The organism is Spirochaetota bacterium, assembly GCA_017999915.1.
GTDB lineage: Bacteria > Spirochaetota > UBA4802 > UBA4802 > UBA5550 > RBG-16-49-21.
This window is the reverse complement of the sequence record JAGNKX010000009.1, coordinates 1-57,671: the sequence shown is the minus strand read 5'-3', so window position 1 is coordinate 57,671 and position 57,671 is coordinate 1. Positions and strand designations below refer to the sequence as shown.

Here is a 57,671-nt window from a genome sequence, read left to right as displayed (position 1 = left end):
GCGTAACCGATCCTTGAGACCCTGGAGGACTGAAATGAAACATGTACGGCTGTATGATGTGCGGGGTATTTATGCCGTGATTGCCGCTCTGCTGATCGGATTATTCGCGCCCATCCCTGTATACGCTCTGCACCCTCTTATAACCGATGACGCGGTCATGCAGGGCAAAGGCGTGTTCGAGCTTGAGCTCAACTACCAGTTCAGCCATGACCGGTACTCTGAAATAGCGCGGGAACCGAAGGAGGTGACCGAGAGCGGGCTTGAAGGGCAGTCCGTCTTCGGCAAGCGCCATGTGCGGGAGAATGTTCACCAGGCCGGGGTCGGCCTGGCCTACGGCGTCATAGACGCCGTCGATATCGCTTTCGCCGTCCCTTTTCAGAGCGTGTATTACCGGAACCGGCATTTTTACTATACCGGCCCCCTCCAGGGCCTGTACATGAAGCAAACCGAAATGGAAAACGGCCTCGGAGACATCAGCGCCGAAGTGAAATGGAAGATATTCGAGTACAAGGCCCTGAGCCTTGCGTTAAAGCCGGGGATCATCATTCCCACGGGGAATTGTTCCAAGGGTCTGGGCGCGGGAAAGTTCGGCGCCTATGGCTATTTCATCACGACCCTCGATCTCAAGATGGTCCTGCTGCACCTCAATATCGGCTATATCAGGAACCAGAACCGCATTAATGAGCGCGAGGATATCTGGCACGCGTCACTTGCCGGTGAGTTCTGGGTCGTTAAAGACCGCTTTCGCCTTGTGGCGAACATCGGCCTTGACCGAAACAAGGACAAGAGATCAAGGATCCATGACGCCTATCTCCTGGGAGGAGGGATACTCACCGTATCCGACAGCTGCGATCTCGACCTCGGCTTCAAGTATTCAATCCAGTCGAAGCAATGGGAGTCGCCCGGACCCGATTATTCGATACTGGCAGGCGCCACCATATGGTTCGGCTATGTGCCTAAAAGCGGCGCCGAGGTCAATGTGAAAGAAGGAGAGAAATAATCATGCACATACCCGACGGATATTTAAGCCCCCAGACCTATGTGCCGCTCTACGCGGTGTTCGCGGGATTCCTGGCGGCCGCGTTGCGAAAAGTGCGGCAGACACTTTCGGCTAAGAACATCCCCTACCTGGGCATGGCTTCGGCTTTTTCCTTTCTCATCATGATGTTCAACGTCCCGATCCCCGGCGGCACCACGGGCCATGCCGTGGGGGCCTCCATCGTGGCCCTGGTGCTGGGGCCATGGACGGCCGTGGTGGCCGTTTCGGTGGCCCTCATCATCCAGGCCTTTCTCTTCGGCGACGGCGGCATCACCGCCATAGGCGCCAACTGCTTCAACATGGCGGTGGTGATGCCCTTCGTCTCGATCCTCGTGTTCAAGCTTGTCCGCTGGAAGGCGGCCGGCGGATGGAGGGTCTACCTTGCCGCGTTCCTTTCCGGCTATATCGGCATTTTCGCGGCGGCCCTGGTCACGGCGGTGGAATTCGGCATCCAGCCCCTCATCGCGTCGGCGGACGGAAAGCCGCTCTACGCGCCCTACGGGCTGGAGATAGCGCTGCCGGCCATGGCCATCGAGCACCTGGTCCTCTTCGGCATCATAGAGGGGGTGGTGACCCTCCTCGTGCTCATCTACTTCATTAAAAACGACCGCGACAGCGTCTATGCCCTCGGGGAGGTGAAGTGATGAGCCCCTTCCAGAGAAAACTCCTGGCCATACTTATCGTCATGGCCGTCATCTCTCCCATCGGCGTGTATCTTCCGGCGCGGTTCAACGCCGGGGACGCCTGGGGCGAGTGGTCGACTGAAACCATCGAGAAAATGATCGGCTTCGTGCCGGTGAAACTGAAAGAGACCGCGGACCTGTGGAAAGCCCCGATACCGGATTACAACCTGGGGGATGAAAAATCCGGTTTCGCGATTCAGGCCCTATCCTATGTTCTGTCCGGTGTTTTTGGCATTCTCCTCTGTGTCCTGGTGCTGTTCGGCATCTCGAAATTGCTCGTAAAAAAGTAAGGTACCGGTGTGATAACCCATTGACCTTCCTTGATAAAACGATACGATCTATCGCGGCCATCATCAAATCGAGCTACGTGTACTGGGAGATGGCGGAGAAGGACGGCCTGTTCCAGAAACTTGATCCCCGCCTTAAGGTCATATTCATGTTATACTTTATAGTTATCGTCAGCCTTCTCCGAAGCCTGTATGCGGAGCTGGCCATATCGGCCTTTGTCTTCATGCTGATAGCCCTTTCCCGGCTGAATATATTCTACATGTATAAACGGATCATCGGTTTCGCATTTTTCTTCGGCTTTCTCATCGCCCTGCCGTCGGCCTTCAACGTGATCACCCGCGGCGAGATCATTCTGCCGGTGGCGGCGCTGCCGCGCTCCTATCAATTCTGGATATACTCGATTCCGAAAGAGATCGGCGTCACCGGGGAGGGCGCCTTCGGCGTGGCCATGCTGACCCTGCGGGTGGCCAATTCCATAGGCATCTCCCTCCTGGTCATCCATACCACGCCCTTTTTCGAGATCATCAGGGCCCTGAAGGTCTTCCGCGTGCCCGACACTTTTCTCATGATCATCATCCTTACATATAAATACATTTTCATTTTCTCGAAAACGGTCGAGGATATGTACCTTGCCATGAAGAGCCGCCTGGTCGGCGTCGCTGACAGCGCGGCGGTCAGGGATCTCATAGCGGGACGCATCTTTTTTCTTTTCAAGAGATCGCAGCTGCGCTATGAGGAGACGTACCGGGCCATGGTGAGCCGCGGGTTCGCCGGGGATATCGAGCTTTACAGCTTCAGGTCTTTCACCGCGCGGGACGCGGCCGCCGGCGTTCTACTGGCGGCGGCAGGGGCAGTTATATTGGTGATAGGGATAATATGATTAACCGTGATACCCTCACCCGCGCTCTGCGCACCCTCTCCCATGAAGCGTGGAAAAAAGGAGAGGGTTTCCGCGTTAAGGGTCTTTATCAAGGCTCCCCTTCTCCTTTCTTCAGTTCTTAATGGGAGAAGGGGGAGGGGGATGAGGGCATATACTGGATCAGGAAATAACAACACCATGAAAATAATTGAACTCGAACACGTCTCCTACAGCTTCTACGACGTCGTGCCGGCCCTCTGCGACGTGAGCCTATCCATCGAGGAGGGCGCCATGGTCGCGGTCATTGGCGCCAACGGCAGCGGCAAGTCGACCCTGCTCCAGGTCATGGACGGCCTCATCCATCCGAAGGAGGGCGTTGTGCGTTTCCGCGGTGAGGAGGTCACGGAGAAGAGGCTCCGGAACCGGGAATACCAGCGTTTTTTCCGGGAGCGGGTGGGGATGGTGTTCCAGAATTCGGACGTGCAGCTCTTCTGCCCCACGGTCTTCGATGAGCTGGTGTTTGGGCCCCAGCAGCTGGGTCTCCCGAAAAACGAGGCCCTCCGGAGGGCCTCGGAAACGATGGAAATGCTCAATATCGAATACCTGAAGGACAGGCCCACCCACATGCTTTCCGGCGGCGAGAAGAAGCGGGTGGCCATAGGCTCGTCCCTGACCATGAACCCCGAGGTGCTTCTCCTGGATGAGCCGGCCAGCGGCCTGGATCCGAAGACGGAGTCATTTCTCACGGACCTGATCATATCCCTGTCGGAATCGGGGAAGACGATAGTTATCGCCACCCATGACCTCGAGCTGGTGGACCATCTCCAGCCGAAGGTTGCGGTCATCAGCGAGGAGCACCGCGTCGAGAGGATCGGCACCGTGGACCAGATCCTGAAAGACCAGGACCTTCTGGTAAAGGTCAACCTGGTCCACGAGCACCGGCACCGCCACGGCGCGAAGGTGCACTCGCACCTCCATTCCCATTATTTCTTCCATGACCATAAGAAAACCCACACCCATGACGGGCATACCCACAGCCATGATGGACAGGATCACGGTCATAAACATGAAAAGCCTCATCGCCATGATAAGGGAGGCAAGCGTTAGAATGCATGTCCCTGCATAAGATTCCCCCGCCGACCGCCGGCTTCGTTTTCCAATTGTAAAAATACTGTCAGAAAACCTCGAAACCATTTTTCAATGCGCATTTTCCAATCAAATTATTTTTGACTTGAGAAAAAAGCCGGGATGGTGTAATGGTTTACGCAGGGTGTAGTTTGTTGTTTCGCAAATCGGGGGTGCCTATGTATTCAAAGAACAGCCATGAGCTGTGCGATTTTGTTTTGCCAAGATATCATGTGGCGACACAATCATATATCCATTCAAGAAGCGCCTGGGTAATAGAAATTGACGTGCCCGCCTTGAATTTCACCAAGAGACAGTGCGAAAAGATAATTGAAAAGTTCAGGGATATCGCCGGGCGCGGCGGCGTGGTGAGCGTCCGCAGGCCCTGCGATTATATCAGGGGAACAATGCTGCCCTGGGCCGTTGACAGGATGGACGGGAAGGGCGTCCTCTATAACGACTCCTTGTTCGAATAATTTCCCGCGACTTTTTTCTTGACAGGCGGCGCACCCGGCTGTGTAATTCCTTCACTTCTGCAGCTTGATCTCGTTGACATGATTTCATTCTCCCGGTGCGGGAGCCATGCCCTTCGGCCGCGATCCGACCGAAGCATCCGTGCCGCCAAGGGGCGTGTCGCGGGAACAGGCGGTAATGCGGCGTAAATCCGGGGGAGTGTGACCATGGGCAGGCTATTCACTATACTTGTTGCGGCCGCCGTCATGACGTGCTGCGGCTGCTCGGGCTGTCACTGGCCGAAAGGCAACAGGGGGAACAGGAACCTGCTGTTTTCAGCGTTATTGCGCAATGCCCCGCTGGCCAATTCCTGCAGGGCTAATTTTCCCGGGGCCATCACCGCCTGCGGCGCCGCGACTTATTACGTGGATTTCGACGGCGGCAATGACGCCAATGACGGCAGGACCGCGACAACGCCGTGGAAGCATTGCCCCGGAGACGATAACGCTACCGGGATCCCGGCGACAACCACCCTCCAGCCGGGGAACATGGTCGTCTTCAGGGGCGGGGTCCGGTACCGGGGAAGCATCACCCTCCAGAGCGGCGGCGCCGCCGATAATCCCATCGTGTTCAAGGGCGACTGCGCCGGGTTCGGCAGCGGCCAGGCGGTCCTTGACGGATCGGAGCAGCTCACGGGATGGACCGCGTGCAGTAACGCCTCCGACTGCGGCGGCAATCCGAACTGGGGCGCAATCTATCACACGACGATTCCTGCCCAATACGGCGTAACCCCCTTTACCGCAAACCTCCATGAGAACGGCGATTTCCTCTGGGTGGCCCAGGAGCCGGACCAGCCCGATCCCTATTTCTGGGACGAGGTTGATAACTTTTACGTATTGCCGGTCGGTGCCATGGCCACGACGTCCCTGGTTGATACGGCCAACTTGAACCAGGCCGACTCGAGCTACTGGAACAACTCCTCCGTGGCCCTCTGGATCAATCCGAACATCGTGGTGGTGAGGGATATCCTGACCTATGATCCGGCGGCGCACCGGATCACCTTCGCAAGCGTGGGCGGGGGAGGCGTATACACGGACCGGGAGACCGGCTACGCCATATTCAATTCGATCCACGCCCTGGACGAGGCCGGGGAATATTACATTCATCCCGTCGCCAACGGGGACGGCAGCCATACGGTATACCTATGGCCGAATAACGCGGCAAATCTAGGCACGGGCATATCCGTTTCGGCGCGCTCCTTCGGCATCGACCTGGCCGGCGTGAGCAACGTCGTCATTGAAGGATTCACCGTGCAGAAATTCAGCGGCAACGGCCTCACAGACGGGGTCGGCATCGGCACCGTAAGCCTGGCCTACAGGGACCGGAGCAACATCACCATCCGCAACAACACCATACGGCACAATCGCAAGGGAACCGATTCGGGGTACGGCGGGATCTACCTGGGCAACTGCACTGAGTGCCTGGTTGAGAACAATACGGTCGTGGAAAACGTGAGGCACTCCGGGATATTCCTGGGCGGCGGGAGCTGCTCAGTCGTGCGCGGCAATACCGTAACGCGGGCGGGGTCCACCAGCATCAGGTTCTACGGCGTGACGTGTTCGCAGATCGTGGGCAACACGGTCAATGAAAGCAACGGGAGCCATGCCAACGGCATCACCCTGTACCTGTCCTGCAACACGATCCTGGTGGCGCGGAACCGGGTGCTGGACTCCAACAGCCCCATCACTTTCCAGGACAGCGGGAACCTTTTCTTCGTGCGCAATCTCATAGACGCGGCGGACCGCGGCAGCAACGTCAACGAATGGCCCCCCGCCCACACCGACGGGTCCTTCGGGACCATATCGTTCCTGAACAACACCCTGGTGCGCAACAACCGGAACGCCTCGCTTAACATAGGGACTTACGGAGCCAGTCCCTATGTATCGGTCAATAACATAATCGACGGCGGCGGAAGCGCCGGCGAGGTCCGTCGCGACTACAATATCTACACCGGGCTCTCCTGGAGCCAGGCCCCCTCCTACGGCTGGTCCCTGGGGGCCCATGAGTCGGTGGTCACCGATATGGGATCCCTCTTCATCGATCCCGGTAACGGCGATTTTCACCTGGCTGCGGGAAGCCCGGCGGTCAACGCCGGCACGGATATCACCGGGCTGCTTCCCATGATCAGCTTTCCATTCTTCAATTTCTGGATCGATATCGAAGGGAATCCCGTGGCGCCGGGGAGCGCAGATATCGGAGCCTGCGAGAGGCAGTGAGGAAATACGCGCGGCCCCTATCCTGTGTACTCACGGCGCAGCTGTCGTGGCGCTGACCGTGGTCGAAAAATCCGACATCCCGTCGTTATTGACGGCCGCAACGCGGTAGTAGTAGGTTGTGCCCGGGGACAATCCGGTGTCAGAGTAAGAAACGGCGTTAGCGCCGGTGATGGTTATGGTTGTGAAGGTCGAGCCGTCCGGGGAGCGCATGATCCTGTAACCGATCTCCTGTCGGGTGAGGTCCATCCAGGTGAGGCCTATGGCCGTCGTTGACTGCGCCGCGGCCCGCAGGTTTCCCGGCGCGCTCAGGTTACCGTTGGCCTGCGTCATCGGCTCGGCCACGGCCGCTCCCCTGTTGTCGGTCTGGCCGGTGTCATTCAGATTGTTATCCTGCCACAGGGCCCAGCCGGGGCCGTGCTCGACATAGGCCAGCCATCCTGAATAGGGGTCGAAGCGATTGTTAACCGCCCAGAGGTGCTTCCCGTAAGCGCCGTTGTCCCTCTCCACGGCCAGGTTATATCCGTAACCGGCCAGGAGGTTTCCCTCTATGTAAATATTGTCTATGAAACAGTTGCTCCATGTGGCCTGCAGAAAGACCGGACCCGTGGCCATGAGTGAAACGGGATTGGTAAGGATATAGTTGTTCCTGATAAGGGCCAGTGACCCGGTATAGTCCCTTATGGTGAAGCCGTCCTGATGGGACTGGCCGCTCCCCAGGAACCATTCCCCCTGCACCAGGTCATGGATAAAAGTGCCTTCCATCGTGACCGGCTCCTTCCCGTAGAAGGCTACGCCGCTGGCCAGGCCGGTGATGTTGCACAGAAGAACCTGGACGTTGGCGCAGCTGACGGCGATGCTGCCGCAGGCCGGATTGGTGCCGTCCCCGTTAAGGGGAATGGCGCTGCCATCGATATCACAGTTCCGTATGATGTTCTGCGCCGCGCCTGCGCCGCGGAGGAGGGGCATGCCCCTGCCGATCGACAGGGGGTGGAAGTAACAGCGCTCAAAGGTGATACCGCCGGCGGAAATGTCGATACCGCCCATTTCAATGCGCTGTCCGGTCATGATCGTGCCGGCCGGAACGTACCACGTGCCGTATTGGACCTGGTCAGCCGGTGGATTGTAGAGATCCAGGGAATTTCTGTCGGCAATTCCCGCGCCAGCAAGACCGGTGTTGGTCCCGTTGAGCTGCCATCCTTTCAGGGAGGTCGCCGGTGGAGGCAGCGCCGGCGGCTTTGACGGCTCTCCTGTAACCGCTGTATCGAGTATCAATGATATCATTATGTTGGAGCGCTTTTCATGGGCCTTCTTGTCGACGCAGGAAATCGTCCCGGTCAGCAATACCAAGCATGAAACGAAGACTGATATTATTTTTATATAAAGGCCTTTTGTCGCCGCCGGTGCCGGTTCGATCATCATCAAAGACTCCTCCGCGCATCACGTTTCATATTCTTCAATCCAACCGGAGCAGCATAGATTTGAGATATTCCGTCTCGGGGCAGAAGAGGCTCACGGGGTGGTCGCAGGGATGGCCGTGCTTCCCGATGATCGACGCCTTCCGGCCGGCGTCCGCGAAGGCCTCGAAGACCACCATCTGGAAGAGGTTCATATCGATAAAGCGCGAGCAGGAGCAGGTGAGGATCGTCGCGCCCGGCGGGCACCGCAGGGCCAGCTGCAGGTGAAGGTCCTTGTACCCGCGGCAGGCCCTGTCCACCGAACCCCGGTTCTTCGCAAGGGCCGGCGGATCAAGGATGATGAGGTCCGCGTCGGGCCGTACGTCCCGGAGGTACTGGAAAATATCGGCTTTGATGAATTCGGCCGGGACCCCGGCGCGGTTCTGCTCCATGTTCTTCCGTGCCAGGTCCAGCGCCTCCGCCGAGGAGTCCACGGAAGTGACCGATGCCGCGCCCCCCAGGGCCGCGGCCACGCTGAAGCCGCCGGTGTAGCTGAAGAGGTTCAGGACCTTCCTGCCCCGGGCCAGGGTCCGCGCCAGGGAGCGGTTGTCCCGCTGGTCCAGGAAGAACCCGGTCTTCTGCCCGGCCCTCACGTCGACCAGGAGGGACATGTTGTTTTCCTTGATTAAAAGTTCTTCCGGGGTTTCGCCGTAAAGCTGCCCCGACGACGGCCCGAGGCCTTCGAGGCCGCGTCCCTCGTGGTCGCTCCTCTCGTAGATGCTCGCGGGCTTAATCTCTTCCAGGATGATTTTTGCGATTGTGTCCTTCAGCCTGTCCATGCCCAGGGTGAGGCACTGGAGCACCAGGTGGCCGCCGTAGGAATCGACGATCAGGCCCGGAAGGAAGTCACCCTCGGAGAAGATGAGGCGGCACGAGTCGGTGTCATGGAGGAGGGGGTTGCCGGCGCGCCTTGCCACGGCTGCCCGCACCAGCTCAAACAGATAGTTATCGGTGAATTCCTCCTCCCCGAAGGAGAGCATCCTCACCGCTATCTGGGTCCTGCCGTTATAGTAGCCGCACCCGAGGCGAGTTCCGTCGGCTTTGCGCACCGATACGATCTCGCCGTCTTCGATAGCGGGATCCTTTTTCCCGATGGCGCCGGAAAAAACCCAGGGATGCCTTCTGAGAAGGGCCTTTTCCTTGTGCTCCTTGAGCCGTATCGTTTTCATGTCCCAATCTGCCGTGCCGGGTGAAGTAATAGTTTTTTATGTGGTATATGGTCAGGGTATGATGTCAATTCAATTATGGTGAATGCTCTGGCTTTATGGACCCTCACCCCCAAATCCCCTCTCCCATTAAGAATTGAAAAAAGGAGAGGGCGCGCCGGAGGCGAGGTGAGGGTATGATTACAGACAGGGCGCGGCCAGGACATTAATTCCGCTAAAAGATATCACATTTTATTCCGATCTTTTTAATTGATCGGTCGCGAAATTATTATATCTTAATTATAGGGACCCGGTTGGATTTGCTATGAATGAAGCCCATTATGAAACATTCGTCCATGACCACCAGGATGAGATCGTGGCCAAGATCAAGGAGCTCGACAATTTTCAGGATGCCGATATCGCCATTCTGAAGGGGCAGATATTGAACGGCCTCAATATCCGCAAGCACATGCCCGTCGTGCCCTTTGAGGAGATCAAGCAGCTCATGGTGGGATATTTTGCCATCAAGTTCATCGAGGATGAGCTGGGCTTCGAATTTTAACCGGCGCCGTTAACGCCTTTTCTGGACAGAATTAATAATTTGCATTAAAAAATAAAAAAGGATATCCGCTGGACGTTTTAGAAGTTACGCGTTTCTCATACTGATCGGACGGTTTTAAGTATATAATTTCTTGACGTAGAGTTTGGCTCTCATACTATTAGTACCATGAAATTCCTGTTTCTCACTGCCCTGTTCATAGCAATCCAGACGTCAGTATTCATACATCTCTATTGCCTGTTCAACTACATCTCATCCAAGCAGATGGTCTACTTCAGGTACTTCATGATCACCGCTGTTACCAACATGCTTCTGAGCATTGCCATGGCGGCCATTGTCATGCTGGACCCGAAAATACTGAAAGGCGTCAAGCTCGACATCATCTACATCCTCGAGGCGGGACTGATATTCATCTACATGATGAGCATCAAGGTGCGCATTATCGTGACAATCGTCAAGCGCGTCCGCGACCCGAAGAACTATCACTTTTCGCATTTCGGCAAAAAGATCTACAATACCAGCGTCGTTAACTTCCGCGAAGTGGCTATCTTTTTTATCACCTTCCCCTTTACCCTCATAGCGGGCGCGTATTTCGTGGTGAGAGTCATGAGAATGTAGCGCCTGTGGCGGGCGCCTCAGAGGACGATCCGCTCCGACCGCACCGGAACCTTGAAAAAAATCGTACCCAGCCCGTCGAAGAGCTCCGCGGGGTCCGTGGTGTAGAACCGCACCGATCCGCCGCGGGAGCAGCGGCTGTCCATGTCCGGGTGGCGCTTCAGGTAGTCGATGAGGCTGTCGGCCACGATCTGGTCCTGGGCAATGACCGTAACGCCGGGCGGCGTGAATTTTCCGATGACATCCGAGAGGAGCGGGTAGTGGGTGCACCCCAGGATGATGGTGTCGATGGCGGGATCCGCCTCCAGGAGGCGGTCCATGTTTTTCCGCACGAAGTATTCGGCGCCCGGCCCTGAAAGCTCGTTGTTTTCCACCAGCGGGACCCAGAGGGGGCACGCCTCCTGGGTCACGGTGACATCGGGGAAGAATTTCGCGATCTCCAGCAGGTACGACCCTGAGCTGACTGTGCCCATGGTGCCGAGGATGCCCACATGCCTTGTTCTTGTCATGGACCCGACTATTTCCGCCGTGGGACGGATGACGCCCAGGACGCGGCGGTCCCGGTCGATGACCGGGAGGTCCTTCTGCTGGATCGTGCGGAGGGCCCGGGCCGATGCGGTATTGCACGCGATAATGACCAGGGGGCACCCCATCCGGAAGAGCTTCTTCACCGCCTCAAGGGTGTAGGTGTACACGGTCTCGTAGGAGCGCGAGCCGTAGGGATTGCGGGCGTTGTCCCCCAGGTACACGAAGTCGTGCTCCGGGAGCTTCCGGACGAACTCCTTCAGGATCGTCAGGCCGCCGTATCCCGAGTCGAACACGCCGATGGGATGGTCCGCTTCTTTCTTCATTAAAATGAGGTAAAACAGCATACCGCTGCTGCTGTCAAGCACTAATGGTCCCGACAGGCTCGGGTAAAAATTCGCCGGCATCTCCTCCGGCGGCAGGAAAAATATTGACATATGCGTCGAGGGCCTTTTGATTGTTACAATTTGAAAATCTTTATATTTGAGGATTGGCCCGTGAACCGTTTCCCGGTCATTGTCATGGCGATTTTTATGGTGCTTCCCGGCTCCGGTTGTTCCGACGCCCGGGAGGTCAGCATCTCCTTCACCGGCGATATCATCATGCATATCCCGGTCAAATCGTCGGCCCAGGCGCGCAACAAAACCGATGGCGCCGGGAAGAAGTCGATCAACAACAACGGCTATGATTTTCTCTACGAAAGGATACGGCCGGTCCTGAAACAGTCGGATATCGTGGTGGGCAACATGGAATTTCCCGTGTCGCCGCCGTTCCAGAGCAAGCCGCGCTATTTCAACTGCCCCCCGGAAGGAATAGCCGCGATGCAGTGGGCCGGTTTCAACCTGGTGACCATCGGCAACAATCATCTCCTGGACCAGGGCAATGACGGCGTGGTGAATACGATGCGCTACCTGGACCGGTACAGGATGGATTATATCGGCGTCGGCGAAAACGAGGCAAGGGCCCGCGCCGGCGTCGTGAAGACCGTCCATGGGATGCGGGTCGGGTTCCTGGGATACGCCGGGTACCTGAATTTCCCCAGGCCGCGGAACGCGAAGGGCTTTTACCTGAACTGGCTCTATGACGATGACAAGGTCAAGAAGGACATCGAAGAGATGCGGAGGAAATGCGACTACCTGGTCATGGTGGCCCATACCGGCATCGAGTATAATACGGTGCCGCGATCGAGCGACGTCGAGCTGTTCAAAAAATATATCGACGCCGGGGTGGACCTTGTGGTGGCCCATCATCCCCATCTCCTGCAGCCGTTGGAAAAGGTCATGGCCTCCGACGGAAGGGACTGCTACGTGTTCTACAGCCTGGGGAATTTCGTCTCGAACCAGAGCACCAAGGCCGAGGCCTTTTTCGAGGGCGCGCCGATCACCACGCGCGATTCCGTGATCGTGCGCTGCGTCCTGAAAAGCGGCGGTAAGCGGCCCGCGGCAAGGTTTGAGCTTGTGCCGGTGTACACGATCAATATTATCGAGGCCGGCACCGGGCTTCGGGCCATACAAACCGTCTCGATAGACCGGGAAATCGGCGAGCTAAAAAAGCGCCGCGCAACCGCCGACGCGAAAGAAAAGGTTGACATAGAGAGGCAATTACAGAATCTGTACCAGAAATTCAAGGCAATCAGGATTGCCCTTTTCCGGGGCAAGAACATCAAAGAAGCGACAATTTCTACTACCAGTGGTGGCTATGAGTGATAAGCTAAAACTTTCCAAGCGCTCGATCAAAGGGTTTGATATTATCGATGTCAGCGGCGATATCTCCCCAGAGGCGTCGAAGGATATCGTAAAATTCGTAAAAAAGGCCGTGTCCGGCAAGGACAGGGATTTGTATTTTAACCTCGATGGCGTCAAGCACATGAACAGCTCGGCGCTGTCCGTCATCGTTCAGATGGTGCGGGACCTGGCGTCGAAAAAGGTTACCTGCTATTTCATGAACGTGAACGAGAAGATCATGACCCTCGTGAAGGTTGCGGGTCTCCATAACTTCTTCAAGTTCCTGATTGACGAGGCGGCCCTCCTCGACAAGATCGAGAAAATGGACAAGGAAGCGAACGCGTAGGAAGGCTTAGCCGGCTCCTCAGAGCAGCCTGGCGCAGAGCTCCCGCGTCATGGCGGCGCCGGCCGAATCTCCGGCGACGGGCGGCTCGGTGCCGGTCATGGCACAGTAGGGCAGGATCTCGCGGAGCGCCCGCTCCGGGAGGCGTCCATCCATGAGGCTTCGTGTCTCGCCGGCGAGATCATCGATCACGCCGCGCAGGGTTTCCTCCGTGAAGCCGAGCTCCCCCTTTTCGTTGTACAGCTTCATCTCCCTGTAGAGCACCACCGGCGTTCCCCCGTACGAGGCAAAGACCTGCATCCCGTTGCCGGGCCCGTCCGATTCCATGACCTCTATGATGGCGATCCTGTCAGCGCCAAGACCGAGGCGCTCGGCGATCATTCCCTTTTCGAGCTCGGCCAGGCCGGTATCAAGGCGGGAGATGAATATCTTCGCCCCGCTTATAGACGGACCGGCTGTTCCGGAGAACATCATGGCGCCCGGGACCTTTTCCCGGGGATAGAGCCTCGATTCCATGGAGCCGCCGCCGGAGCCGTGGAACCCGAAGCGGCGCAGGGTAAGGCTCCCGTACAGGCCCGCCTGCTCAAGGGCGCCCAGGAGCGTTTCCTTGACGAAGGCCGTGGGACAGGAGAAGGGGGAGTGGGTGACGCCGCCCAGCTCCAGGATGGAGCGGAAATCGCCATGGAACAGGGCGGGCATCATGAAGAGGAGCAGCTCCACGGCGGAGGACAGCCGGTCCGATTCGAACCGGAACCTCCCCGGCCCCAGGGGGCGCGGCTTAAAGAATATCGAATCGGCATCGACGGCGATTTTGCCGGCCCCGGATTCAGCGGTTATCCGGACAATATCCTCGAAGATGGGGCGAAAATCCCGGTTTTTTTCCAGGAAGGCCGCCCCGCCTCCGATAGTTATCGGTGCCTGCTTTAACAGCGCCAGCGCCAGGGCCTGGCGGATGATGATCCAGTCAGGGCCGGGAAAATCAATATCGATTGTTGCCATTTCCTCTGAAAACCTCCCCTCAAGGATCGGCCCGGCTGATAAAAAAGCCAGCTTTTTTTGTATTCGCGGACAATCCCCGGCAGAGTAATCAGGAAAATGCTGAAACATGTTGACAACGGGCCCCTCCGGTGGTAAGAGTAATGTTGCCAGGAAATAGGGGGCAGAAAACGTCAGGACCTTATCGTATGGCCTGTATACATAAAAAGCAACGTTCTGCAATGGGGAAACTGGTGACACATGATCAAGAACACACAGCGTTATACCGCCGTTTCTACTATAATATACTCCATTGCCTGTGGATCGCTGCCGCCCTGTCGTCTCTGGCCCTGCCTATCTGCGGATGCTCACAGAGGGCTCCCCATCAGCCTGTTGCCGTCAAAGGCATTATGGACCTTTCCGCGTGGGATTTATCCTCCCGGGGCACTATCGATCTTGACGGGGAGTGGGAATTCCACTGGAACCGCCTTTTCACGCCTGATGATTTCAGGCTGCAGCCGCGGCCGGGTCCCGTTGAATATATGTCCATGCCGCGGTATTGGAACGGTCAGACCATTGCGGGGCAAAAGCTTCCCGGCCATGGCTTCGCCACCCTGAAGCTCACGGTGAGGCTGGGAGGCCGCAAAAACATAGTGGCTCTCTATGTGCCGCAATTATTTACGGCTTATCGTCTCTGGTGCAACGGCAGGCTCCTCACGTCCAATGGAAAAACCGGGACCGACAGGGCCCATTCGGTGCCGCAGTTCCTTCCCCGCATGATCATTTTTGTCGCTGACAGTGACACCCTTGAGCTGGTGCTCCAGATCTCGAATTTCCATCATCCCAATGGCGGCATGTGGACGTCGATCCGGCTGGGTAACGATACGCGGCTCGTCAGCGAGCGGCGTCATGTCGCCGGGTTCAATTCTTTCCTCCTCGGCGGCCTCCTGCTGATGGCGCTCTATCATATCGGCATTTTCCTGTTCAGGAGACAGGACCGCGCTTCGCTCTTTTTCGGGATCCTCTGCCTGGTCATGGCGGTGCGCGTTCCCTTCGAGGGTGATCGCTTGATAATAACCAATCTTTCCTGGCTGAGCTGGGAAATAAGCCAGAAGATTACGTATCTCACGTTTTTAAGCTCCGCATTCATCACCAACCTGTATCTATACTATCTCTTCCCTGATATTTATTCCCGCAAACTGGTGCGGATCTCCACCGTTATAGGCGTGGTATTCTGCCTTTCAGTCCTGGTGCTGACGACGCAGTACTATTATTATACGCGGTACCCCAATTACGCGAACATGCTCTTCTGGATGCTCTACGATATGTATGTGATCGTTCGGGCCGTCATGATGAAGAAGGAAGGAGCGGTGTACCTGGTCGGCGGTCTGCTGATACTGCTGCCCCTGGTCTGGATCGATATACTCTATTACGACAGGGTGATCGATTTCGGCAATGTCAGCATCTTCGGCGTTTTCGTTTTTACCATGTCCCAGGCGCTGCTTCTCTCCGAGAGGTCTTCAAAGGCCTATTCGAGGATCGAGATGCTTTCTTCGGAAAAAGCGCATCTCTTCGCGAGCTCCATCGATATCATTTCGTCGATCCTGCTGGCAAGCTCCACCAGGCTCTATGAATTCACCCAGAACGTCACGCGGATCGCCGTCATGGTGGCGCGCGCCGCCGGGATTTCCGCCGACGGCGTGGAGGAGATACGGATCGCTTCCCTGCTCCACGATATCGGGATGGTGGGTGACCCGGAGGAAATCGCCGGCAAGCCGTACCGGATTTCGGACACGGAGAGGCTCGTCGTGGAGAATCATCCGCGGAAGAGCATCGAGATCATCGCGCACCTGAAGGAGCTGTCCGGGGTCAGGATGATAATCGCCCAGCACCATGAGCGGTATGACGGGAGCGGGTACCCGTCCCGGCTCCGGGGAACCCAGATAACCGCCGGGGCCAGGATCATCGGCCTTGTGGACGATTTTGTTTCCATGCTCGGCAGGCGCGAGTTCCAGACCGAGGATAAGAAGGAAAGGATTACAGCAGAGCTTGCCCGGCAGAAGGGGGCGCTCTATGACCCCGAACTCGTCGACGTGTTGATCCGGCTCATCGAGAGGGAGAACCTCGTATACATCATTAACGAAAATGATATCCGCTACACCAGGAATGGTGATGTCGCCGAGTGGATTTTCCCCAGCAATGTCAACTTCGAGATCTCCGTCGTCGAGAAGATCATGGCGGTGATGAAGCAGAGTGCCGATGTTGACGACGAGACATCGTATCTCATTGAATTCGGACTGGGGGAAGTCATCAGGAACGCCGTCATCCACGGCAACAAGTACGACGAGTCGAAACAGGTCACCGTGAGGTTTTCGGTCAGGGAGCGCGACGGCGGGAGGGCGCTCGAATTCAGGGTCGCCGACCAGGGGGGCGGCATGGATTACACGCGCTACCATCATTTCAAGATCAGCAGGGTCAAGCTGTACGAGATCGTGCGGGAGATGAAGCAGCGCATTTCATCCCTGGAGAGCGCCCCGTGCAGGGATGCCTTCAATGATACGCACAAAAAACTGCAGGATTTTCTGCTGGACTATTACATCAACTACAACCAGTACCGCCACATCGATTCCCCGGAGAAGACGGGCGGCATAGGGCTCATCCACGTGATGCAGACTTTCGACAATGTTGATTTCCGCCAGATCGTGGAGAATAACACCCTCCGCGGCATGGAGGTTGTCCTGGAAAAATTCATCGATTGACGGCGGCCCGTCACGGAATCAATGGACCGTCCCGATCCTCTCCGCGCGCATCTCGCAGCTCTGCGGGTCGATGGACATCCACCGGAACACGATCTTGCCGATAATATTCTCCGACGGCACGAATCCCCACACCCTGCTGTCGGAGCTGTTGTCCCTGTTGTCGCCCATGGCGAAATAGCTGTTGGCCGGGACCGTTTTCTCCTTCATGTCGTCGAGGAACGTGGAATGACTGGAATGCTGCACCCGGTACGACAACGAGCCGAGGCGCTCTTCATAGGTTATGATATCCCCTGATTTCCCCACGAGCCGCAGGTCCAGGGCTTTTCCGTTCAGTATTATTCTTTTATCCCGCACCGCGATCCTGTCACCGGGGACCGCGATGACCCGCTTGGTGTAGCGCACCGATTCGTCTCCCGGATACCTGAAGGCGATGATGTCGCCCCGCGCCGGCTGGCGGAAATGTACGATGTCCGTTTTCGTGAAGGGGATCTTCAGGCTGTAGGCGAGCTTGTTGGAATAGAATTTGTCCCCTTCCAGGATGGTCGGGTTCATGGAGCCGGTCGGCACCGAGTAGTTGCCGAAGACCGATGCCCTGAGAAGAACGAGAAGAAGAATGAACATGAAATTATTGATGAAGGCCCTGCCGGTGATTTTACTGAACAGCGTTTTTAACATGGGGATTCTCCTGGCGCGATGATCAATACAGATATGTGAACGATATGCGGGAAAATGTTACAAAGGCCGGATTAGAAGAATGATGAAAATAGCAGATTGGTTTATAAGGTTTTTTAATCCGAAACCCGTTTCCTTTATTGATAATCAAATTAATAGTGATTATATATAGGAAAATGAACAAAGGATATGCTGCGTATGATTTCAATTATATCAAACAGGATGGTAATTATGAAAAAATATCTTCCCGCAGATTGAATATTTCTTCCACAACATCCAGTTTTACCAATACAATGCCTTTATTGTCAGCTTTTCTTCCGACTAAAAGAACATCTCCTTTTTTGATGCCAAGATCTTCTCTTAACTCTATGGGAATTGCAATTTGGCCTCGTTCGCTTACTTTCACAGTTCCATAGAGTCTTTTTGCATTATCTTTTTTTGATTTCATAAGAAAAAAATAAATATATTTGATTATTTGTCAATAAATTAAATATTCTAATGTATCATGAAAATAAGAAAAGTAAGAAAAATAAGATTAATAATTTGACAAATTTTATATGATCTGCTTTTTTAAAGAAAATTAATATATGGAGGAGATGGTATGAGATTTATTTTTTTAATTGTGGGAATATGGAATACAATTGGTGCATTGAATTTCATTGTATTCCCAAAATTTATGGCGAGTCAATATGGATATCAGATGGGCAATATGTGGGAAAGCGCATTCATTGGCGGTATTGCGATAGTATTTGCGTTGATATATTTTTCATTCTTCAAGAAGGAACCGCCCAAGGACATGCTTTATCTGGTATACTTGTTTGCTTTTGGTAAATTCTGGGTTTTTATAAGCAATGTTTATTGCGTAATATATTACAAGATGCCCGTTTCTTTTGCCATTGTTCTTGGCGGAGGTGATTTGATAATGGGCATGCTCTTTGTGATCTATATAATAATGGCAAAAAAGAAATACGCATAGATATGAAATTATCTGTCATTCTTCATCAATCTTGAAGATCAGCCTTGAAAGCGTCTGAATTATTCTAAGAATTTACCAATACAGGCCTTTCATATCATGAAGGGCCTGCTGCGTAAACATGAAGGTGTTCTGTAGAATAGAAAGACCAGAATATGAATGAAGTAAGAATCTGCGAAAAAATTACGGAGAAAGTATTTATGCACTGCACATTGTTCAATTATTCTGAAGAAACTGAAACGTTTGTCGGTTATAATTTTGACTGGTTTGGGAAAAATGGAAAAATATGGTTCATGCCTTCCGAAAAAGACAGGTATGGTTATTGTTTAACAACCAGATTCGGCAGGTCATTCCCCTATGATGGTATGAATCAATGGGGGCTCTATATAGGACAAACCGCGGTTCCTGTTATAAAAAATAAACGTAAGGGTTTGAAAAAATGGTGTATCAGCACTTCTATTATCAACAGAATTTTAGGGAATTGCAGAAATGTGGATGAGGCGTGCGCGTTTCTTCGATCATATAATATTATTTTCGGAACATTTTTTGGCCTCGTCATGTTTCATTTCATGGCGGCAGATGCATCAGGCGAATCGGTAATTGTGGAATATATAGGAAATGAAATGAGGCAATTAAAAAAAAATGAGACATATCAAGTGATGACTAATTTTTACATCTCCGACCGGGATATTCAATGGCCCGATCCTGTCCAGGGGTGCGGCGGGTATGATAGATATGAAATAGTGGAGGATGATTTGAAAGGCAGGAAGACGGTAGGTGTGGATGACGTTTATTCAATACTGAAGAGAGTGCGCCTTGATGATTGGATGTATGATGGACATGTCTATAATACCTTGTTTTCGAATGTGTATAAACTAAAGACCAAAGAAATATTGCTGGCCTATGATAAAAACTATGAGAGAATTTTTTCATTCCGATTAGATGAAGAATTAAAAAAAGGTAGTCATTTCTATAAAATACAGGATTTAGAACCGAAAGGGATGAGTTAAGTCGAATAATTATTATAGGCCACTTGCCAGATTTCGCACAGTCCTTATTGTTGTTTACTCCGGATTATCAAGAAAAGAATTAACTTTATTTTCCCGCGCCCCCTGATAGGGGCGGGGGTAACTCGATTCGGATTGGGTTCAGGTCTATAATCTGTTTGACAAATTAAAATTTCATGGCTGATGATGATGGTTCAGGCGCATAATCCCATCCACCCGGAGGCGGCCATGAAAAAGCTTCGAAAAACCCACATAACGATCATACTTGCCGTTGCCGCGGTACTGGTCCTGACCGCTGTCATGGTGTATGCCCGGGCCGGCGGCGCCGGGGACTTTGACACCGGTGGTGGCGGCGGCGACGACGGTATCGGGTTCCTCATCCAGATCGTTCTCTGGATCATAATGGAGCTTCCCTTCCCGTGGAACCTCATCGTGAGCGGCGTCGTCATCGTTGTCTTTGTCGTCGGATCGAAGATGACTGCGAAAAAGGTGAAGGCCCAGACGATACTGAACCGACTCCCCACCGGCGACACGGTGAAGAAGGCGCCGGGCCGCGACGCCTTCATGCGGAACAACCCCGATTTCAACGAGGAGATCTTCATCGGCAACGTGAAGGACGCCTTCATGAAGATCCAGAAGGCCTGGGAGTCGCAGGATCTCTCGCCGGTGCGAAGGTTCATCTCCGACGGCGTGTACCGGCGCTTCAACACCCAGTTCGTCATGATGGGGCTCCTCAAACAGAAAAACGTTATCTCCCGCGTCGATATAAAGAACGTGTACATAGACCGGATTGACAGCGACGGCCTCTACGATATCATACAGGCAGCGATCCACGCCTCCATCACCGAGAGCTTCACGAGCGCTCTCGATCCGTCACTGAACACCGGAGGCACAGAGGAGTTCGTAGAGTACTGGTCCTTTTTGAAAAAGCGGGGGAAGCCGCGGAAGGATATCTACCAGAGCGATAGCTGTCCCAACTGCGGCGCGCCCCTGCCGAAAGACCTGGGCGAGGTGAGCAAGTGCGCCTCCTGCGGCACCCTGACCAACTCCGGCGAGTACGACTGGGTCCTCTCCGAGATAACCCAGGCGGACGATTACACGGGAGCGAACCCGAAGCTCGGCCTCGCCTCGGGACTCACCGAAAAGGTGCGGCTGCTCATCGACGAGAACGAGGACTTCGCGGTGCAGCTCATCGAGGACAAGGCGAGCAACGCCTATCTCCAGATGCTCACGGCCCAGGCCCTGGGCGATCCGGCCATCATGCGCCGCTTCGTGAGCGACGACGTCTTCAATAAACTGCCGATGCCGGAGCCCGGCGCCCGTATAGCCTTCAACCGCCTCTACCTGAACGACGTCTACCTCGTGGGCGTGGCGGTGGAAGAAGACAAAAACGTCCTGGCCGTGGCTGTCAAGGCCTCGTGCCAGCGCGTTAAGATAGACGGCGGAAAGGCGGTGAAGCTCGACCAGGCCGTGATCTCCCGTACCGAGGTTATCCTGATGAGCCGCGACCGTAAGGCCGGCGCCTCGAAGGGCTCCCTCTATGCCCACAGCTGCCCGAGCTGCGGCGCGCCGATGAAGAACTCCCTCTCGATCAACTGCGCCTACTGCGGCACCCCCTTCAACAGCACCGCCAACGAGTGGATCGTCACCGGCATCATGCCCATGGAGCAATACGAGGAGTACCGCCGCGAAAACGCGGACACCTTGTCCTACCAGGTGAAGGCCTCCCAGGTCGACAGGCTTTACGACGTGCGGGATTTCGCCTTCAATAACATGATGCTTGTCCTCGCGGCCGACGGCGACTTCGGGGACGAGGAGCGGCGGTTCGCGGAGGAGCTGGCGAAGAAGTGGGGATACGACAGGGAAAAGCTGGAGCCCTTCTTCCAGATGGCCCGGAGCGGCAGGCTCTCCCTGCGCATGCCCGATGATACGAAGAAGCGGCTGAAGATATACAGGATGATGGAAAAGGCGGCCGGGGCGGACCGGACCGTGTCACCGGAGGAGCGCCTCCTCCTGGAGAACGTCAGGACGGAATTCAAGATCGATACGGCGGCGTGAGGCCATGAAGGCGCGGTCACGTGACCGCGCCTTCATGTTTTATGTACACGTTATACCCTTACCTCCCCATCACCAGCTCCGCCGCCTTTTTCCCGGAGAGGAGCATTCCCCCGAATACCGGGCCCATGCGGGGGCCGCCGCAGGCCGCGTTGGCCGACATGCCGGCAACGAACACGTTGGGGCATATCTCCTTCGTGTTTTCGATGGTGAGGCGTTCCGCTTTATCAGCCCAGAGAGATCGCTCGCCGATGATCCCGCCGGTTTCGGTGCTGAAGGTCATACCCGCCTTCCGGGCGATCACCTTCAGCACCTCCATGTCGTGGCCGGTGGAATCGATGATGGTCCGAGCCGCCACCGTGAGGGGATCGACGTGGAGCCCCGCCATCTGTACGGCGGTCCAGTTGATGACCAGGCCGGTGACCGCGCCCTCCCTGATGACGACGTCCTCCACGCTGACGCAGTTGAATATCTTCGCCCCGGCCCCGCAGGCGCGGGAGCAGAGGGTTGACACGGCCTCCACCGCGTCGGCGGTGTGATATCCCGGCTCGTACTCTACGGTGTTGACCCCGAAGATATCGAGGATTTGCTTCCCCTCATCCTGCACAACGATCTCGTTGAACATCATGCCGCCTCCCCACATACCGCCGCCGATGCTGAGCTTCCTCTCGAAGACCGCCACCTTGCGGCCGGCCCGGGCGAGATAGTAGGCGGCAACCAGGCCTGCCGGCCCGGCCCCGACGATGGCCGTGTCCACATCGGTATAGTCGATGAATTTTTTCGAATACCGATCGATAATGGCCCTGGTGATGGTTCGTTCGTTCAATTCCATTGTTTGTTCTCCTTTTTCGTTTTTTAATCACAAAAAAAATGGAGTCATTCCCTTGAGAATGACTCCATGATCGTGCTGAATTACAATGATTCACTGTCATTCCCTACGCCGGCATTATCCGGGTCAGGTTCAAAGGGTATGTTCTCAGCCCCTGCGGGCACCCCTTGACAGAAGTATGTTGTTTTATTTATAAAGATAGGGGCACGGCGTGCCGTGCCCTTACCTCATATACGGCTTCAGCGCCTCCGGTATGTCGATGTCTCCCTTTTCGGTCTGGTAGTTCTCCATGACCGCGGCCAGTGTGCGGCCCGCGGCGAGGCCCGAGCCGTTCAGGGTGTGGACGAGCTCCGGCTTCTGGCCCTGTTCTCTCTTGAATCTGATTTTTGCGCGCCGCGCCTGGTAGTCGGTGAAACAGGAGCAGGAGGATATCTCCACGTAGCGGTCCAGGCCGGGCATCCACACCTCGATGTCGTAGGTCTTGGCCGAGGAGGCCGACGTGTCGGCGCTGCAGAGGAGCACCACGCGGTAGTGGAGGTTCAGCTTCTGGAGTACCTCCTCCGCGTCATGGGTGAGCTTCTCCAGCTCGTCGAAGGAGGTCGCCGGCTCCACGAACTTGACCAGCTCCACCTTCTGGAACTGGTGGACGCGGATGAGGCCCCGCGTGTCCCTGCCGGCGGCCCCCGCCTCGCGGCGGAAGCAGGCGGACTGCATGGTGATCTTGATGGGAAGGCGCGCGCCGTCCAGGATCTCGTCCCGGTAGAGGTTCGTGAGGGGCACCTCGGCCGTGGGGATGAGGGAGAGGCCGTCCCGCTCGATGCGGTAGTATTCGTCCTTGAACTTGGGGAATTGCCCGGTGCCGGTCATGCTCTCGTCGTTGACGATGAAGGGGCCGAAGACCTCGGTATAGCCGTGCTCCTTGGTGTGGAGGTCGAGCATCAGGTTGATGATGGCGCGCTCCATCCGCGCCGCCAGCCCCATGTACACGTAGAAGCGAGTGCCGGCGAGCTTCACGCCCCGCTCGAAGTCGAGGATGCCCATTTCGGTGCCCAGGTCGTAGTGGGGCTTCGGCGTGAAGGGGAATTTCGGCTTCTCGCCCCAGGTGCGCACCACGGGGTTGTCCTCCTCGCTCTTCCCCTCCGGCACGGAGGCGTCGAGGAAGTTCGGGACGGAGAGGTGCGCCTCGGTGAATTCCGCGTCGAGCTCGTCCAGCCGGTCGGTGCAGCGCTTGATCTCATCGGTGAAATCCTGGGACTGCTTCATAAGGTCGTCCGCGTTTTCCTTCTTCGCCTTTTTCTGGCCGATCTCCTTGGAAAGCTTGTTCTTTTTTTCCCGGGCCTCGTCCGATTTCTGTATCAGGGAGCGGCGTTCGTCGTTCATTGTCTTCAGGCGGTCGATGTCGACGGCGCCGGTCATGTTCCTTTTCTCAAGGAGCTTTCTGATGCTTTCGATGTCTTCTTTGATGAACTTGGGGTCTATCATGGGGCCACTCCGGTGTTTCGGCTGCGCGCAGCTTTTTTATACAAGAATTGCATTGGGAGGATTTTGTCAAGAGGGAAAATGAATTCCCGCATCCATCGGCTTAGCAGCAGTTGTTATTTGGGGGTCGTGGCTATCCCGGCGAGGCCGCTCACGGGCGTCCGTGCCCTTCGCGGCATTCCTGCCATCCTGGCAGTAATATGCGACCAGGATATTGGATGATGCCGCCGAATCAGCCGAGTCAATATGGTGCGCTGGACAGGATGTCCGAGTGCAGAGCCGCGACAGGAGGTCGCATTTGGCTCTGCTTATACGAGGCGGACGAACGGGATAGCCCGACCCCCCCAATTATACTATTACCATCATCTGTTGTAGTGCGAAAACCGCAAGACAGGGAATATCACACCCTGCGCAGGTCGACATCGCCGCCGCAGGACTTGTCGAACTTCATGGCGGTCAGCGCCGCCCTCCGGGCTATCGTTTCGGCGTTGAGCTTCCGGTCGTAGAGCGTGTCAAGGGCGCCCAGGCTGTAGCTCGAGCCTGACCCGATGGCGTAGTACTTTTCGAATTTCCTCACGCTCAGGTTGTTGCCCACGAGGAATATCCCCGCGCGGTTCGCGATCAGGAATTTCGCGTCCAGGTCGCCGAAGGGGGAGTCCTTGTCGCCGCTCTGGTCGTTGACGAAGGGATAGCGCTTGTGCAGCTCCTGCCAGAAATCCAGGAAGAACGAAAAGATGGAGGCAGCGTCGTCCAGCTTGACTTCATCCCTGCCGCGGAGGTAATCCACGAGAATGTTATCGTAGAGCCCCCATCCAGAGGACCCGATATAGGAAGATCCGGCCCTGAGGATCTTCTCCACGCGGAGGTTGTCCGCCGGGATAATCTCGTTGCCGAAAGAGAGCCTGGTGTCGGCGGCGATCACGGTTTCGTCGTTTTTGTGCACTGCCAGTACTATCGTCATGGGTTGGCCTCCCGGTCGATATAAGCCGGATCGGGACGATATTTCAATCTTTTTTTCGCCAGGGCCCGGGTCGCCGCCGCCGCGGTGTGAAAAGGGAGAGTACGAAAAGCGAACACGCAACGAATACGAATCAGTTATTTCATCCAATAACTTTAAAGAGCGCATTATTTATTATCCCCCATTGACCTGGATCAACAGCGGGAAGATTTCGGATGAATTTTTCAGCAGCCCCGGATCCGCCGGGGAAAAAATTTTGCCGGAATCCTTGACGGCGAGCAAATATTTCAGTATTATAAAAGATTGTAAATATAAGGAGAATTATAATGAAAAAGATATTATTGTCATTGTTAACCGCAATTGTAATGACGGCCGGGGCATCGGCTGAAGGAACGGTAAAGATAAATGAGGGTGGAATCATGAAGCTTTCCGGGACCATCATAGATAACCTCTGCGCAAAGGCCCATGAAAGCGGCATGGAGGCTTTTATCAAGACCCATACGAAGGAATGCGCCCTGATGCCGAAGTGCGCTGCCAGCGGATATTCGCTCTACCATTACGGGGCGGCCATCAGGTTTGACGGCGCCGGCAGCAAAAAAATAGAGCAATTTTTAAAGAAGAAAGAGAGCACCCTCAACGTGGTGGTTGAAGTGAAAAAGTCAGGCAATCTGTATTCGCTGGTATCCATAAAGAACAGGTGAGATAAAGACCATATCAGCGGAGAAAAACAAGGGCATGGAGGTGTTACATCTCCATGTTCCTCCGCCTGTCAAGGATGCCCTGGAGGTCTGAAAAGTCGATATCGTGCTTTTTTCTTATAGCGATGAGCTCCTCCAGGTCTGTCAGGTCAAGATCCCGGGCCCTGTTATCCTTGATGATCATCTCGAGGTCGGTGAGATAGTTTTCATACTTCCTCTTTTCGGCGATGATGATGTCAAGGAGCGTTTTGTCCGGTTCGTCGGCTTTCTTCATGTCTATCTCTCGTTCAAAATCGGTCCTGTCGTTCTCATGGGACCTTCGATAGTTGATGATCGAGTCGAGGTCCTTGTTGATTATTGGAAGTCGCATATGATGCCTCCTTTGCCTCTCCTGATTAATAAGATATTGCACAGGCGAGGGAAAATCAGACAAAAGATGAAATATTTGCAGATTAAAAATCGCATGTCCCCGCGGCGATGTTCAAAGCTGCCTGTTCCGAATTTTTTATCAGAACGAGGAATAATGCATTATTTTTGCCATTTTCGTTTTTATGTATGGATTTTTATCCTTCTGCGAGAAAATCCTTAAGCTTCGCTCCGGGGTTTAGCGCCGCTGAATATCATGCACTGGCATATCGGCGGCGGGTATTACATAGTAATCATATAACGGGAAGTTTAAAAAGTAATAGACAATTTTCATCCATTTTTAGCGTGGTTAAATTAGAAGATATTTCACAAATGCAAATATTATTGTTTTCTTTTTTTGAGATGAATTTTAGCAGTTAGCTGAAAAACAGCAAACTGCTAAGCGATACATGGATGTATCGCCATTTTTCGAGGCGTTAGCCAAGAAAAATGTGAGGTTTTACGAATTCACTTCGTAAAACCGACCCTGAAAAACTCCAGGGAAGGAGTTTTTCAGGAAACTGTTAGATGATCATAACGACCATATCGATGTAAAGGTTACCCTATGCCCTCCAGAGATTCCGTTAAAAAAAGATCCATGTTCGTGTCGGACGATTTGTTCACCGAAGTGATGGTGAGGAACAACAAGCGCCTGTTCTTTTCATTCCTGACCATCCTCGCCCTGGCCAATGTCGCCACCGTCGTCATAAAAATTCTAGGGAAGGGATCAGATTACCTCTCCTACGAGAGTATCGCCGTCGAGTTTGTCCTTGCCTTCGGGGTCCTCATAATCGGATATATCATATCCGGCAAACTGAAGGGCCACTGGGTATCGAGCTATGTTTCCATAACGGGCGTCATGCTCTGTCTCCTCGTTTTCCAGTACGTGATCTACGGCGCCCTGGAGGTGTTCGCGACATTTTACATATCCTTTGTCATCAGCGTGCTCTATTTCAACAGGAACGCCTCGATTTTCAACCTTGTCATCATCGTGGCCGCGCAGGTGCTCCTGTTCGTCCTGAGGCCCGAGCTGATCCCCGGCGGCCCCAAAAGCAACATCATGGTGCGCTTCCTGATATACATCTGGGTGGGTATCGGCGCCACGGTGGGGGCCAACGCCACGAAAAACCTGATGATTCTCGCGGTTGAGAAGCAGAAAGAGTCGAAAATGACCCTGGAGAATCTGCGGATAGTGGCGAAGACGATCCTCCAGACCATTGACGCGCTGAAGCGGCAAAGCCTCGATCAGGACGCCATATCCGGCCGGCTGAAAGACATATCCGAGAACCAGGCTTCCTCGCTGGAGGAGATTTCCGCTTCCCTGGAAGACCTGGCTTCACAGGCCGATTCCAATAACCGCACCGCGAAATCCCTCTACAGCGAAACCGAGGCATCGATCCAGTCGGTGAAAGACCTCAAAGGGATAAATGACGCCGTTCAGAACGGCACCGAGCGGATCTACGGCAATCTTGACAGTGTCATGGAGTATTCGTCCGATACCTCGCGGCACATCGGCCTTTCCATAGAAAAATTCAACATACTCCAGGAAAAGAGCGGCGAGATATCCGCCTTCATCGAGGTCATCAACGACATCGCGGACAAGGTAAACCTCCTTTCGCTCAACGCCTCGATCGAGGCCGCCAGGGCCGGCGAGCACGGCAGGGGATTCGCGGTGGTGGCCGAGGAGATATCCAAGCTGGCGGACGCGACGGCGAAGAACTCCAAGGAAATATCGAACATAATAAAGGAGAACATGGACCTCATCGGCCAGAGCAGCGAGCTTATCAACCGCTCGTCGGCGATGATGGGTAAGCTCGATTCCGCCATAGGCGCCATCAAGGACGAAATAACCGGCGTGGGCTCGAAGATCGTCGAGATAGACGGAGCGATTGCGGCAATAGAAAATCTCAATAAAAAGATATTTGATACGAGCAAATCCATTGAGAACTCTACGAACCGGCAGAAGATATCCACCGAGGAATCGAACAAGACCACCGCGGACGTTTCGGAATACGCGATGAACATCGTAGAGATATCCAGGCAGGTTTCGGATAACAGCAGGGCCACGGGTCGTGTCGTCAATGAACTGGAATCAATGGCCCGGGAAATGACCTCCTGACGGTGATGGTGTCCCGCCTCGCCGCCGGGCCAAACCGGGGCTCATTTTATGTCGCATGAATCATCATGATGGGTCCTTCTCTTTGCGACGGCGGACCGTTTTTTTATTGCTAATTATGCCGACCATTGCTACCATTATCTTTAGTATATTCCTTGCTGCCCGGGGCTGACGAACACGGGACCGCGGCAATCCGTGCCGCTCATATTGAAATGCGGCTCATTGTTCGGGATGCGAGAATCGCTATGCTTACATTGCCACGCCATGATAAAATTCCCTGAAAAATCGTTCGAGTCGACCTCGACCCCCGTCGCGGTCCTGGATCCGGCCGGTGAAACGGTCTGGATGAACAAATCCTTCAAATGTCTCTTCGGATACGGTCTTGCCGAGCTTAAAGCGGATGCGCGATGGCCCCTGTTCTCTACCGTCCATGATGAAAAATTCAGGTTCATGGTCAGCCGGGCCTTTCGCGGCGAGACGCCGGAGCCCCTGGACCTGCCGGCGGCCTGTTCGGACGGCGCTGTCAGGAATATCCGCTGGATCACCATGGCCATTTATGATAACAGGACTAAAGCGCCGGGCGCCATTGCCGTCTTTGGGACCGAGACCGGCGGTTCCGAAAAAACGGGTATCGATGTCTTTGAGGAGCGCTACCGGATCATCTTCGAAAATTCCGGCATCGGCATGGTCTTCATCGGGGAAGACACCACCATTGCCGTCGTCAACAGGGAATTCGAGCTATTGACCGGCTACCCGAAGGACCGGGTCGAAGGAAAGATGAGCTGGACCGAATTCGTCGCCGATCCGCATGATCTTGAGCGGATGAAGGATTATCACCGGCTCCGCAGGGTCGATCCGGACACGGCGCCTGGCATCTATGATACAAAGCTGAAGACCAGGGAGGGCGCAGTACGGGACGTAATAATTCGCATCAAGATGGTTCCGGAAACGAACTACAGCCTTGCCTCCATACTGGATATCACCCAAAGAAAAATCGCGGAGGAGGCACTGCGAGAAAGCGAGGAAAAATACCGGTCCCTGGTGAATAACATGCAGGATACGCTGTACCGGTGCGATACCGATGGGACTATCACTTTTGCGGGCCTCTCGGGCGCCCGCCTCCTTGGACACGATTCCCCGGAGGAGTTGATCGGGAAGAATATCGCGACGGATTATTATTATGACCCGGAAGACAGGCCGGCGTTATTGAAAATATTGCAAAAAGAGGGCCATGTCTCGAACTATGAAGTGAGGCTCAGGCGCGTGGACGGCACTCCCGTCTCGGTTATGACGAACAGCCATCTTCACTACGACAGTTATGGAAAGCTGCTGGGAGTGGAAGGGATATTCACCGATATATCCCGGCGCAAGGAAGCGGAGGAATTGTTCCGCCAGTCGGAAGAAAAATTCATGAATATCTTCATGACCGCTCCGGACTGCATCGCCATCACCAGGGTGTCGGATGGAATGATCCTTGATGTGAACCTGGGCTTCAAGGAGATCACCGGATGGGAACGCAGCAACGCCATCAACCGGACATCCCTTGACATCAGCTTCTGGGTCAATCCCGACGACAGGGAGCGGATGGTGGCCGACATGGGCGCCGGAAGGGAAATAATTCAACGCGAATTTCAATTCAGACGGAAAGACGGCATGGTTCGCGACGGGATCTATTCGGCGCGGCCCATCCGGATCTCCGGCGAAGCGTGCCTGATATTTATCCTCAATGACGTTACAGAACGGAAAGAGGCCGAGAAAAAATTCAAGCGGCTCGCAGATCTGCATCACACCATCCTTGACACCGCCAGCGTTTCCATTTCTTTTCTCAATGATCGCAAGTTGCAATGGGTGAATAACTATATGACCCAATTGTTCGGATATTCCGAAGAGGAATTGATCGGACAGCATTCGTCTATAATCTATCCGAGCGAAGCAGATTATATAAGAGTCGGCCTGGCGGCCTATGAGGGAATCCGCAACGGCGGCGTTTATAAAGAAGAAGTCCGGTTCAGGAAAAAAGACGGCACCCTGTTCTGGGCCATTCTTACGGGCAAGGGTGTAAACCCGGAACGACCGCAGGAAGGCTCCATCTGGATTTCCCAGGATATCACTGATCTGAAAAATGCCGAGGAAAAGTTGAAGCAGCTCGCCGACCTGCATCAGACGGTGCTCGATACTGTTTCCGTGGGCATCCTCTATGTCAAGGAGAGAAGGGTCCAGTGGACAAACAACAATTTTGCGAAGATGTTCGGATATACGAATGAGGAGATCATCGGCAAGGATACGTCGGTATTGTATTATAATATCGACGTGTACAATAAGATCGGCGACGAGGCCTACGGGCGTATTGCCACGAGTGAAAGCTATTCCATAGAAATGGAGGCGCTGAAGAAGGACGGCGCCAGGTTCTGGTGCAACTTGATAGGGAAGGCCATCAATCCCGCTGATATGTCCGAGGGATCGATATGGATGGCCCAGGACATTACGGAGCGCAAGATGGCAGAGGAGGCGCTCCGAAACTCGCTGCAAGAAAAAGAGCTGCTCCTCAAGGAGCTGTATCACCGCACAAAGAACAACATGCAGGTTATCTGCAGCCTGCTGAGTCTCCAGTCCGGGAACGTGCAGGACAGGGGCGTCCATGACTTCTATACCGGGATCGAGACAAAGATACAGACCATGGCGCTGGTTCACCAGATGCTGTACGAATCGCAGGACCTTTCCAATATAAACCTCCGTGACTTCGTCGACAGCCTTTCGAGACTCATCCTGAGAAGCTATAATCTCACCGCGGACAAGCTGGCTATCAGGCAGTTCGTGGACGACGTCCCCCTGTCAATAGATACGGCGATGCCCCTGGGCCTGGTGCTCAACGAGCTCATATCGAATTCCATAAAGCACGCCTTTCCCGGTAACCGCAGCGGCGAGATCGTGATCACCATGAGCAGCGCCGGCAATGAAATAAAGATCGAATACAGGGACAATGGCAGTGGCCTTCCCGAAGGATTCGACCCGGCCCAAAGCCCCACCCTGGGGATGGATATCATCCGGAACATCTCGGAAAGACAGCTGAACGGAGACATCAGGTTTTTCAGCGATAACGGATTCGGGTGCATAATCAGGATTAAAACGGACCTGTATCGAAGACGGATTTGATTTGATGGTCTCATAAATTCATCCGTTCGGCCCATCTATCCGGTAAAAAAATTTTCCTTTCCTCTGATTTCATTATATTATAAGTACATTTCTCGGGCTTTTCGTTTCTCTGTTCGCTATTGACCATTTATCAGGAGGGATGCCATGAAAAAGGGTTTTATGGGAAAAATCCTTATGGTTGACCTTACCAGAGGGTCGATCAAGGAGGAATTGATTCGGGAAGAAGTATACCGCTCCGTGACGTCCGGGATCGGCCTGGCCGCGTGGCTTCTCTACAGGCGGATACCGGCCGGCGCCGATCCCCTCGGGCCGGATAACATTCTCGCCTTCATGTCGGGGCTCCTCACGGGCTCCGGGGCCTGGTTTTCCGGACGATGGATGGTGGCCGCCAAGTCCCCTCTCACCGGCGGGTGGGGCGACGCCAACTGCGGCGGGACCTTTTCCCCGGCCATCAAGCGGTGCGGCTATGACGGCATTTTCTTCAAGGGGATTTCGCGCCGGCCGGTGTACCTGGCCGTAAGGGATGGAAAGGCAAAGCTCCATGACGCTTCCCACCTCTGGGGGCTGGATGCCGTAGAGTCCGAGGAGCGCCTCGCCGCCGAGCTGAAGGACCCCCATGCGCGCATCGCCGTCATCGGCCCGGCCGGTGAGAAAAAATCCCTCATCGCGGGCATATCCAACGACCGCGGGCGCTACGCGGGCCGCTCCGGCCTCGGCGCCGTCATGGGGGCCAAGCGGCTGAAGGCCGTCGTCCTGAGCGGCACCGGGAGGATAGAGGTCCATGACCCAGCCGCGGTCAAGGACCTTAATAAAAAGTTCATGAAGTGGTTCAACGCCGGCTCCGGCCTCAAGAAGGTCCTCTCCGCGAAGGCCCTCAACGTGATGGCGAAGTTCCTCAGGGTCTCGCCGGTCGGCATGGCCCAGAACGCGGACCTCGTCAAGCTCGCCATGGGCCGCTTCGGCACCATCGCCACCAACGTGCTCTCCTCCGAGAACGGCGATTCGCCGGTCAAGAACTGGCAGGGCGCGGGGTTCCGGGACTTCCCCATTGCCACCCACGCTGACCGGCTCAATCCCCAGCGCATCGTCGACCACGAGGTGAAAAAATACCATTGCTACAACTGCCCCCTCGGGTGCGGCGGCATCCTCAAGGTGGAGAAAGCCGGTCTGGCCGAGACCCACAAGCCGGAATACGAGACCTGCTGCGCCTTCGGGGCGCTGCAGCTGAACAACGACCTCGACGCCATCTTTAAAATAAACGATTACTGCAACAGGGCCGGCTTCGACACCATCGGCGCGGGCAACACCGTTGCCTTCGCCATGGAGTGCTACGAGCGGGGGATCATCACGAAAAAGGACACCGGCGGCCTTGATCTCGCCTGGGGCAACAGCGAGGCGGTCCTCGCCCTCCTTGAGATGATGGCGAAGCGAAAGGGCTTCGGAAATGTCCTCGCGGACGGGGCGAGAAAGGCGGCGGAGCGCATCGGCAGGGGGAGCGGGAAGTTCGCCATCCACGCGGGGGGCCAGGACCTCCCCATGCACGATTCGCGCTTCGACCCCGGGTTCGCCGTGGCGTACTCCCTCGAGCCGACGCCGGGACGTCACACCAACCACGGGTACCAGTGGCTGGAGATGTTTTCCCTGCACCGCATCTTCAGGAAGCTGCCGGGCACCTCGACGCTGTACAGGGTCGAGGGGAAATACCGCGTCACCAGGGACAGGAGCGCGCTCCTGGCCGCGGGGAGCAAGTACATGCAGCTCGTCAACGGCGCGGGAGTCTGCCTCTTCGGCGCGCAGATGGGCGGGCATATAAACCTTCCCGCTTATATAAATGCGGTGACCGGCTGGGGCCTCGATCCGGAAGAGTACCTGAAGATCGGCGAGCGCATACAGAACATCAGGCAGGCCTTTAACCTGAAGCAGGGCCTGCGGCCGCGGCGCGATTTCGCCCTGCCTGAGCGGTCCGCGGGGACGCCGCCCCTCGATGCCGGTCCGATGAAGGGGGTCACCCTGAACGTGAAGGAGCTGTGTGATTCCTTCCTGGACGAGATGGGATGGGACCGCGAGACCGGGGCCCCGACTGCGGGGAAGCTCAGGGATCTTGGCCTCGAGGACATTGCCCAGGAGCTGTTCAACCATGTTGTTCGTAAAAGGAAGAAAGCCGGCTGATATCTCCGTCGAGCTGAAGGTCGTGGGATTCATGGCCGGTGAGTACACCAGCATCATCGGCCATGTGCCGGTTCCCGACGAGTGCTCCCTCGGCGGCCTCCTGAAAAAGGCGCGCTCCTCCGGGACAATAACAGCGGCGCTGTACCGCCTTCTTGCGTCGGCCCCCGCGGGTGTTTCGGTCCTGGTCAACGGCGAGCCCCTTCCGCCTCGGCGCCGGGGCGGCGTCCGCCTCCATGGCGGCGACAGTGTATCGTTCTTCTCCGCATCCACGGGGGGATAGATTATCATGTCCCCTGACGGCACTCTGGCGGGGGTCATGGCGCTCCCCGCGGCACCGCAGAAGAGCGCGGTTGTTTCCTTCCGTCTCGCTGTCCTCGCCTGATAGGGGAGCGGTTTTCTTGATTTATTTTAAATATTGTTATGTATGACGTTCGTGGTCTGGCAAGTGAACACCGTTACTGTTTTTTTCTTGTAATATTCTATTACCCTGCTACTATAAAGAACCAATAGAAGCTGATTCTTTAAACGGAGGAACGTGTACCATACGACCTGAAGCAATAATTAAATACAGTCGCATCATGCGCGCAACAAATGGTGGGGAATATTCCAGTAACCCGGCGGGGGATTCGGACGTGTCCTGATGCGCGTGGCGGACCGGTTCGGTGCAGGACACGTTTTCCCGGAAATAAATATACGAGGGGTAACAGATCATGACCACGAAAAGATCCTTGCTGTTGGCACAAGTGAAAATCGACCTGATTGGCTATCCGATTCTGCTTTTATTGATGAGTTATTTCGCGTACTTTACCGGTGGATATAAAGCTTCAGAGATGATCTATCTTCCCATAAATATCGGCATCGCTGCTTTTATTGTTTATTGTATAGAGTGGATAAACAATTTCCGCAGGATATCACGGATAATTGATAATCTTAACAATGAAACATATGACCGGCTCCAGTTTAAAAAGGAGCTGTTTTCCTTTCCCATATATATCGGCTCCCAATATGCTATTCTGTGGTGTTTGGGCATAGCCATGGTTATGATTCTGATGAGTATCAACATGCAAATAACGCTGAGGGGCGCCGCGCCGTTTTTATTGTTGTTGCCGGTTATGGCAACCATAAATTGGGTTATCGGATATCTAATCACGGAAAGCAGTCTCGGAGAAATCCTTTCCCGTGATTCCATCCGTGATGCTGATCTGCCGGAAGGATCATATAAGAGTATCGATTTGAACAAGCGCATCGCATTGCTGGTTGTATCGGTTGTATTGATCCCGGTTGTCATATTCGGATATCTCCTCTATCTTCAGAATGCGAAGCTATTGGTGGTGGACAATATCGGGCTTCACGTGGGTTTCATCGTTGCCCTTTCGGCGATTACCATCGTCGTTTCATTGAACCTGCTGATGAAAAACATAAGAATAAGCAATTCAATGCTGGTGACGGCGCTGAAATCAATCAAGGAAGGAGACCTTACCATGGCGGGCGTGCCCATGATCACCTCGAGCGAGATCGGGATCATAAGCCAGCATACCAACGCCCTCATAATGAAATTGCGCGAGGTGATTTCCCTGGTGCAGCAGTCCACGGAAGTCGTCAGCGAGGGGAGTCAGAACATCCAGGAGGCTTCCGAGACGCTGTCCCAGAGCGCCAGCGAACAGGCCTCCGGCATCGAGGAGGTTTCATCCACCATCGAGGAAATACTGTCGACCGTGTCACAGAACGCGGAAAACTCGGTGCGGGCGGAGCGGATCGCCCAGGATTCGTACCGGCTCGCCGAAAAGGGAAACGGCGTCATGGAGGAAGCGGTGAACGCCATCGACAAGGTAAACAAGTCGTCCGAGAAGATAGGCGATATCATCGGCATCATCAACGATATCGCGTTCCAGACTAACCTTCTGGCGCTCAACGCGGCGGTTGAGGCGGCGCGGGCGGGCGAGCACGGCCGGAGCTTTTCGGTGGTGGCCGGGGAGGTGCGCAACCTGGCGCAGCGCTCCGGGGCGTCATCGAAAGAAATAGAGGGCCTTATCAAGACATCGGTCGAGCAGGTCTCCGAGGGCACCCGTCTCGCCCGGGAGAGCGGGGATTCCCTTAAGGAGATATTCGAGGCGATCACCCAGGTGCGCCAGATGATCTCGGAGATCAGCGCCGCCAGCCAGGAGCAGAAGCTCGGGCTCGGCCAGATATCTGAAACCGTATCCCAGACCGACACCATAACCCAGCAGAACGCATCCGCCGCCGAGGAATTGACGACCACAGCCGAGACCCTGAGGGCCAATGCCGTCGAGTTGAATCGGACGGTGAGCTATTTCAGGCTGTGATGACCCTCTTCGCGCCCGTGCCGTTGAAAAAAATGCAACCGGCCGGGACATTGACCTGTCGTTATCAATAATGCTTTGAACGGCATCAATTCATGTACGACAGGTTTATCAATGACGCGCACAATCAGTGAGCCGGTATCTTTCTATACCCACTTCGGGGGCTTTGTCATTTCAGCCGCAGGTTTCGCGGCGATCATCCTCATTTCAGTGGCCGATCCGTACAAAAAGGCGGCCCTCGTCGTGTACGCGGTCTCGGTGATGACGCTCTTCCTGGCGAGCTCGCTCTATCACGCCTTCAAGTCTGAGGAAAACGGCGATTCCCTCCTGAGGAAATTCGATCACACGGCAATATATCTCATGATCGCGGGGACCTACACTCCCTTCATCTATCAGTACCTGGCCGGGTGGTGGCGATGGGGGATCCTCCTGGTGCAGTGGAGCATCGTCCTTGTCGGTGCCCTGATCACCCTGGCGTGGATCAACAAGCCGCGGAAGCTGTCCGCCGCCCTGTACCTCGCCATGGGATGGATCGCCCTGGTTCCCATGTACAAGCTCTGGCAGGCCATGCCCGGCGGGGCCCTGGCCCTTATCTTTGCCGGAGGAGCCGCCTATACGGCCGGAGCGGTCATCTACGCCCTGAAGCGGCCCGATCCCCTCCCGGGAGTCTTCGGATTCCACGAGGTCTTTCACCTTTTCATCCTGGCAGGGGCCGGTTTCTTCTACTGGGCGGTGCTGCGGTATCTTTCCGCGTGAGGGCGAATGGATGGGTGACGGAACATCATCGGCGCCGGGCGCCGTCACTGGTCGAAGATGACAACTTTCCCTTTTCGTATCACCTGGGGCTGGATCAGCTTTCTTTCCACCAGATCGGAATAGACGCACGCCATGTTCTTGCCGTGCTCCTTGGCGTAGTAGAGGGCCTTGTCGGCGCAGCCCACGAAGACCGAGGGGCTCTCGTCGCCGGTGATCTCGACGATGCCGATGCTGACCGTGATCCGCCCCGTCTGGGGGAATGGGTGCTGCTCCACGCTTTTCCTGAACCTGTCGAAGATCGACTGCACCATGTACATGTTTTCGGCCTTCATGACGATGATGAATTCCTCGCCGCCGAAGCGGAACTTCATGTCGTTCGCCCTGAATACTTCCTGCATGACGCGGCTGATGAGTATTAGTATCTCGTCCCCGTAGAGGTGGCCGAAGGTGTCGTTGATCTTCTTGAAGTCGTCGATATCGATTATCCCGAGCCAGAACCTGTCGAAATCCCCGGTCCTTCTCTCGCTGTCGGAATGGCAGATTTGCATCTTCTGCTTTTTCTGCATCTCGATCAGCTTCATGATCCTGTCGTCGAAGGTTTTCCGATTCAGCAGGCCCGTGAGGGTGTCTATCTGGTTGTCCAGGAGGACCGAAACGTAATTCTGGTATATCCTGACGAGGCTGTCGAGGACATGGAGATCGGCCTGTACCGCTTCGCGAATATCCACCACGATGAAACCGATGAGGCTCTGCAGCACTTCAACCGGGGCGATGGCATAGGGACGATCGCCGGTGGAGCTGAAGACGGCCCTTTGCCCGGCCAGAGCGGGTTTGAGGGAATCGGGAGATATGTCGATGCCGCTGCTTATATCGGAGGCGCATGAAGAATTGAATCCGTCCGGACCGTACCCGGAAACGCCCTTGATCTTAACATCATCCGCCGAGGTTTTCATGAAATAGACGCTGCTGCACGAGATAACCTCGTAGATGGTCCTGAGCAGCGATATCTCGAGGATCTCCGTATCCCTGCTCTCGGTGATGTTGACGATGTAATTCAGGATGTCATTCTGATCGTTCATGGAGTTTTGCCGCTCCGTTTTTCAATCATACACTACACCGCGAGATTCAATAGAATGATTAATCGCATATTGGGAGCTTATTGTCAAGAATGAATAATTGATTTATTGCATAACGTATAATTATTCACGCATACCCCCGCCGCCTTCGGCGGCCGGGGGTATGCGTGCCGTTTATTATTAAGTTTACATCAAGTCTGTTATAATAGTTGCTTGACGGGGGAGGCTGATCCTAAAAGCTCAAAAATAACCAGGTGATCCGGAAGGACGGAAAGCCCTTCTCTTGTGAAGAACCGGGCGGTTACAATTGACGATGGAGACGGCGCGATGATAGATCCTGATGCGATATTGAAGCTTCCGAAGCTGCCCAACCCGGACACCCATACCTGCTTCGGGTGCAGCGGCAGGAACCCCTCCGGGTTGAAGATGGAATTCCATTCCGACGGCGCGGCGGTGTACTCCGTCCTTTCCATACCGCCGCACCTGTGCGGGTGGAACGACCTTGCCCACGGCGGTGTGGTTTCCACGGTCCTGGACGAGGTCATGAGCTGGTCGTCGATGCATCTCCTCAAAAGGTACATTCTCACCAAGTCGATCACCGTGGATTTCCTGAAGCCGGTATGGACCGGCAGGAGGATGGTGGCGGAGGGAAAGGTTCGTGAGCGGACCGGCGAGCGCGAAGCGGTCATTGAAGGCCTGCTCTATGACGATGCGGGGACCCTCTGCGCCCGCTCCACTGGAACCTTCGCCCTCTTCACCTCCGAAGGGATCAGGAAATTCGGCCTTTTCGATTCCGCGATGGTGGAGTCCTTTGAGGAGGTTTTCCTGGGTCCTGGCGGCCCTGACACCATGATCAACGAAAATTAGCATCATGTGTATTGATTTTTTTGCCATAATTAAGTAAATTGACTTCTGGTGATGTTTGTCACCCTATTCCAAGCCGAATAATATGGTAGAATGTTCGGTACCTGTGGGTTTATCATGAACTGTAGACTGGGATATACCGCCGCAACGTTACTCGCCTGTGCCATCACCCTGGGAGGCTGCTCAAAATCGACATGGTCCCTCGATCCGACGGGGATGGCCACACTGCTCGGTAAAAGCATTACATTGGCATCCGCAACATATTCGGTCGCCTACAACGGCAATGGATACACCGGTGGGAGCGCGCCCTCAGACGCGAATATCTACGGTGGCGGCGATACGGTGACGGTGCTTGCCAATACAGGGTCGCTCGTCAGGACCAATTATGATTTTAGAGGATGGAACACCCGGGCCGATGGCCTGGGTATTGATTATATTCCCGGATCGACGTTTATCCTGGGGTCGTCCGATTTGACGTTATATGCGATATGGACGCCCTTTTTTGCCGGCGGTGATGGTACCGCGGGAAATCCGTACCAGGTGTCAATGGCGTCGCAGCTGAACCATGTCAGGGACTACCCCGGCGCACACTATATTCAAACAGCCGATATTGATCTGAATGTCGCCCCGTACAACACCGGAAACGGCTGGGACCCGATAGGCGATACCACGCCGCAATTCGTCGGAACCTATGATGGGAACGGTTATGCGATTACAAGTCTCTATATAAACAGGCCGGCGGAAAATAATGTTGGACTGTTCGGTTATTCCAACGGGGCGGTATTGCGGAATATAGTCCTTGATGCCGCCATCGTCACCGGCTATGACAACGTGGGGTCTCTTGTCGGATACAACACCAGCGTGTCCCTGGCAACCCCTTCATCGGTCGGCAATCCCCTCATCGGTAATTGCTCCTCTTCCGGCGTTACCGTAACCGGGCATAATAATGTGGGAGGACTGGTCGGATACAATTGGGGTTCCAGCAATCCAGCCTACGCCTCCGTGATCGAGAATTGTTTTGCCACCGGCAGTGTCAACGCGTCGGGAACCGATATCGGCGGTCTCGTGGGCATTAACGTGTATTACGGTACCATTTCCAAGTGTTATACCCAGGTCAGCGTAACCGGCGTGACATTTACTGGGGGCATGACCGGGTATACCAGCTACGGGGGCGTGATTTATAACAGTTACGCGACCGGTTCGGTTATGGGAACTACGGGAGTCGGCGGATTGTCCGGGTTTACCGAGAACAATAGCGGCACGGTCACCAGATGCTATTCCGCATGCCTGGTGAGCGGTTCCGTCAATTTCGGTGGTCTCAACGGGCAGGGAGGCACTTCTCTTATATCTTCGTATTATGATACCGACCTATGCGGCCTGACCGATAGTGACAGGGGAACGCCGACGACCACCGGCAACATGGTTCTCCAGGCGACTTTCGCGGGCTGGGACTTCGGGTCAACCTGGCAGATAGACGGCGGCGTATCCTATCCCTATTTGCAATGGCAGGGAGGAATAAATATCCCTTATCCGTAAATGGAATTATAGTGGAATGCCTCACGGTCTGCCGTAATAATCAGCGCCATCTCCACGACGGTGGATGAATCATCGGTTAGAAAACAGGAATGTATGCAATCATTTCGCCGCGGATTTACGCTCCAGGTCGCCGGCGAAGTTGACCAGGCCGGTGGCCATCAGGTAGAACTCATGGTCGTGATTGATGAAATAGAAATTTCCGCCCAGCGAAATGAAGAGGGCCAGGCGTTTTCCCGGCACGGTGCCGGACAGGCCCAGGAACATGCCGGGCGCCCAGGGGCCGCGGCGCTTCCCATGGTCGTACCATTCCCGCCGCTCGATCTTTGTCCGGTACGCGCACAGGAGGCCGGCCTCGAGGCCGACGACGATGAACTGGAGCTGACCCCCCGCGCGGACGTTGACGCTGTTGTAAATAAACCTGTATCCCGCGTCGGCGGCGAAGTAGATGGAGACGATGTGGGCGAATCCGTAGCGGTAGCTCGCGTACAGGCCCGCGTCATTCTCTTTCCTGGTGCGCGCGTAATCTACGGACAGGCCGAGAGCGTTGATCTTCAGCGGATTGCCCATGCCCATCTGGTTGGATAATGCCGCGAAAGGAACCAGAGTCACGGTGCCCGTGGCGATAACGAGGATGAGTAAGAGCTTTTTTGTCACTTATTTCCTCCGGGTCAGGCCCGTATCCGGGCCGTTAGAGACCGTTAGCCCGTAAACCATGACACGTCAAGAGTTAAATTTGCCCGGGGCAGGTGAGGGAGGATCACATGAAACAGCTTTATAAACGGACACTCCCGACAACGGCATTGTTTGCCGGCCCCGCGGTGATGGAGGAGTGATGGCGGGATCATTCATATGGCCGAAGTTCGACGAACCCGTTGAAATTGTCCCCGGCGTTGCCTGGACCGCCGTGTTTGACAGCTATGACCAGAGGAACGAGTGCTGCTACTACCGGATCCTGGTTCGCAGAAAGGGCGGGCAGGTCCAGGATGTCATGGCGCAGGTTGACGTCGGATGGGCCGGGGACGACTGGACAAACAGCCGATTTCGTGAAGCCATCAAGGGCGCGCTGCACGCCATGGCTGTGTCGGGAAAATCGAACACCGGCTATGGCGGGTATGATGCCGGTCCGGTGAAAGGCGCGTAAAACGCGAAGCCCCGTCGCGACCGGCGCGGGGGGCTTCGGGGCCGGCTGTCGGTCTATTTTTTCATCAGGTCCTGGATGTTGCATTGAGAATAACAGCGGTTATGCTGTACGCCGCAATCACCCGCCATCCCAGTCTCCTTTTCCTTGCACGCGTCATAGGCCTTGTCGCATTCTTTCAGGCAGTCTTTCATCGTCTTTTTGCAGCCTGACCACGCGAACAGAGCGCAGATGACGGCGATAACGGCGAAAATTTTTTTCATGGGGAGTCCTCCTGTGGATTGATCGATGTAATACTGTATGAAAAGGCCGCGTTTTTTTCAAGAAAATAATGAGTCATGACCTTTTTGCCGTCGTGTAATGAAAGAAAGAATTATTCTTGAAATGTATCCGGGAAGTGTCATCATGGCGTGCAGGTGTACATACGGAGTTGCCGGCCGGAAGCCATTATGCGCAACTATATCCTCATATTCCTCGGCTGTGTCTCGCTCCTGGCGGGGCTTGTGGGTATTTTTGTCCCCGTGCTCCCGACAACCCCCTTTGTGCTTCTGGCAGCGGCTCTGTTCGTGCGCAGCTCCGACAGGCTTTACGGATGGCTCCTATCGAGCAGGCTCTTCGGAAAATATGTGCATACATTCAGGGAAAAAGGCGGCATGACCCTGAAGGGAAAAGCATCTGCCATCGCCATGATGTGGGCCATGATCGCCCTGTCGTCGGTGCTGGTGGGTTTTAAGGTGTTTATCGTCGCCCTGGGCGCGGCCGGCACCATAGTGATGGGCTTTGTAATAAAAACCGTGAGGCCCGGCAATGGACAGGATCCGGGGAACGGCGATCATACCTGACGGCACGATTGCGTTGATCGGTGATGGTCAAGACAGGGTATGACTCGGGCCGAAGATAATAATATACTATTGAACCGGAGTCAGATCAGGTATTAGTATTGCAATATGGATATGAAAAGAAGATTGAAGGAAGGAAAAAATGTGGTCAGGGGCGGAATCGAACCGTCGACACGTGGATTTTCAGTCCACTGCTCTACCGACTGAGCTACCTGACCACTGAAAAACGATACACACATATTATACATAGTGAAATTGTCAATAATAAAATTCGTAATATTTTTTTTCATGGCCGCGGCCGCGGCTTTTATCAATGCCGATGCCGCAGCGGAGCGCCTCTCCTGGCAGTACTATTACGAGCGGGGAGAGACGCAGGCGCGCCTCGGGATGAACAAGGAGGCGGTCCTGAGCCTCATCAACTGCCTGGACCGGAAGCCGGACTACTATCAGGCGGCGAACCTCCTCGGTGACGTGTACTGCAGGCTGAACCAGAAGCACCTCGCCATTCCCTGGTACGAGAAGTCCCTGGCCCTCAAAGACAGGCAGGTGGAGATACACAACGCCCTGGCCGAGGTCTACGAGTTCTTCAGCGAGAATGACAGGGCCTACAGCCATTATGCCAGGTCCGTCGAAATCAATCCTGACGATGAAAGGGCCCGCTGCAGGCTGGTGCGCTACTGCGTCCTTCGCGGGGACCGCGAAGGGGCGCAGCGGAATTTCGAGACCAGCGCCCGCGAAGGAAAGGCCAGGTCCGCGGATACCCTAGCAGCGGCGGCCCGGGCCGCGTCACAGGGCGACGCCAGGGAAGCCGCCGCCCTGTACGGAAAGGTGATAGACCAATCCCCCTGCGTCATCGAGGCGTACCTGGAGCTGTACGAAGTGCACAAGGGAAGGAAGGATTTCACCGCGGCAGCGGCGATCCTTGAGCGCCTGAAGAAGGTCAAGCCCGACTACGATAAGGTTTACGTGCTCCTGGGGTATGTGTACTTCACCCAGAAAATGCGGGGGCCGCGGAAGCTCCACATCGAGCTGGCCCTGGAGAACCTGAAAAAGGCGGTGGAATTGAATCCCGATAATTTCGACGCCTGCTATAGCATATCGGAGATCTATACTTACATCAAGAAGGACGTTGAGGCCCGGGCCTGGGAGGAGAAGGGGATGCGGACGGAGGAACGGGTCGACGGCGCAAAGGGCCCGTAGAGGATCGCCGGGGTCGCGCCGTCAGCCAAGGGTCGCGTAATACCTCGCGTCTTTTTTCACGATGCGGATGTTCCTGCCGAAGAGCCCCGATATGACCTCGTCGGTCAGCCCGGCCTCGACCGCGCCGGAGAACCAGCGCCGGCCGCCCTTTATCATGAAGATATTTTTAAAGAAGGGCGTTATCTCCTCGACGTAGTGGGTCACGTAGATGACCGATAGGGGCTTTCCCCCGCAGAGCCGTTCCAGCGATGAGAGAAAGTCTTCCCGCGCGGAAAGATCGAGGCCCATGCACGGCTCGTCCAGGATAAGGAGGTCCGGTCCGGCCATGACGGCCCTGAGCATGAGGGCTTTCTGTCTCTCGCCGTCGGACAGGGTGCCGAAGAACTGCGCGCTCTTCCCGCCGAGGCCGCCCGATTCGAGGAGCAGGCGGGCCTCTTCATAACGATTGTCGCCCGGCTCCTCATAGAGGCCCACGGTGGCGCAGGGGCCGCTGACGACGACATCGATGAGCCGTTCATGCCTGGGGAAGCGCTCCTTCAGGGGTGTGCTGAGATATCCGATCCTCCGGCGGACCTCGCGGATGTCGCAGCCCCCGTCAATGCCGAAGCGGCTCACCAATCCGCCGCTCGGGTAGATATAGCCGGTGATGATCTCAAGGAGCTTCGTTTTTCCGGAGCCGTTGGGGCCGAAGAGGACCCAGCGGTCGCCGCTCCCGATTTCCCAGGATATTCCGCTTAAAATGGTCGCCGGGCCTTCGGGATAATAGAGCGATATGTTGTCGAGGCCGATCATGACAGCCGGTCCGGTGATTGTTCCGTGTGGATACCCACGCTATTTTTCTCCGGCGCGGCGCAGCACGTCCAACCAGGCCCGTGATGAGAGTTCGAGGCCCCGGTGGGAGAGGTGGACCTGTTCCCATGTGTTGGCCGCATCTTTATAGAAAACATCACTATCGGGGCCGATAACAATCTTCCGCTTCGGGTCAGCCAGCTCCCTCAGGGCCGCCTGGATGTCCGGAATGGGGCCGCTGTCGCAATAGGTGGCGATGGCGAGGTATATGGGGGCGGTCACGCCATGATCGCGAATGCTTCGGAGCATCGCCGTGAAATTTTTCTTGTAGCGCTCGGTGTTTGCCCGGCCGCCGGTCCGCGGCTCCGAGCCGCCCTGGACCCAGAACAGGTGGGTGATGGCCAGGCCGCAGGCCCGGGACTGCTCGATGGCGTTGGTGATCCTCCGGTGCAGGTAGCCGCCCCTGGTCCACTCCTCGATGGTGGTGGTGCCGACGCCTATGGGGATGAAGATGACCCGGTCATAGAGGCCCCCGTCGATGAGGAGGTCCCCCAGGCGCGACCAGACGCTGCCGCCGTCGCCGGTGGCCCCCAGGAGGGGATCGACGGCCCGGTAGCAGCGGCCGTCAAAGAAATTGAACACAGCCCTCTTCGGCGCGTAGAGCGTTTCGCCGTGGTTCCCTGAATTGGACTGCCCGAACACCAGGGCCACCATGGTCCTTCCGCCGATCAGATCCCCGCAGGGAACCTCGGCCCTGCCCGCGGTATCGCGAAACCCTATGGTCAGGGGCAGGAGATGCTCTTTCAGGGACAGGATCTGCGGGAAGGGCGGCAGTGCGTACTTGTGCGATACAAGCCCGTAGAAATAGGAAAGTGTTATGGCAATGAGGAACAGCGCTGATATGAGGATTTTTTTCATCGTGTAAAGGTTATTCTATCCGTTTCGCCCGGCGCTTCATCATGGGAAGCACGATGTCGTTCGAATCGATCGATTCGAGGTCGGCCGGACGCTGCGGCTCCGCGTAGCAGATCAGGGTGTCCGACTCCTTCACGGTGAGGATGATCCTCTTCTTCAGCTTGTCGCCGACGCCGATCCGGTCGGTGAACTTGTAGATGACCAGCTTCTCGCCGTTCTCGACGCCGTCGAAGAGCCCCATGTTGGTGACGATGCCGGTTTCCTTCAGCTTGAGCACGCGGCCGCGGAAGGGTATCATGTCGTAGATCCGCTTTGCCGCCCGCAGGGCGGCCAGGGGCAGGCTCTCCTTGCCGGACTCGGTCACGGTGAACTGGCCGATGATGAAGCCCTTCTTGTAGTCCATGACCTGGCACTCGAGGGTGATGTGGCCGCCGCTTTCATAATATCCGCCGTAGACCACGTAATCCACCGGGTCGATCCCGCCGTCCTTTATGCCCGATTCGACGCTGTCCAGGGTCTGGGCCAGGTGGCCGCCGCCGCACATGAGGCCGCAGGTCACGGCGGTCCGCTTGCGTATGCTCACCGGCTTCATCCTGCCGAACTGCCCCAGCACGAAGGTGAGGTGGCTCGCGATCACTTCCCCGGCGTCGGGATGGGGACTGAGCTTTCCGACGGGATCGAAACCGAGGACCAGCACCGAGGGCATGTCCCGCGGAGGCTCTTCCGAGGAATAGCCCTCCTGGTGGTAGAGCATGTCCCGCCGCTTCATGATGGCGAGGGAGAGCTTTTCCTGCCAGGCCCGGTCCGGGTTGAACCTGAGGATCTCTTTCATCTCGTCGATGTAGAACTGGTTGTATCCCTGGGTGTTATAGAAGTCCATGAGGAGCTCCCTCGACTCCATGTTCATCGGGTTCAGGAGAAGCGACCGCCGCAGGTACATGACGGCCTGGTCCGGGAGGTTCTTCTTCTCGCGGTTTACGGCCAGGTCGTAATGCTCCCTGTTGAGCATGACCCGCGCCGGATGGCCTATCTTGTAGTCGCGGAACACGAGGAAGTCCTCGATCCTGCTGCGGAGGATCGAGTCGGAGGGGTCCTTTTTCAGAGCTTTCAGGAACTCGTCCAGGGCCTCGTCCCTGTTGCCGGCGCGGTCATGGGATACCGCCAGGCTGTAGAGGAGGGTGCTGCTGTCGAGGTCGGATATGGCGGTGTTGAAGTAATTGACCGCCTCGGGATATTTTCTCTCCATGAGGGAGATGTAGCCCAGGGTCCTGTTGGCCTGGTACGCCGCGGGCTGTATCGATATGGCGTTGGAAAGAGCCTCCTTGGCCTCGTCCAGGAGATCGTCGTCCTCGCTGTTGAGAAACTCCCTGAGCAATATCTCGCCGTAGAGGGTGTAGCCCCGTGAGGATTCGCTGTTGGTGTCTATGGCCTTTTCCGCGTACTTCTTCGATTCACGGTGGCGGTTCTCCGCGCTCTTGATGTCAGCCATGAGAAGGAGCGAGTCGTAATGATAGGGATCGATGCGGAGGATGGTCTCCAGGGTGCGCTTGGCCCAGATCCTCTTGCCCAGGCAGTGATACACGTAGGCGATGCCGAAGCGCGCGTCGAGGTTCTGTCCGGATATCTTCAGGGCCCTGTCAAAGAACTTGATGGCCTCGCTGTAGCGGCCCATGGCGGTGAGGGTCTTGCCCAGGCCGACGAGGGCGTCCACGGATTTTTTGTCGATGGCAAGGGCGTCGCTGAAGAGATCATAGGACTGGTCATAGGCCTCCACCTCCAGGTAGGCCTTGCCCTGGCCGATGAGGGCCTCCTTGTATTTCGGATTATCGTGGAGGGCGTTCTTGAAGCTGATGATGGCCTTCTTGTAGTTCTCTTTCTTGAGGTAGTCCCATCCGTCCTTGTTGTAACCGATGGCGTTTTTGGTTGCGCCGTGACCCGCGGTGAAGGACATGGCGACGCCCATGACCAGGGCCAGGAACGCTGCGGCGAATGTATGGGATGATGGCTGCTGTTTTTTTATCATAATAATTTTTTGTCATCCCCGCCTGTGGCGGAGGAGACGCGATAGAGCAGACTTATTGTAAATCTCCTTATATTTTTTCGGGATTAAGGGGCGGAGCCCCTTACGAGCCCCCCGCAGGGGTTTTCCTGCGAGTGCGAGACGCAGTATCGCAACAAGTCTATTTCCTACATAACAAAACAATTTCTCTGAAAAAGTCAAGTGAAATATGTCTCATTATAATAGGAAGATAGTTATCGCCCAGGTCCCGGGATAATGAAAATCGGAGAAAAAACTGTTGCAATAATAAAACCTTGCCGGTGAATATCTACATCACATTATTGCCGATGCAGCCGATGAAAAGAATCCTGTGAAGATCACATCCAACATATACCTTGTGGGGGGGCCGGGCAAATCCGCCCCCTCCGACGCGGCCATTTACCTGATCAGGTCCGGCGCGGAGGCGGCCCTGGTGGACGCCGGCACCGGCGGCGGGACCGACTTGGTAATCAGGAACATACAGGGGACCGGAACGGAGCCGCGGAACGTCAGGCACCTCTTTCTCACCCACTGCCATTATGATCATACGGGCGGCGCGGCCTCCATCAAGAGCGCCACAGGCTGTAAAATCGTCGCCCATGACCTGGACGCCGCGTTCCTGGAGGCGGGCGACTCCGAAGTCACGGCCGCTTCCTGGTACGGCACCTGGATGGATCCGCTGAAGATCGACATCAAGGTCGCGTCAAAGGAAAAGAAATTCACCGTGGGCGACCTGGAAGTCATCTTCTACCATGCGCCGGGCCATTCGCCCGGATCGGCCGTGCTCACCACAGTATCGGACGGAAGGCTGGTCCTCTTCGGCCAGGACGTGCATGGCCCCCTGAACGACGCCCTCCGCTCGGTCCGGGGAGATTATGAAAGATCCCTGGAGTTCATGCTCTCGCTGGAGGCCGACATCCTGTGCGAGGGCCACTTCGGCATTTACGTGGGCAAGGAAAAAGTCCGCGATTTCATAGAGTCCTTCCTGTAAAAGGCCCCCCGGAAGCGATGGCTGATAAAATAATACAGACACAGAAACGCGAGGAGAGAAGGCCCGGCCTCGCCTTCCTGCTTTCGCTTTTTTTCACCGGTCTCGGCCAGATGTACAACGGGGACCTTCCCAAAGGCGCTGTATTTCTGCTCATGAGGACGGTGCCGCTCCTGGCCCTTCCCGCCGCCATGGTGACGCGCGATGCAGGGTCAGCCATCATCCCCTTCATGGGCCTCATGGCCGCGGCCCTGGCGATAACTATCGCCTCGCCCGTTGAGGCACTGGTCAGGGCAAAGCGGGACAGGGAGCTGCCGGTGCGAGCCTATAATACGCCCTACGGCTATGGGGGATACACGGCAGCGACGGCGGTTATCACTTTCATCACGACCATTGTCCTGGCCGCGTTTTTTTCCATCGGCCAGGTGACCGGCAGAACAGCCGAGCCGCTCCTTGAAAGGGACGACATCGTGCTGATATACCGGTACGCGCCCCAGGGATTTCGCCGTGGAGACCTGGTGTTCACCGGGAGCGGCGAAGCGGTTCGCGTTGTCGCATTGGCCGGCGATCTGGTAAAATATGAGAACAATATTTTTTATGTCAGGGGCACTTCGCTGCCCCTGGGTTATCTTACCGATGATACCATCGGGCGTTTTACCGCAAGCAGGGGGGACGTCCTGTCAGAGATGAACGAGGGGCGGAAATACCCGGTGCGGTTCAAGCAGTCAGCAGAGGTCACCCTGAAAGGCATTGGCCCGATAGTGGCGAAAGGATGTATTATTGTTGCATCCGATTCAAGGCTGGTTAAGGATTTCGCGCGCTCCCTCAAGACCGATGACATTAAAGGGCGGGTTGATGGTATTCTGTTTTCTTCTTATTTAAGAAAGATCGGGATGGATGCCTTCGGGAATTTAAAGTAGAAGTGAACAATCGTTTACCGATAACTATCGGTGAAAAATGCCGATAACAATCGGCGGAACTCGATCAATTTTAGTTTTTTACTCTGACACCCTCTTCCAGAAGATTTAAAATCAGCCCACAATATCTCCCCATCACAAAAAATTTGTCTTTTTTACCCATAAAACGCTACTCCATCAATAGCTGGACGATTGTTATCGCCAGCTGACCTTAATGCCAAAAATTTTTCAGGAAACGGATCCGTGGTGCATCCGGGTAGATGGCCTCCGGTGTTTATTTATGCATCCTTATCGCAATCGATATGTATAATGATATAGTCAGAATATTCACTGACATTTTGCATAACACGATAATTAACAATAAGTGCCCCGGCAGCCTTCGGCGGCGGGGGCCCTTATCAATGATTATAAGCAGTTTTGCAGCAAGTCTGATGATAATACTCTCCGCAGCGATCCTTTGCTCCTGCGGCAATATCGATTATCTGAAAAAGGACAGGCTGCTGCAGACCATGGCCTTCCCCCTGTCGGGTGCGGGAACTGACGGTGACGACGCCCTGTCCGCTACAACGAACATGAGCGACAAGGACGATATCAAGGCGCCCAAGCTCAATGCCTACGAAGGAGCGGCCTATGTCCGGCCGCCGCAGATCAACAACTACGGCACCGTGAACCTTGCCTATGCCATTGAAGTGCCCCCGGGCCGTAAGGGAGTGCAGCCATCGGTGGGACTTTCCTATTCGTCATCCGGCGGCGACGGCCTGGTCGGTATCGGGTGGAGCCTCTCCACTGGCCTCGGGGTGATATCCCGCGCCACCAAGAACGGACAGCTCTATTACGACCACCGGGACACGTTCACCTTTAACGGCCAGCGCCTGGTCAAGACCGAGGGATCATCGGGATCGGAGGACGGTGTGTACCGCCTGGAGATCGAATCGGGTTTTTCAAAATTCATTCTCTCCAATGCGGAGAGCGGCGGGGTGTGGCGCGTTATCGATAAGGCCGGCACGGTTGCCACCTTAGGAGAGACGCGGTCGAGCAGGATCTACCGGCCCGATGACACGCGCAAGACCTACAGCTGGAATTTCTGCAAGAGCGTCGATCTTAACGGCAACTTCATGACAGCCTCATACGATGATTCTTCCTATGGGGACAACCATATCCTCTATCTTAAAGAAATACGCTACACCGGGAACGAGGGAGAGGGAATGCCGGCGCGTCAATTCGTGCGATTCACCTACCGTGACCGGGACGAGGCGTACGTCTCAAAGGCGGCGGGCTTCATCATGCGGATGGACCGGTTGCTGGACCGGATCACCGTGGGATGGGACGACCCGAACGGTTTCTCTGAAACGGAGCTCTGGAGCTACAAGCCGGTGTACGAGGTCTCGGCCGATTCGGGTCGGCCCCTGCTTAAAACCGTGGAGACCGAGCGGGAGACTACGAAACCGGAGTTTTTCTACCAGGAGGCGCTTCACAGCTTCAGCTGGGCAGTGGTGGATAACAATCGGGCCGGCGATCCGGAGGAAAACCCCGATATGGTGAAATACTTCGAGGGCGATTTCAACGGCGATGGCATATCGGACATGGTCTTCTTCAATCCCTCCACCGGTGATTGGCGCGCCATGGAAGGGAACAGGGGCGGCGGATATTTCGAGCGCTACTACGGAAAAAAATTCCAGGGATATGACGGGCCGGACAGGATACAGTGGTTCAAGGGCAATGTCACCGGGGACTACAACGGCGACGGCAGGAGCGACATCGCCTTTTACCTGCCGGAGACCCGCGAGTTCTGGGTGGCGGAGCATGACGGCAGGACCTTCGACTTTCACTGTTACGGGAAGCTTTCGATAGGTATCGATATCTTCACGTGCGAGTGGTTCACCGGGGACTTCGACGGTAACGGCCTCTCCGACACGGTCCTCTTTAACGAGCCCACCGGCCAGTGGGTTCTCATGGCGAACCGGGGCGGCGCCTTCGACTTCCTTTTGTTCTCGGAGCATTTCAAAAACCTGTTCAGATACGACTACGCGCCCGATATCAGCCTCAACAGCCCGTCGACCGCGGACAGGTCGGACATGGGAAGGGACCGGGACAAAATATCCTTTATCTCCGGCGACTACAACGGCGACGGCCGCACCGACATTTCCTTCTACGACGCCCGGTCCGGGAAATGGTGGGTGGCGGAGAATTTCCGTGTTGCCTCGACTCCGCTCGGCAACCGAGGCGCGACTTCGTTCGACGCAACCATCGACTTCAAATTGGAATGGAAGGTGTACAAGGAGTTCACCGAGAGGGAGAAAGAGCAATTCGCGCCGGGCGCGGACTCCCTCGGGACGAACGACCGCTTCAGCGGCGATTTCAACGGCGATGGTTTTTCAGACTTTCTCATCTTTCACCGCGACCGGGGCGAATGGGTCATCGGCGAGACCGGGGATGGGAACATCCGGTTCAGGGTCTATTCACGAACGCCGCAGTTCAGGGAGATCACCCGGTGGATCCAGGGCGATTTCAACGGCGACGGCAGGACCGATATCGGTTTCTTTTCAAAGACAGACAACAATTTCTGGGTCGGTGAGGCCACGGCCGACGGCTTCCGCTACCGTGTGTACAGCAACCTTGCCGGAGGACCGGACCCGGGCCGGGTGCTGGCGTCTGCGCCCCTGCCGCGGGACGAGGTGCGGGTCATTGACGCGAAGGCGATCATTGCCGGGAGCGCGGCCACAGCCGTGGCGGACTACCAGTATGACGGCAATTATTACGCCGGGAGCGGCGAGAAGGCCTTTGCCGGATATTTTACCTCGACATCCCCTGAACTTCTCATTTACAATAAGAAAGAAAAGCGCATCTACCTGAAGCAGGGGAGCGCGGACACGGCCATGAAGCTCGGTGTCGATCTGGAAAGCGATGGCGCCATCATCCTGAACGGTGAAAAGCCAGGCCGCTACCGGGACGACCGCGACGGCATCCTGTATTACAGGAAGAACTCATCATTTGGAAGCAACACCCATCGCTTCGGAATTGTTCATTACAACGGCTCCGCTTTCATCGATACAACGGCCGCCCTTTTCGACAGAGCAGCGGTGACCGATTTTGACATTGCCAAAAGCTTTTACCTGGCGGACCGCTTCAGGGCCTCTGACACGAACAGGCATATCCTGGTGCTGGACGATAAGGCTGATACGCCGCGCTTTGTACTGTTCACTGGGAACGGGACCTTCAATGCCCTCGCGGTGAGCGGCGTCAGCGCTTCGATTTTCGCAAATCTCCGGGAGCGGCGCAATTTCATCCGCTTCTTCAGCGGATCATTTACGGACACGAAAGCCCAGGTCCTTTTCGTGGACATGACCGGGGCGGCCCATGCCTGGTACCTGGGCACTATCACTGGCGGAAGCATCGTATTTACCGAGCTTTCCGGAAATCCACGATTCATTTCTGAAGGATTCATTGAACCGTGCTGTGTGAGAAGCGCGGCCGCCGGGGCCGAGCTCGTTTACGGCAAGGTGGAAAATGGAATAGTAACTTTTCTTAAGCTCAACGTGGGACCATCATCGATCAATCAAACAACGTATGTGCCCCTGGCCGAGGGGAATTCCTTCAAGGGAGAATTCGACCACCTGGGAAACCCGGTGGTTCGCGGCGAGGGCGGATTGAAGAGGGTTGTCCTTGGCGTGTCCTGTGTCCTGGAAGATCTTAATGCATCCATCACCTCCCTCAAACGACCGGATCTTTTGACGAAGGTTTATCCATTCCAGTGGATCCAGGGCGACTACAACGGCGACGGCAAGACCGATATCGGCATCTTCCATTTGAAAGAGAGGCACTGGTACTTCGCCCTGACGGGCGGCACCGTGCCGGACCTGGTTAGCGTGGTGAAGAACGGCATCGGCGGCATCTACCGCATGACCTACGAGAACTCCACGCGCTTTGACAATACCGATGAAGAAGGGATTCCCCGCCTTCCAATGAATTACAAGGTCTGCGTGAAGCTTGTGGTTGAGGACGGTCTGGGCCGCGACGTAGCCACGGAATACGAATACGCCGGCGGATACGCCTTCTCCGCCTTCATCGACGGCGAGAAAGAGACCGATTTCTTCGGCTTCAGCTCCTTCACCGTGATCGACGCCCACGGCCGCCGCACCGAGAGCGAGTACCACACCGCGCCCTATGACGACTACCGGAAGAACCGCGCCCTGGCGGGGGCCGTCAAGATCGTACACTCCTATGGGGCCGACCGCTTGGAGTACGGCCGAACGGAGCACGACTACAGGATTTATACAATTGAGCCCTCACCCCCGGCCCCTCTCCCGGGGGGAGAGGGGAGAATGCCTCGAAGTTATCTCATCGAGCCGACGGCGGCGCGGAAGTATGTGAAGGATGTCCTCGCCGAGACGCGCACGTCGGAAATGGACCTTGTTCCCGGCCGTTACGAGATGAGGGCCAGGACCGAAAACGTCACAGACCATTACAACGACGGCATCCACAGGGAAGTGACCGTGGCGAGCTACATCCGCTTCGAGAACAACGACGAGACCAACGAAATGCGCGTTGACTATGCGAAGGGCTTCGCCGATTCGTCCCACGAAACCACCACGTCGTACGAGTACGACGGCCGCGGCAACGTAACGCGCGAAACGGCGCGATACACAGGCTCCAGCCTGGCTGCGGTATCGGACCGGATCATGGAATATTCCTATGACGGATACGGGAACCGTGTGCGGACTGTCAACGCCAGTGGCTCTCCGGTCCGTATCACGGAAAAGTCCTATGATAGTCGGCTCCGCCAGTTCGTGACCGAGGAGCGCTCCTTGGGGGATATCACCCTGACGACGAAGCACGATATCAACTATCAATCCGCCTTCGGCGGCCTGAACGGCACAGTGGATCCCAACGGCAACGGAACCTATTTCGAGTACGACGGCCAGGGCCGCCTGGTGAAGGAGCGCATCGACGCCGATACCGGCACGGAGACGCTCCAGGCCTACGAATACGGCACGGTATTTCCCCTGTCGGCGAAGGTGACCCAGTTTGACAGCTTTTCGACCCTTCTGGGCGGGGGCACGATAGAAACACGTGTGTACAGCGACGGCATGGGCCGGGTGATCCACACGGTGCGGAGCGCGGCCGGCGGCCAGGGCTGTCATTTCGTAAAGACGGGACTGGTGGCCTACGACGCCACCGGCAGGGTTATACGAACGAGCCAGGCCGCCTGGGCTGCGGACGATGAGATCAATATTTTCAGAAGAAATCTCAATGAGAAGAACCCCACTGTGAAAGCCTACGATGCCGCCGGCCGTGTGAGCAAGATAACCCTTCCGGAAGGATACAGCGGGGAAGGGGAGACATCCATATCCTACGCCTACAACGACCCATGGGAAGTTGCCGAGACCCACAGCGTAGGCCGGAGCAAACGCACGGTGAAAAACGCCCGGGGCCTCGTGCTTTACGTGGAGGATTCCGGAAAGGGCGACGACGGCCGGAGCGTGGTTGCGAAGATCGGCTTTGCCTATGATATCGCCGGGAACCGGGTGAAGAAGATGGATCTGATGACCCCCCCGTCCCCCGGAGGGGGCGTGACAGGCATGAGCACCGACGTGCCGGAAAATCTCTTCAGGCCCGGGATAAAGGACACCTCCGGGGCAAACGTCGCCTGCTGGCGCTACAACGCCTTCGGCCAGGTGACGGAGTCAAGCGACCCGGACCTGGGATATTCACGCATCGAGTACAACAGTTTCGGCGACGCGGCGGCGCGGACCGACGCCCTGGGCCGCGTCACGACTTTTTCCTATGACCGGTTGGGACGAATGGTTGAGAAGAACCTTCCCGGCGACGAAGGTATTGTGAAATATGCCTACGATACCCTGCCGGGAAGTGAGAACGCCCTGGGAAGGATGGTGGCAATGGACGACCCGGCCCAGTTGAAGGAATTCAGCTATGACAGGATCGGAAGAGTTAAAAGCGAGTTTCGCCTCATTAAGGGCGCGGGTATTGAGAAGTTCCAAACTGATTTCACCTATGATCTCCTGTCCCGTAAAAAGAGCATTATCTATCCCGAAGACCCGAAAACAAAGAACCACATGACCGTGACCTATGGCTACTGCGCCATGGGAGTGAAGAGCATAGCTGTGGCAAACGGAGACGCGTCAAAGACAATCATATCCGATATTGCGTACAATGAGTTCGGCCAGATGACGGAGGTGCGACGGGGGAACGGCACGGTGACCAGTTATTCCTACGACATCAAGGGACGGATGGCATCACTTCTCACCACGGCAAACCACAATGGAAAGACATGGAAGGTGCAGGATGTGAAGTACCAGTTCAAGGTGGACAACAGCATCGCCGTGGTGCAGAACACGCCTGACGTGGCCGCTGACGGCGCCTGCCAGACCAATGTGCGCTATGAATACAGCTACGACGGCCTGAACAGGCTGGTGCGCGCGAAGGGAGATTATGACAAGGTCCTCATCGCGCCGACAGAGGGAGCGGCCCCACCGCCCGACCCCCTATCCCGGGGGGCGAGGGGGAGCGTGTCCAAGAAGTTTGAATTGGGTTATGGGTACACACAGAACGGGAATCTCATTGCAAAGACTATCTACAATACCGACACCGGCGCCGTGGATGACCGGTGGAATTATGCTTACTCAAACCATGCCGCAACAGCTATCACAGCATCCCGGAGCAGCGCCGGATATACCATGGGTTATGACGCGGCCGGGAACATGGTCTCCCAGGCCGACCATGGCAGGAACCTGGCCAAGGAGATGGCCTATGACAGCTATAATCGCATACGACGTATCACGGACCCCCGCAATGGCAATGTGAAGGGTGAATACTGGTATGACGACCAGGGCTTCAGGGTGCGTAAAAAATCGCGGATGGACCATGAAGGCATGGAAAAAGAAGTTGAAATATTGAATCCCTCCATGTACTTCAACGTAGAAATTACGCGGGACCTCCTTGGCAACGCGCAGGAAAATACCGGTTACGGTGTGAATAACATCTACCTGAACGGCGTGCGTGTGGCCGCGGTGCTGCCCAACGGCAATGCCCAGTATTACTTGACGGACCAGGTTGACTCGGTAAAGGTAGTGACCAATGATGCGGGGATAGTGGTCACAAGCCACGAGTATCTCCCCTTCGGCGAGGACTGGATCACCGAGGGAGACACGAAGAACGCTCCGAAGTTCAATTCCCAGGAGCTGGATAAAGAGAGCGGGTATTATTTCTATAACGCACGGCATTATGATCCGGAGATTGCGAGGTTTGTGACAGCGGATACGGTGATTGATGGGGAGATAAAAGATAAGAATGGAAAAATAATAACAAGTGATACACAAGGATGGAATAGATTTGCTTACTGTAGAAATAATCCTATAAGGTATAGTGATCCAACGGGACATGAAGCACAACCAAGTGGTCTTGATTTAAGTAAAGGATTCAGTGCGTTAAAGGAAAAAGTTGGTAACACCATCAATAACATTACATCTACTGTAAATAAGACATATGAGAGTGCAAAACAGGTAGTAACGGATAAAATACAACAGGCCAAAAATTCAATAACTGAAAGACTGGGAGGAAAAAGTACTTCATCACCAGTAAGGGAGCAAGGGCAAGGATTATTATTGCAAACAGATCGAGCATTAAACCAGAGTGACACGGCAATGCAGAGTCATGGTTGTTATTTTAGAGCATGTCAGGCAGTTGCAGAACGCTATGCAGGAAAAAGACTGTCAGCTGATGATATTAAAAGTTCAAGGGAAGCCTTAACGAAAAGTGGAGCAATAGGACAAGGCGATTACGCTCTAAATGTTAATAATCCCGATCAAGTAATTAATGATGCCTTTGAAAGGTTAGGTGTTAAAAAAACGGCAACTGTCGGATACGGAGGAAAACCTGATCAAAAGAGAGATTTTACTATAGTTGCCGGACATACTGAATTCCCAAGTGGAGCTGCTGGTGATCATAAAAGATTAGGGGATGCTAATGGAAACGAAATATGGGACCCAGCTCCAGGTGGTAAAAAATCTTCAAGTAGAACTATAGACGTTTTTCTTCATGATAAAAAGTAGAGGAGAATGTAATGAAAAAAAAGTTTTTTATATTACCAATTTTATTCATAGTGCTTCAACTTAATGGAAATGCAAATAATAAATTCGGTTTAACAAATGATATATATCTCAGTTTGACAGGTGTTTGGGATATATCTAAGGGATATGGGGAAAAAAATACATTTTCTTGGGGCAAGGCTGAGTTTGTTGCTAACCGATCGATTGTTATTGATTTAGGTGAAGATGAGCCTTATCTTCTTGCAGGAATGATGGGGACTTGTAAAATTATTAATGTATTAAAAAAGAATAATAAGTATTCAATAGTCATCTTATTTCGAAATAATAAAAAATATACTCTTGATATAACAGTAAATAATGATAAAACAATTTATTTTCACGAGATGGAATGGTTTAAAGATGTTAAGTTGTTGTCATTTTATGGAGAAAAGAATAAATATTTCCGTTTAGATGGTCCTAATGCTCAATATTTTAAATCGAAAATAAATAATCTCAGATTGAGAAATGAATCTTCTATAAAAGGATTAATAATTCGAAATCTTGATAAAAAAGATAAGATGATAATCTTAAAGAAAGGTAAAAAAGAGTCTATAGATGGGGTCAGCGGTAATTGGGTAAAAGTATTGACTGATAAAAATGAGATTGGCTGGTGTTTTGATTCATTCCTTGAAAAATATTGATATTATAATCAAATATTAAAACACATCCTCCGGTACTAATTGCGAATGAACGTACATGTCCGCAGTGATGGCAGTCGAGCTATGACGATAACGTATAGTATCTTTCGCACATTTTTCATGCAATAAAAAAGTCCTCTAACTGACGAAAATTAAATTACCACATTTAAAACAGTCAGGAGGAGGACTTTTATGAAAGCTGATAAGATTATCGA

General features: G+C 55.0%; 47 protein-coding genes, 1 tRNA gene and 1 riboswitch. Of the genes, 31 read left to right on the top strand and 17 right to left on the bottom strand.

Annotation, left to right across the window (positions count from 1 at the left end):
• Positions 1–34: 34 nt before the first annotated feature.
• From KA369_13885 to KA369_13855, 7 genes are all read left to right on the top strand, one after another.
• Entirely contained in the window at positions 35–1,000 is a 966-nt protein-coding gene (locus tag KA369_13885) for a transporter (GenBank protein MBP7737063.1), read from the top strand.
• 2 nt (positions 1,001–1,002) lie between these two features.
• On the top strand, positions 1,003–1,683 hold the full coding sequence (gene cbiM, locus KA369_13880) for a cobalt transporter CbiM (GenBank protein MBP7737062.1): 681 nt from the start codon (positions 1,003–1,005) through the stop codon (positions 1,681–1,683).
• Positions 1,683–2,012: a cobalamin biosynthesis protein gene (locus tag KA369_13875; protein MBP7737061.1), complete on the top strand. Its 330-nt coding sequence runs from the start codon at positions 1,683–1,685 to the stop codon at positions 2,010–2,012. Before cbiM ends, KA369_13875 begins: the two co-directional genes overlap by 1 nt.
• A gap of 20 nt (positions 2,013–2,032) precedes the next feature.
• The gene (gene cbiQ, locus KA369_13870) at positions 2,033–2,890 is read left to right on the top strand and encodes a cobalt ECF transporter T component CbiQ (GenBank protein MBP7737060.1); all 858 of its coding nucleotides are present in this window, start codon (positions 2,033–2,035) and stop codon (positions 2,888–2,890) included.
• Positions 2,891–3,067: 177 nt separating this feature from the next.
• The gene (locus tag KA369_13865; GenBank protein ID MBP7737059.1) at positions 3,068–3,976 is read left to right on the top strand and encodes an ATP-binding cassette domain-containing protein; all 909 of its coding nucleotides are present in this window, start codon (positions 3,068–3,070) and stop codon (positions 3,974–3,976) included.
• 197 nt (positions 3,977–4,173) lie between these two features.
• Positions 4,174–4,470, top strand: a complete 297-nt coding sequence (locus KA369_13860) for a hypothetical protein (GenBank protein MBP7737058.1) — start codon at positions 4,174–4,176, stop codon at positions 4,468–4,470.
• Between the two features lie 204 nt (positions 4,471–4,674).
• Complete coding sequence (locus KA369_13855; protein ID MBP7737057.1) at positions 4,675–6,723, top strand: right-handed parallel beta-helix repeat-containing protein; 2,049 nt, start codon at positions 4,675–4,677, stop codon at positions 6,721–6,723.
• Between the two features lie 30 nt (positions 6,724–6,753).
• Here KA369_13855 and KA369_13850 read toward each other — a convergent pair whose 3' ends face one another.
• The gene (locus KA369_13850) at positions 6,754–8,142 is read right to left on the bottom strand and encodes a fibronectin type III domain-containing protein (GenBank protein ID MBP7737056.1); all 1,389 of its coding nucleotides are present in this window, start codon (positions 8,140–8,142) and stop codon (positions 6,754–6,756) included.
• Positions 8,143–8,176: 34 nt separating this feature from the next.
• Complete coding sequence (locus KA369_13845) at positions 8,177–9,346, bottom strand: class I SAM-dependent rRNA methyltransferase (GenBank protein MBP7737055.1); 1,170 nt, start codon at positions 9,344–9,346, stop codon at positions 8,177–8,179.
• 301 nt (positions 9,347–9,647) lie between these two features.
• Between KA369_13845 and KA369_13840 the strand changes: the two genes are divergently transcribed.
• Both KA369_13840 and KA369_13835 read left to right on the top strand, forming a co-directional pair.
• The gene (locus KA369_13840) at positions 9,648–9,884 is read left to right on the top strand and encodes a hypothetical protein (protein MBP7737054.1); all 237 of its coding nucleotides are present in this window, start codon (positions 9,648–9,650) and stop codon (positions 9,882–9,884) included.
• 165 nt (positions 9,885–10,049) lie between these two features.
• Positions 10,050–10,499, top strand: coding sequence for a hypothetical protein (locus tag KA369_13835; protein ID MBP7737053.1), 450 nt, complete (start codon positions 10,050–10,052; stop codon positions 10,497–10,499).
• 17 nt (positions 10,500–10,516) lie between these two features.
• Here KA369_13835 and murI read toward each other — a convergent pair whose 3' ends face one another.
• Positions 10,517–11,347: a glutamate racemase gene (gene murI, locus KA369_13830; protein ID MBP7737052.1), complete on the bottom strand. Its 831-nt coding sequence runs from the start codon at positions 11,345–11,347 to the stop codon at positions 10,517–10,519.
• A gap of 171 nt (positions 11,348–11,518) precedes the next feature.
• On the opposite strand from murI, the gene KA369_13825 reads away from it, so the two are divergent.
• Positions 11,519–12,727, top strand: coding sequence for a CapA family protein (locus KA369_13825; protein ID MBP7737051.1), 1,209 nt, complete (start codon positions 11,519–11,521; stop codon positions 12,725–12,727).
• On the top strand, positions 12,720–13,091 hold the full coding sequence (locus KA369_13820; protein MBP7737050.1) for an STAS domain-containing protein: 372 nt from the start codon (positions 12,720–12,722) through the stop codon (positions 13,089–13,091). The genes KA369_13825 and KA369_13820 overlap by 8 nt, the downstream gene beginning before the upstream one ends.
• 18 nt (positions 13,092–13,109) lie before the next feature.
• On the opposite strand, the gene KA369_13815 is transcribed toward KA369_13820, so the two are convergent.
• A complete protein-coding gene (locus KA369_13815) occupies positions 13,110–14,087 on the bottom strand; it encodes a hypothetical protein (protein MBP7737049.1) in 978 nt (325 codons plus the stop codon).
• A gap of 230 nt (positions 14,088–14,317) precedes the next feature.
• Here KA369_13815 and KA369_13810 point away from each other — a divergent pair, with 230 nt between their 5' ends.
• A complete protein-coding gene (locus KA369_13810; protein MBP7737048.1) occupies positions 14,318–16,822 on the top strand; it encodes an ATP-binding protein in 2,505 nt (834 codons plus the stop codon).
• 18 nt (positions 16,823–16,840) lie between these two features.
• Here KA369_13810 and lepB read toward each other — a convergent pair whose 3' ends face one another.
• Together lepB and KA369_13800 are read right to left on the bottom strand one after the other, a co-directional pair.
• The gene (gene lepB / locus KA369_13805) at positions 16,841–17,497 is read right to left on the bottom strand and encodes a signal peptidase I (GenBank protein ID MBP7737047.1); all 657 of its coding nucleotides are present in this window, start codon (positions 17,495–17,497) and stop codon (positions 16,841–16,843) included.
• A 226-nt stretch (positions 17,498–17,723) separates the two neighbouring features.
• Positions 17,724–17,942, bottom strand: coding sequence for an AbrB/MazE/SpoVT family DNA-binding domain-containing protein (locus KA369_13800; GenBank protein MBP7737046.1), 219 nt, complete (start codon positions 17,940–17,942; stop codon positions 17,724–17,726).
• A 153-nt stretch (positions 17,943–18,095) separates the two neighbouring features.
• Between KA369_13800 and KA369_13795 the strand changes: the two genes are divergently transcribed.
• The 3 genes from KA369_13795 to KA369_13785 all read left to right on the top strand — a co-directional run bounded on the left by KA369_13795 (position 18,096) and on the right by KA369_13785 (position 21,532).
• Entirely contained in the window at positions 18,096–18,470 is a 375-nt protein-coding gene (locus KA369_13795) for a hypothetical protein (GenBank protein ID MBP7737045.1), read from the top strand.
• Between the two features lie 152 nt (positions 18,471–18,622).
• Positions 18,623–19,477, top strand: a complete 855-nt coding sequence (locus KA369_13790) for a linear amide C-N hydrolase (protein ID MBP7737044.1) — start codon at positions 18,623–18,625, stop codon at positions 19,475–19,477.
• Positions 19,478–19,702: 225 nt separating this feature from the next.
• Positions 19,703–21,532 (top strand): TIM44-like domain-containing protein, encoded by a 1,830-nt coding sequence (locus KA369_13785; GenBank protein MBP7737043.1) that lies wholly within the window; start codon positions 19,703–19,705, stop codon positions 21,530–21,532.
• A gap of 58 nt (positions 21,533–21,590) precedes the next feature.
• Here KA369_13785 and KA369_13780 read toward each other — a convergent pair whose 3' ends face one another.
• The 3 genes from KA369_13780 to KA369_13770 form a co-directional block, all read right to left on the bottom strand.
• On the bottom strand, positions 21,591–22,361 hold the full coding sequence (locus tag KA369_13780; GenBank protein ID MBP7737042.1) for a thiazole biosynthesis protein: 771 nt from the start codon (positions 22,359–22,361) through the stop codon (positions 21,591–21,593).
• 82 nt (positions 22,362–22,443) lie between these two features.
• Positions 22,444–22,536: riboswitch (TPP riboswitch) on the bottom strand.
• Positions 22,537–22,580: 44 nt separating this feature from the next.
• Positions 22,581–23,840 (bottom strand): serine--tRNA ligase, encoded by a 1,260-nt coding sequence (gene serS, locus KA369_13775; GenBank protein MBP7737041.1) that lies wholly within the window; start codon positions 23,838–23,840, stop codon positions 22,581–22,583.
• A gap of 397 nt (positions 23,841–24,237) precedes the next feature.
• A complete protein-coding gene (locus KA369_13770) occupies positions 24,238–24,798 on the bottom strand; it encodes a hypothetical protein (protein MBP7737040.1) in 561 nt (186 codons plus the stop codon).
• A 323-nt stretch (positions 24,799–25,121) separates the two neighbouring features.
• On the opposite strand from KA369_13770, the gene KA369_13765 reads away from it, so the two are divergent.
• Positions 25,122–25,496 (top strand): hypothetical protein, encoded by a 375-nt coding sequence (locus KA369_13765; protein ID MBP7737039.1) that lies wholly within the window; start codon positions 25,122–25,124, stop codon positions 25,494–25,496.
• A gap of 43 nt (positions 25,497–25,539) precedes the next feature.
• Here KA369_13765 and KA369_13760 read toward each other — a convergent pair whose 3' ends face one another.
• Positions 25,540–25,863 (bottom strand): hypothetical protein, encoded by a 324-nt coding sequence (locus KA369_13760; GenBank protein ID MBP7737038.1) that lies wholly within the window; start codon positions 25,861–25,863, stop codon positions 25,540–25,542.
• A gap of 600 nt (positions 25,864–26,463) precedes the next feature.
• On the opposite strand from KA369_13760, the gene KA369_13755 reads away from it, so the two are divergent.
• From KA369_13755 to KA369_13730, 6 genes are all read left to right on the top strand, one after another.
• Complete coding sequence (locus tag KA369_13755; GenBank protein ID MBP7737037.1) at positions 26,464–28,017, top strand: chemotaxis protein; 1,554 nt, start codon at positions 26,464–26,466, stop codon at positions 28,015–28,017.
• Between the two features lie 261 nt (positions 28,018–28,278).
• Positions 28,279–31,167 carry a PAS domain S-box protein gene (locus KA369_13750; protein MBP7737036.1) on the top strand — a complete coding sequence of 963 codons (2,889 nt, stop codon included), beginning with the start codon at positions 28,279–28,281 and terminating at the stop codon, positions 31,165–31,167.
• A gap of 144 nt (positions 31,168–31,311) precedes the next feature.
• A complete protein-coding gene (locus tag KA369_13745) occupies positions 31,312–33,336 on the top strand; it encodes an aldehyde ferredoxin oxidoreductase family protein (GenBank protein MBP7737035.1) in 2,025 nt (674 codons plus the stop codon).
• A complete protein-coding gene (locus KA369_13740) occupies positions 33,305–33,616 on the top strand; it encodes a MoaD/ThiS family protein (GenBank protein MBP7737034.1) in 312 nt (103 codons plus the stop codon). The genes KA369_13745 and KA369_13740 overlap by 32 nt, the downstream gene beginning before the upstream one ends.
• Before the next feature lie 832 nt (positions 33,617–34,448).
• Complete coding sequence (locus KA369_13735) at positions 34,449–35,660, top strand: hypothetical protein (GenBank protein ID MBP7737033.1); 1,212 nt, start codon at positions 34,449–34,451, stop codon at positions 35,658–35,660.
• 111 nt (positions 35,661–35,771) lie between these two features.
• On the top strand, positions 35,772–36,413 hold the full coding sequence (locus KA369_13730; protein ID MBP7737032.1) for a hemolysin III family protein: 642 nt from the start codon (positions 35,772–35,774) through the stop codon (positions 36,411–36,413).
• Positions 36,414–36,457: 44 nt separating this feature from the next.
• On the opposite strand, the gene KA369_13725 is transcribed toward KA369_13730, so the two are convergent.
• Positions 36,458–37,492, bottom strand: coding sequence for a GGDEF domain-containing protein (locus tag KA369_13725; GenBank protein MBP7737031.1), 1,035 nt, complete (start codon positions 37,490–37,492; stop codon positions 36,458–36,460).
• Between the two features lie 324 nt (positions 37,493–37,816).
• Between KA369_13725 and KA369_13720 the strand changes: the two genes are divergently transcribed.
• A complete protein-coding gene (locus KA369_13720) occupies positions 37,817–38,356 on the top strand; it encodes a PaaI family thioesterase (GenBank protein ID MBP7737030.1) in 540 nt (179 codons plus the stop codon).
• Positions 38,357–38,470: 114 nt separating this feature from the next.
• Positions 38,471–39,889 carry an InlB B-repeat-containing protein gene (locus KA369_13715; GenBank protein ID MBP7737029.1) on the top strand — a complete coding sequence of 473 codons (1,419 nt, stop codon included), beginning with the start codon at positions 38,471–38,473 and terminating at the stop codon, positions 39,887–39,889.
• A 99-nt stretch (positions 39,890–39,988) separates the two neighbouring features.
• On the opposite strand, the gene KA369_13710 is transcribed toward KA369_13715, so the two are convergent.
• Complete coding sequence (locus tag KA369_13710) at positions 39,989–40,543, bottom strand: hypothetical protein (GenBank protein ID MBP7737028.1); 555 nt, start codon at positions 40,541–40,543, stop codon at positions 39,989–39,991.
• A 178-nt stretch (positions 40,544–40,721) separates the two neighbouring features.
• Between KA369_13710 and KA369_13705 the strand changes: the two genes are divergently transcribed.
• A complete protein-coding gene (locus tag KA369_13705; protein ID MBP7737027.1) occupies positions 40,722–41,030 on the top strand; it encodes a hypothetical protein in 309 nt (102 codons plus the stop codon).
• 53 nt (positions 41,031–41,083) lie between these two features.
• Here the strand turns inward: KA369_13705 and KA369_13700 are convergent, their stop codons facing one another.
• Positions 41,084–41,290 carry a hypothetical protein gene (locus KA369_13700; protein ID MBP7737026.1) on the bottom strand — a complete coding sequence of 69 codons (207 nt, stop codon included), beginning with the start codon at positions 41,288–41,290 and terminating at the stop codon, positions 41,084–41,086.
• A 186-nt stretch (positions 41,291–41,476) separates the two neighbouring features.
• On the opposite strand from KA369_13700, the gene KA369_13695 reads away from it, so the two are divergent.
• Positions 41,477–41,869 carry a YbaN family protein gene (locus KA369_13695; protein ID MBP7737025.1) on the top strand — a complete coding sequence of 131 codons (393 nt, stop codon included), beginning with the start codon at positions 41,477–41,479 and terminating at the stop codon, positions 41,867–41,869.
• Between the two features lie 142 nt (positions 41,870–42,011).
• Here the strand turns inward: KA369_13695 and KA369_13690 are convergent.
• Positions 42,012–42,084 (bottom strand) — tRNA-Phe (locus KA369_13690).
• Between the two features lie 37 nt (positions 42,085–42,121).
• Between KA369_13690 and KA369_13685 the strand changes: the two genes are divergently transcribed.
• Positions 42,122–43,066, top strand: coding sequence for a tetratricopeptide repeat protein (locus KA369_13685; GenBank protein ID MBP7737024.1), 945 nt, complete (start codon positions 42,122–42,124; stop codon positions 43,064–43,066).
• A 21-nt stretch (positions 43,067–43,087) separates the two neighbouring features.
• Here KA369_13685 and KA369_13680 read toward each other — a convergent pair whose 3' ends face one another.
• From KA369_13680 to KA369_13670, 3 genes are read right to left on the bottom strand one after another with little or no spacing between them, the layout of a single operon-like run.
• Complete coding sequence (locus KA369_13680; GenBank protein MBP7737023.1) at positions 43,088–43,858, bottom strand: ATP-binding cassette domain-containing protein; 771 nt, start codon at positions 43,856–43,858, stop codon at positions 43,088–43,090.
• Between the two features lie 39 nt (positions 43,859–43,897).
• Entirely contained in the window at positions 43,898–44,773 is an 876-nt protein-coding gene (locus KA369_13675; protein MBP7737022.1) for a hypothetical protein, read from the bottom strand.
• A gap of 10 nt (positions 44,774–44,783) precedes the next feature.
• Positions 44,784–46,793 carry a tetratricopeptide repeat protein gene (locus tag KA369_13670; protein MBP7737021.1) on the bottom strand — a complete coding sequence of 670 codons (2,010 nt, stop codon included), beginning with the start codon at positions 46,791–46,793 and terminating at the stop codon, positions 44,784–44,786.
• Positions 46,794–47,139: 346 nt separating this feature from the next.
• On the opposite strand from KA369_13670, the gene KA369_13665 reads away from it, so the two are divergent.
• The 4 genes from KA369_13665 (at position 47,140) to KA369_13650 (ending at position 57,459) form a co-directional block, all read left to right on the top strand.
• The gene (locus KA369_13665) at positions 47,140–47,799 is read left to right on the top strand and encodes an MBL fold metallo-hydrolase (GenBank protein MBP7737020.1); all 660 of its coding nucleotides are present in this window, start codon (positions 47,140–47,142) and stop codon (positions 47,797–47,799) included.
• A gap of 17 nt (positions 47,800–47,816) precedes the next feature.
• Positions 47,817–48,716, top strand: coding sequence for a hypothetical protein (locus KA369_13660; GenBank protein ID MBP7737019.1), 900 nt, complete (start codon positions 47,817–47,819; stop codon positions 48,714–48,716).
• A 428-nt stretch (positions 48,717–49,144) separates the two neighbouring features.
• Positions 49,145–56,782: a hypothetical protein gene (locus tag KA369_13655; GenBank protein ID MBP7737018.1), complete on the top strand. Its 7,638-nt coding sequence runs from the start codon at positions 49,145–49,147 to the stop codon at positions 56,780–56,782.
• A gap of 11 nt (positions 56,783–56,793) precedes the next feature.
• Positions 56,794–57,459, top strand: coding sequence for an SH3 domain-containing protein (locus KA369_13650; GenBank protein ID MBP7737017.1), 666 nt, complete (start codon positions 56,794–56,796; stop codon positions 57,457–57,459).
• Positions 57,460–57,671 lie beyond the last annotated feature (212 nt).

Excerpts from the sequence above, each read along its gene's own strand:
- KA369_13885 (MBP7737063.1), top strand. The coding sequence starts at position 35 with ATGAAACATGTACGGCTGTATGATGTGCGGGGTATTTATGCCGTGATT.
- cbiM (MBP7737062.1), top strand. The coding sequence starts at position 1,003 with ATGCACATACCCGACGGATATTTAAGCCCCCAGACCTATGTGCCGCTC.
- KA369_13875 (MBP7737061.1), top strand. The coding sequence starts at position 1,683 with ATGAGCCCCTTCCAGAGAAAACTCCTGGCCATACTTATCGTCATGGCC.
- KA369_13865 (MBP7737059.1), top strand. The coding sequence starts at position 3,068 with ATGAAAATAATTGAACTCGAACACGTCTCCTACAGCTTCTACGACGTC.
- KA369_13860 (MBP7737058.1), top strand. The coding sequence starts at position 4,174 with ATGTATTCAAAGAACAGCCATGAGCTGTGCGATTTTGTTTTGCCAAGA.
- KA369_13855 (MBP7737057.1), top strand. The coding sequence starts at position 4,675 with ATGGGCAGGCTATTCACTATACTTGTTGCGGCCGCCGTCATGACGTGC.
- KA369_13850 (MBP7737056.1), bottom strand. The coding sequence starts at position 8,142 with ATGATGATCGAACCGGCACCGGCGGCGACAAAAGGCCTTTATATAAAA.
- KA369_13845 (MBP7737055.1), bottom strand. The coding sequence starts at position 9,346 with ATGAAAACGATACGGCTCAAGGAGCACAAGGAAAAGGCCCTTCTCAGA.
- KA369_13840 (MBP7737054.1), top strand. The coding sequence starts at position 9,648 with ATGAATGAAGCCCATTATGAAACATTCGTCCATGACCACCAGGATGAG.
- KA369_13835 (MBP7737053.1), top strand. The coding sequence starts at position 10,050 with ATGAAATTCCTGTTTCTCACTGCCCTGTTCATAGCAATCCAGACGTCA.
- murI (MBP7737052.1), bottom strand. The coding sequence starts at position 11,347 with ATGAAGAAAGAAGCGGACCATCCCATCGGCGTGTTCGACTCGGGATAC.
- KA369_13820 (MBP7737050.1), top strand. The coding sequence starts at position 12,720 with ATGAGTGATAAGCTAAAACTTTCCAAGCGCTCGATCAAAGGGTTTGAT.
- KA369_13815 (MBP7737049.1), bottom strand. The coding sequence starts at position 14,087 with ATGGCAACAATCGATATTGATTTTCCCGGCCCTGACTGGATCATCATC.
- lepB (MBP7737047.1), bottom strand. The coding sequence starts at position 17,497 with ATGTTAAAAACGCTGTTCAGTAAAATCACCGGCAGGGCCTTCATCAAT.
- KA369_13800 (MBP7737046.1), bottom strand. The coding sequence starts at position 17,942 with ATGAAATCAAAAAAAGATAATGCAAAAAGACTCTATGGAACTGTGAAA.
- KA369_13795 (MBP7737045.1), top strand. The coding sequence starts at position 18,096 with ATGAGATTTATTTTTTTAATTGTGGGAATATGGAATACAATTGGTGCA.
- KA369_13790 (MBP7737044.1), top strand. The coding sequence starts at position 18,623 with ATGAATGAAGTAAGAATCTGCGAAAAAATTACGGAGAAAGTATTTATG.
- KA369_13785 (MBP7737043.1), top strand. The coding sequence starts at position 19,703 with ATGAAAAAGCTTCGAAAAACCCACATAACGATCATACTTGCCGTTGCC.
- KA369_13780 (MBP7737042.1), bottom strand. The coding sequence starts at position 22,361 with ATGGAATTGAACGAACGAACCATCACCAGGGCCATTATCGATCGGTAT.
- serS (MBP7737041.1), bottom strand. The coding sequence starts at position 23,840 with ATGATAGACCCCAAGTTCATCAAAGAAGACATCGAAAGCATCAGAAAG.
- KA369_13770 (MBP7737040.1), bottom strand. The coding sequence starts at position 24,798 with ATGACGATAGTACTGGCAGTGCACAAAAACGACGAAACCGTGATCGCC.
- KA369_13765 (MBP7737039.1), top strand. The coding sequence starts at position 25,122 with ATGAAAAAGATATTATTGTCATTGTTAACCGCAATTGTAATGACGGCC.
- KA369_13760 (MBP7737038.1), bottom strand. The coding sequence starts at position 25,863 with ATGCGACTTCCAATAATCAACAAGGACCTCGACTCGATCATCAACTAT.
- KA369_13755 (MBP7737037.1), top strand. The coding sequence starts at position 26,464 with ATGCCCTCCAGAGATTCCGTTAAAAAAAGATCCATGTTCGTGTCGGAC.
- KA369_13750 (MBP7737036.1), top strand. The coding sequence starts at position 28,279 with ATGATAAAATTCCCTGAAAAATCGTTCGAGTCGACCTCGACCCCCGTC.
- KA369_13745 (MBP7737035.1), top strand. The coding sequence starts at position 31,312 with ATGAAAAAGGGTTTTATGGGAAAAATCCTTATGGTTGACCTTACCAGA.
- KA369_13740 (MBP7737034.1), top strand. The coding sequence starts at position 33,305 with ATGTTGTTCGTAAAAGGAAGAAAGCCGGCTGATATCTCCGTCGAGCTG.
- KA369_13735 (MBP7737033.1), top strand. The coding sequence starts at position 34,449 with ATGGCAACCATAAATTGGGTTATCGGATATCTAATCACGGAAAGCAGT.
- KA369_13730 (MBP7737032.1), top strand. The coding sequence starts at position 35,772 with ATGACGCGCACAATCAGTGAGCCGGTATCTTTCTATACCCACTTCGGG.
- KA369_13725 (MBP7737031.1), bottom strand. The coding sequence starts at position 37,492 with ATGAACGATCAGAATGACATCCTGAATTACATCGTCAACATCACCGAG.
- KA369_13720 (MBP7737030.1), top strand. The coding sequence starts at position 37,817 with ATGATAGATCCTGATGCGATATTGAAGCTTCCGAAGCTGCCCAACCCG.
- KA369_13715 (MBP7737029.1), top strand. The coding sequence starts at position 38,471 with ATGAACTGTAGACTGGGATATACCGCCGCAACGTTACTCGCCTGTGCC.
- KA369_13705 (MBP7737027.1), top strand. The coding sequence starts at position 40,722 with ATGGCGGGATCATTCATATGGCCGAAGTTCGACGAACCCGTTGAAATT.
- KA369_13700 (MBP7737026.1), bottom strand. The coding sequence starts at position 41,290 with ATGAAAAAAATTTTCGCCGTTATCGCCGTCATCTGCGCTCTGTTCGCG.
- KA369_13695 (MBP7737025.1), top strand. The coding sequence starts at position 41,477 with ATGCGCAACTATATCCTCATATTCCTCGGCTGTGTCTCGCTCCTGGCG.
- KA369_13680 (MBP7737023.1), bottom strand. The coding sequence starts at position 43,858 with ATGATCGGCCTCGACAACATATCGCTCTATTATCCCGAAGGCCCGGCG.
- KA369_13675 (MBP7737022.1), bottom strand. The coding sequence starts at position 44,773 with ATGAAAAAAATCCTCATATCAGCGCTGTTCCTCATTGCCATAACACTT.
- KA369_13670 (MBP7737021.1), bottom strand. The coding sequence starts at position 46,793 with ATGATAAAAAAACAGCAGCCATCATCCCATACATTCGCCGCAGCGTTC.
- KA369_13660 (MBP7737019.1), top strand. The coding sequence starts at position 47,817 with ATGGCTGATAAAATAATACAGACACAGAAACGCGAGGAGAGAAGGCCC.
- KA369_13655 (MBP7737018.1), top strand. The coding sequence starts at position 49,145 with ATGATAATACTCTCCGCAGCGATCCTTTGCTCCTGCGGCAATATCGAT.
- KA369_13650 (MBP7737017.1), top strand. The coding sequence starts at position 56,794 with ATGAAAAAAAAGTTTTTTATATTACCAATTTTATTCATAGTGCTTCAA.